Source organism: Tepidicella baoligensis (genome assembly GCF_013432195.1).
Taxonomy (GTDB): domain Bacteria; phylum Pseudomonadota; class Gammaproteobacteria; order Burkholderiales; family Burkholderiaceae_C; genus Tepidicella; species Tepidicella baoligensis.
On the sequence record NZ_JACCDB010000010.1, the window covers coordinates 1 to 57,671 of the forward strand.

49 protein-coding genes (1 of these 49 running past the window's edge) are annotated in these 57,671 nt (G+C 64.7%); 26 read left to right on the forward strand and 23 right to left on the reverse strand.

The annotated features are described in order from the left end of the window. Nucleotides 1-17: 17 nt before the first annotated feature. Nucleotides 18-1,715, reverse strand: coding sequence for an NAD+ synthase (locus tag HZS63_RS10505; RefSeq protein WP_180683988.1), 1,698 nt, complete (start codon nt 1,713-1,715; stop codon nt 18-20). Here HZS63_RS10505 and HZS63_RS10510 point away from each other — a divergent pair. Then, nucleotides 1,714-2,931: a GNAT family N-acetyltransferase gene (locus HZS63_RS10510; protein WP_180683989.1), complete on the forward strand. Its 1,218-nt coding sequence runs from the start codon at nt 1,714-1,716 to the stop codon at nt 2,929-2,931. The genes HZS63_RS10505 and HZS63_RS10510 overlap by 2 nt on opposite strands. 51 nt (nt 2,932-2,982) lie before the next feature. On the opposite strand, the gene ppa is transcribed toward HZS63_RS10510, so the two are convergent. Further along, nucleotides 2,983-3,525: an inorganic diphosphatase gene (ppa, locus tag HZS63_RS10515; protein ID WP_180683990.1), complete on the reverse strand. Its 543-nt coding sequence runs from the start codon at nt 3,523-3,525 to the stop codon at nt 2,983-2,985. A 271-nt stretch (nt 3,526-3,796) separates the two neighbouring features. Between ppa and HZS63_RS10520 the strand changes: the two genes are divergently transcribed. The 5 genes from HZS63_RS10520 to moeA all read left to right on the forward strand — a co-directional run bounded on the left by HZS63_RS10520 (nt 3,797) and on the right by moeA (nt 10,932). Beyond that, a complete protein-coding gene (locus HZS63_RS10520; RefSeq protein ID WP_180683991.1) occupies nt 3,797-5,851 on the forward strand; it encodes a sodium-translocating pyrophosphatase in 2,055 nt (684 codons plus the stop codon). Nucleotides 5,852-5,950: 99 nt separating this feature from the next. Then, on the forward strand, nt 5,951-7,669 hold the full coding sequence (locus tag HZS63_RS10525) for an acyl-CoA dehydrogenase family protein (RefSeq protein ID WP_180683992.1): 1,719 nt from the start codon (nt 5,951-5,953) through the stop codon (nt 7,667-7,669). Between the two features lie 184 nt (nt 7,670-7,853). Then, entirely contained in the window at nt 7,854-8,993 is a 1,140-nt protein-coding gene (moaA, locus tag HZS63_RS10530; RefSeq protein WP_180683993.1) for a GTP 3',8-cyclase MoaA, read from the forward strand. 4 nt (nt 8,994-8,997) lie between these two features. Further along, complete coding sequence (gene mobA, locus HZS63_RS10535; protein WP_180683994.1) at nt 8,998-9,642, forward strand: molybdenum cofactor guanylyltransferase MobA; 645 nt, start codon at nt 8,998-9,000, stop codon at nt 9,640-9,642. Nucleotides 9,643-9,654: 12 nt separating this feature from the next. Beyond that, nucleotides 9,655-10,932 (forward strand): molybdopterin molybdotransferase MoeA, encoded by a 1,278-nt coding sequence (gene moeA, locus HZS63_RS10540; RefSeq protein ID WP_180683995.1) that lies wholly within the window; start codon nt 9,655-9,657, stop codon nt 10,930-10,932. 62 nt (nt 10,933-10,994) lie between these two features. Here the strand turns inward: moeA and HZS63_RS10545 are convergent, their stop codons facing one another. The 5 genes from HZS63_RS10545 to HZS63_RS10565 all read right to left on the reverse strand — a co-directional run bounded on the left by HZS63_RS10545 (nt 10,995) and on the right by HZS63_RS10565 (nt 17,676). Beyond that, nucleotides 10,995-14,087, reverse strand: a complete 3,093-nt coding sequence (locus HZS63_RS10545; RefSeq protein ID WP_180683996.1) for an efflux RND transporter permease subunit — start codon at nt 14,085-14,087, stop codon at nt 10,995-10,997. Between the two features lie 18 nt (nt 14,088-14,105). Beyond that, the gene (locus HZS63_RS10550) at nt 14,106-15,125 is read right to left on the reverse strand and encodes an efflux RND transporter periplasmic adaptor subunit (RefSeq protein WP_343039980.1); all 1,020 of its coding nucleotides are present in this window, start codon (nt 15,123-15,125) and stop codon (nt 14,106-14,108) included. A 301-nt stretch (nt 15,126-15,426) separates the two neighbouring features. Beyond that, the gene (rnhA, locus tag HZS63_RS10555; RefSeq protein ID WP_180683998.1) at nt 15,427-15,873 is read right to left on the reverse strand and encodes a ribonuclease HI; all 447 of its coding nucleotides are present in this window, start codon (nt 15,871-15,873) and stop codon (nt 15,427-15,429) included. Then, a complete protein-coding gene (locus HZS63_RS10560; protein WP_246316305.1) occupies nt 15,870-16,688 on the reverse strand; it encodes a class I SAM-dependent methyltransferase in 819 nt (272 codons plus the stop codon). The genes rnhA and HZS63_RS10560 overlap by 4 nt, the downstream gene beginning before the upstream one ends. Nucleotides 16,689-16,737: 49 nt before the next feature. Next, a complete protein-coding gene (locus tag HZS63_RS10565) occupies nt 16,738-17,676 on the reverse strand; it encodes a hypothetical protein (protein WP_180684000.1) in 939 nt (312 codons plus the stop codon). A 117-nt stretch (nt 17,677-17,793) separates the two neighbouring features. On the opposite strand from HZS63_RS10565, the gene HZS63_RS10570 reads away from it, so the two are divergent. Next, nucleotides 17,794-18,708 carry an AEC family transporter gene (locus tag HZS63_RS10570; RefSeq protein ID WP_180684001.1) on the forward strand — a complete coding sequence of 305 codons (915 nt, stop codon included), beginning with the start codon at nt 17,794-17,796 and terminating at the stop codon, nt 18,706-18,708. Here HZS63_RS10570 and HZS63_RS10575 read toward each other — a convergent pair. The 4 genes from HZS63_RS10575 to queG are packed head-to-tail and all read right to left on the reverse strand — an operon-like array spanning nt 18,665 to nt 22,281. Next, entirely contained in the window at nt 18,665-19,378 is a 714-nt protein-coding gene (locus tag HZS63_RS10575; protein WP_180684002.1) for a hypothetical protein, read from the reverse strand. The genes HZS63_RS10570 and HZS63_RS10575 overlap by 44 nt on opposite strands. Beyond that, complete coding sequence (locus HZS63_RS10580) at nt 19,375-20,367, reverse strand: MlaD family protein (RefSeq protein ID WP_180684003.1); 993 nt, start codon at nt 20,365-20,367, stop codon at nt 19,375-19,377. Before HZS63_RS10580 ends, HZS63_RS10575 begins: the two co-directional genes overlap by 4 nt. A gap of 4 nt (nt 20,368-20,371) precedes the next feature. Continuing rightward, a complete protein-coding gene (locus tag HZS63_RS10585; RefSeq protein ID WP_180684004.1) occupies nt 20,372-21,175 on the reverse strand; it encodes an MlaE family ABC transporter permease in 804 nt (267 codons plus the stop codon). Then, nucleotides 21,172-22,281, reverse strand: coding sequence for a tRNA epoxyqueuosine(34) reductase QueG (gene queG / locus HZS63_RS10590; protein ID WP_180684005.1), 1,110 nt, complete (start codon nt 22,279-22,281; stop codon nt 21,172-21,174). The genes HZS63_RS10585 and queG overlap by 4 nt, the downstream gene beginning before the upstream one ends. Here queG and tsaE point away from each other — a divergent pair. Next, nucleotides 22,264-22,812: a tRNA (adenosine(37)-N6)-threonylcarbamoyltransferase complex ATPase subunit type 1 TsaE gene (gene tsaE / locus HZS63_RS10595; RefSeq protein WP_425505953.1), complete on the forward strand. Its 549-nt coding sequence runs from the start codon at nt 22,264-22,266 to the stop codon at nt 22,810-22,812. The two genes, queG and tsaE, sit on opposite strands and share 18 nt — an antisense overlap. Then, nucleotides 22,809-24,233, forward strand: a complete 1,425-nt coding sequence (locus tag HZS63_RS10600) for an N-acetylmuramoyl-L-alanine amidase (RefSeq protein ID WP_180684007.1) — start codon at nt 22,809-22,811, stop codon at nt 24,231-24,233. The genes tsaE and HZS63_RS10600 overlap by 4 nt, the downstream gene beginning before the upstream one ends. Before the next feature lie 48 nt (nt 24,234-24,281). On the opposite strand, the gene HZS63_RS10605 is transcribed toward HZS63_RS10600, so the two are convergent. Further along, nucleotides 24,282-24,782 carry an aromatic-ring-hydroxylating dioxygenase subunit beta gene (locus HZS63_RS10605; RefSeq protein ID WP_180684008.1) on the reverse strand — a complete coding sequence of 167 codons (501 nt, stop codon included), beginning with the start codon at nt 24,780-24,782 and terminating at the stop codon, nt 24,282-24,284. A gap of 19 nt (nt 24,783-24,801) precedes the next feature. Then, nucleotides 24,802-26,196 carry an aromatic ring-hydroxylating dioxygenase subunit alpha gene (locus HZS63_RS10610; protein WP_180684009.1) on the reverse strand — a complete coding sequence of 465 codons (1,395 nt, stop codon included), beginning with the start codon at nt 26,194-26,196 and terminating at the stop codon, nt 24,802-24,804. Between the two features lie 766 nt (nt 26,197-26,962). Between HZS63_RS10610 and mutL the strand changes: the two genes are divergently transcribed. The 4 genes from mutL (at nt 26,963) to miaA (ending at nt 32,716) form a co-directional block, all read left to right on the forward strand. Beyond that, on the forward strand, nt 26,963-28,894 hold the full coding sequence (gene mutL / locus HZS63_RS10615) for a DNA mismatch repair endonuclease MutL (RefSeq protein ID WP_343039981.1): 1,932 nt from the start codon (nt 26,963-26,965) through the stop codon (nt 28,892-28,894). A gap of 129 nt (nt 28,895-29,023) precedes the next feature. Then, nucleotides 29,024-30,367, forward strand: coding sequence for an NADP-specific glutamate dehydrogenase (gene gdhA, locus HZS63_RS10620; protein ID WP_180684010.1), 1,344 nt, complete (start codon nt 29,024-29,026; stop codon nt 30,365-30,367). A 79-nt stretch (nt 30,368-30,446) separates the two neighbouring features. After that, a complete protein-coding gene (locus tag HZS63_RS10625; RefSeq protein WP_180684011.1) occupies nt 30,447-31,682 on the forward strand; it encodes a multidrug effflux MFS transporter in 1,236 nt (411 codons plus the stop codon). After that, entirely contained in the window at nt 31,679-32,716 is a 1,038-nt protein-coding gene (miaA, locus tag HZS63_RS10630; RefSeq protein WP_180684012.1) for a tRNA (adenosine(37)-N6)-dimethylallyltransferase MiaA, read from the forward strand. The genes HZS63_RS10625 and miaA overlap by 4 nt, the downstream gene beginning before the upstream one ends. A gap of 13 nt (nt 32,717-32,729) precedes the next feature. Here miaA and HZS63_RS10635 read toward each other — a convergent pair whose 3' ends face one another. The 7 genes from HZS63_RS10635 to HZS63_RS10665 all read right to left on the reverse strand — a co-directional run bounded on the left by HZS63_RS10635 (nt 32,730) and on the right by HZS63_RS10665 (nt 40,582). Next, nucleotides 32,730-33,683: an NAD(P)H-dependent flavin oxidoreductase gene (locus tag HZS63_RS10635; protein ID WP_180684013.1), complete on the reverse strand. Its 954-nt coding sequence runs from the start codon at nt 33,681-33,683 to the stop codon at nt 32,730-32,732. 91 nt (nt 33,684-33,774) lie between these two features. After that, nucleotides 33,775-35,565 (reverse strand): acyl-CoA dehydrogenase, encoded by a 1,791-nt coding sequence (locus HZS63_RS10640; RefSeq protein ID WP_180684014.1) that lies wholly within the window; start codon nt 35,563-35,565, stop codon nt 33,775-33,777. Nucleotides 35,566-35,632: 67 nt separating this feature from the next. Continuing rightward, on the reverse strand, nt 35,633-36,562 hold the full coding sequence (locus HZS63_RS10645) for an electron transfer flavoprotein subunit alpha/FixB family protein (RefSeq protein ID WP_180684015.1): 930 nt from the start codon (nt 36,560-36,562) through the stop codon (nt 35,633-35,635). Nucleotides 36,563-36,576: 14 nt separating this feature from the next. Continuing rightward, nucleotides 36,577-37,326 carry an electron transfer flavoprotein subunit beta/FixA family protein gene (locus tag HZS63_RS10650; protein WP_180684016.1) on the reverse strand — a complete coding sequence of 250 codons (750 nt, stop codon included), beginning with the start codon at nt 37,324-37,326 and terminating at the stop codon, nt 36,577-36,579. A 141-nt stretch (nt 37,327-37,467) separates the two neighbouring features. Beyond that, nucleotides 37,468-38,793: a mechanosensitive ion channel family protein gene (locus HZS63_RS10655; protein WP_246316302.1), complete on the reverse strand. Its 1,326-nt coding sequence runs from the start codon at nt 38,791-38,793 to the stop codon at nt 37,468-37,470. A 35-nt stretch (nt 38,794-38,828) separates the two neighbouring features. Next, on the reverse strand, nt 38,829-39,614 hold the full coding sequence (locus tag HZS63_RS10660) for an enoyl-CoA hydratase (RefSeq protein WP_180684017.1): 786 nt from the start codon (nt 39,612-39,614) through the stop codon (nt 38,829-38,831). Between the two features lie 17 nt (nt 39,615-39,631). Further along, entirely contained in the window at nt 39,632-40,582 is a 951-nt protein-coding gene (locus HZS63_RS10665; RefSeq protein WP_180684018.1) for a histone deacetylase family protein, read from the reverse strand. Nucleotides 40,583-40,610: 28 nt separating this feature from the next. Between HZS63_RS10665 and HZS63_RS10670 the strand changes: the two genes are divergently transcribed. From HZS63_RS10670 to HZS63_RS10705, 8 genes are all read left to right on the forward strand, one after another. Then, nucleotides 40,611-41,534: an AAA family ATPase gene (locus HZS63_RS10670; protein WP_180684019.1), complete on the forward strand. Its 924-nt coding sequence runs from the start codon at nt 40,611-40,613 to the stop codon at nt 41,532-41,534. A 43-nt stretch (nt 41,535-41,577) separates the two neighbouring features. Continuing rightward, nucleotides 41,578-42,591, forward strand: a complete 1,014-nt coding sequence (locus tag HZS63_RS10675; protein WP_180684020.1) for a DUF58 domain-containing protein — start codon at nt 41,578-41,580, stop codon at nt 42,589-42,591. Then, the gene (locus tag HZS63_RS10680; protein WP_343039982.1) at nt 42,582-44,630 is read left to right on the forward strand and encodes a transglutaminase TgpA family protein; all 2,049 of its coding nucleotides are present in this window, start codon (nt 42,582-42,584) and stop codon (nt 44,628-44,630) included. Before HZS63_RS10675 ends, HZS63_RS10680 begins: the two co-directional genes overlap by 10 nt. Nucleotides 44,631-44,643: 13 nt before the next feature. Next, the gene (mltB, locus tag HZS63_RS10685) at nt 44,644-45,771 is read left to right on the forward strand and encodes a lytic murein transglycosylase B (RefSeq protein WP_180684021.1); all 1,128 of its coding nucleotides are present in this window, start codon (nt 44,644-44,646) and stop codon (nt 45,769-45,771) included. 51 nt (nt 45,772-45,822) lie between these two features. Then, nucleotides 45,823-46,968, forward strand: a complete 1,146-nt coding sequence (locus HZS63_RS10690) for a hypothetical protein (RefSeq protein ID WP_219339164.1) — start codon at nt 45,823-45,825, stop codon at nt 46,966-46,968. Between the two features lie 74 nt (nt 46,969-47,042). Beyond that, nucleotides 47,043-48,002 carry a TAXI family TRAP transporter solute-binding subunit gene (locus tag HZS63_RS10695; RefSeq protein ID WP_180684022.1) on the forward strand — a complete coding sequence of 320 codons (960 nt, stop codon included), beginning with the start codon at nt 47,043-47,045 and terminating at the stop codon, nt 48,000-48,002. Between the two features lie 83 nt (nt 48,003-48,085). Continuing rightward, on the forward strand, nt 48,086-50,143 hold the full coding sequence (locus tag HZS63_RS10700; RefSeq protein WP_180684023.1) for a TRAP transporter permease: 2,058 nt from the start codon (nt 48,086-48,088) through the stop codon (nt 50,141-50,143). Then, entirely contained in the window at nt 50,140-50,589 is a 450-nt protein-coding gene (locus tag HZS63_RS10705; RefSeq protein ID WP_343039983.1) for a DUF1850 domain-containing protein, read from the forward strand. The genes HZS63_RS10700 and HZS63_RS10705 overlap by 4 nt, the downstream gene beginning before the upstream one ends. Here HZS63_RS10705 and HZS63_RS10710 read toward each other — a convergent pair. Continuing rightward, the gene (locus HZS63_RS10710; RefSeq protein ID WP_180684024.1) at nt 50,555-51,514 is read right to left on the reverse strand and encodes an alpha-E domain-containing protein; all 960 of its coding nucleotides are present in this window, start codon (nt 51,512-51,514) and stop codon (nt 50,555-50,557) included. The genes HZS63_RS10705 and HZS63_RS10710 overlap by 35 nt on opposite strands. Before the next feature lie 13 nt (nt 51,515-51,527). Next, nucleotides 51,528-52,973, reverse strand: coding sequence for a circularly permuted type 2 ATP-grasp protein (locus tag HZS63_RS10715; protein ID WP_180684025.1), 1,446 nt, complete (start codon nt 52,971-52,973; stop codon nt 51,528-51,530). Nucleotides 52,974-53,150: 177 nt separating this feature from the next. Here HZS63_RS10715 and HZS63_RS10720 point away from each other — a divergent pair, with 177 nt between their 5' ends. From HZS63_RS10720 to HZS63_RS10735, 4 genes are all read left to right on the forward strand, one after another. Then, entirely contained in the window at nt 53,151-53,543 is a 393-nt protein-coding gene (locus HZS63_RS10720) for a VOC family protein (protein ID WP_180684026.1), read from the forward strand. A 20-nt stretch (nt 53,544-53,563) separates the two neighbouring features. Beyond that, nucleotides 53,564-53,758 (forward strand): YqaE/Pmp3 family membrane protein, encoded by a 195-nt coding sequence (locus tag HZS63_RS10725; RefSeq protein WP_180684027.1) that lies wholly within the window; start codon nt 53,564-53,566, stop codon nt 53,756-53,758. A gap of 276 nt (nt 53,759-54,034) precedes the next feature. Next, entirely contained in the window at nt 54,035-54,430 is a 396-nt protein-coding gene (locus HZS63_RS10730) for a DUF2784 domain-containing protein (RefSeq protein ID WP_180684028.1), read from the forward strand. A gap of 67 nt (nt 54,431-54,497) precedes the next feature. Continuing rightward, the gene (locus HZS63_RS10735) at nt 54,498-54,965 is read left to right on the forward strand and encodes a phosphate-starvation-inducible PsiE family protein (protein WP_180684029.1); all 468 of its coding nucleotides are present in this window, start codon (nt 54,498-54,500) and stop codon (nt 54,963-54,965) included. Between the two features lie 15 nt (nt 54,966-54,980). Here HZS63_RS10735 and HZS63_RS10740 read toward each other — a convergent pair whose 3' ends face one another. After that, nucleotides 54,981-56,963: a DNA topoisomerase IV subunit B gene (locus tag HZS63_RS10740; protein WP_180684030.1), complete on the reverse strand. Its 1,983-nt coding sequence runs from the start codon at nt 56,961-56,963 to the stop codon at nt 54,981-54,983. 51 nt (nt 56,964-57,014) lie between these two features. Here HZS63_RS10740 and HZS63_RS10745 point away from each other — a divergent pair, with 51 nt between their 5' ends. Next, on the forward strand, nt 57,015-57,671 hold the beginning of the coding sequence (locus HZS63_RS10745; RefSeq protein WP_180684031.1) for an AsmA family protein. It continues 1,167 nt past the right edge of the window; only the first 657 of its 1,824 coding nucleotides appear in the window; the start codon lies at nt 57,015-57,017; the stop codon falls past the right edge of the window.

The following is a 57,671-nucleotide window of genomic DNA, read 5'->3' on the forward strand; positions in this document are numbered from 1 at the left end:
GAAAAATTCTCAGGCTCTCAGCCCCGATAGCGATTGGTGTTTGGGTAGCGCCAGTCCTTGCCAAAGCTGCGGTGGGTGACGCGAATGCCGACCGGCGCCTGCCGACGCTTGTATTCGTTGAGGTGAATCAGCCGCACCACCTGGTTCACCGCGTCCTGCGGGTAGCCAGCGGCCACGATCTCGGCCGGGCTTTCGTCGTTTTCCATGTAACGCTCGACGATCGCGTCGAGCACGTCGTAGGGCGGCAGGCTGTCCTGGTCCTTCTGATTCGGGCGCAGCTCGGCGCTTGGCGGCCGGGTGATGATGCGCTCGGGGATGGGGCTCAGGCCGTTGCCGTACGGGTCGTTCGCGTTGCGCCAGCGCGCGAGTCGGAAGACCAGGGTCTTGGCCACGTCCTTGATGACGGCAAAACCACCGGCCATGTCGCCGTACAGCGTGCAGTAGCCGGTGGCCATTTCGCTCTTGTTGCCGGTGGTCAGCACGATGGCACCGAACTTGTTGGACAAGGCCATCAACAAGGTGCCTCGAATGCGGGCCTGCAGGTTTTCCTCGGTGGTGTCGGCGCCCCGCCTTTGGAACAGCGGTTCCAGAGATTGCAGGAAGGCGTCGAACATGGGGCGGATCGACACCTCGTCGTAGCGCACGCCCAGGCGCGCCGCCATGTCTCGCGCATCGATCCAGGAGATGTCGGCGGTGTAGGGCGAGGGCATCATCACCGCGTGGACGCGATCCTTGCCCAAGGCATCGACGGCGATGGCCAAGACCAGGGCCGAATCGATGCCGCCGGACAACCCGATGACCGCCCCCGGAAAACCGTTCTTGCCCACATAGTCCCGCACCCCCAGCACCAGGGCGTGCCACAGGTCGGCTTCGAGCCCCTGCTCGGGGGCTGTGGGACCGTGCAGGCTCACGAGCTTGGCTGGCTGTGCGGGGGTAGCGATCTCGATCGGGAATAAGGCCTCTTCGAAACTGGGGGCACGCGCGGCGAGGCTTCCATCGGCGTTGAGGGCAAAGCTGCGGCCTTCGAAAACGATTTCATCCTGCCCACCGACGAGATGCGCATACACCAGCGGCAGCCCGGTGGCCTGGGTGCGCAGGCGCATGGCGCATTCGCGTTCGTCGCCCTTGCCCACGTGGAACGGCGACGCGTTGATGACGGCCAGCAACTGGGCGCCGGCCGCTTTGGCCTCTAGCGCGGGGCCATCGTGCCAGGCGTCTTCACAGATGAGCAGGCCCACCCGCAAGGGCTGGCCGGACGCATCGGGCACCTCGAAGACGCAAGCGGCGTCCCCAGGCACAAAATAGCGCCGCTCGTCGAAGACCTGATAGTTGGGCAGTTCCCGCTTGGCGTAGCGGGCCACCACCTGGCCTTCACAGATCACCGTGGCGGCGTTATGGCATGGGGCCCGGCGCACGCTGCGGGAAGATGCCCCCCCCCCTTCCACTGCTGCCGGGTGGCCCACCACGATGCGCAGACCGCTCAACCCTGCCGTCTCGCGGGCTACCGTTTTCACGGCATCATCACAGGCCGCGACGAACGCCGGGCGCAAGAACAGGTCTTCGGCGGCGTAACCACAGATGGCCAGTTCCGGGGTGAGCAACAGGCGAGCGCCCTGGGCATGGGCTTGGCGGGCCGCCTCGATGATGCGACGGGCATTGCCGGCCAGATCGCCCACGACGTAATTGAGCTGCGCGATGCAGAGCTTGAAGGACATGAAAACAACAGACGAAAGTGGTGCCGTCGATTATGTCACCCAGGTGATCACGGAGCCGGAGCAGATCGAAGCCGGGGCGTGGAACACCTTGCTGCAAGCCCAGCCCATGGGCGGTGCTTGCGGCCCGTTCATGCGCCATGAGTACCTCGCCGCGTTGCATGCCAGCGGCAGCGCCATACCATCGACCGGCTGGCACCCCCGCTGGCTCACGCTTTGGCGTGACGAAGCACTGTGCGCTGCCGCGCCGCTGTACGCCAAGGACCATTCCTATGGGGAATACGTGTTCGACTGGGCCTGGGCGCAAGCCCACGAGGCCCATGGGCTCGCCTACTATCCGAAGGGGCTGGTGGCGGTGCCGTTCACACCAGTCCCGGGCCCGCGTCTGCTGGCCCGTGATGCCACGGCCCGCCACGCCCTCCAGGTCGAATTGCTTGCACAGGCCGAACGCGTTGGCTGGTCATCCCTGCATGTGCTGTTCAATGCCGACACCGACCGCGAGGCGCTGATCGGAGCAGCCTGGCTGGAACGCCACACCGTGCAATTCCACTGGCACAACGCCTGCCCCACGCCCCATGGCCCACGTCCGTTTCGGCACTTCGACGACTTTCTTGCCAACCTGACCCAAGACAAACGCAAGAAAATCCGCCAGGAGCGCCGCAAGGTCATGGACGCCGGCATCCGCTTCGACGTGCGGCGTGGCCACGAGATCACCGCCAGCGACTGGGATTTCTTCTACCGCTGTTACGCTCGCACCTATTGGGAGCATGGCAATCCCCCCTACCTGAAGCCGGCGTTCTTTCACGCCATGGCCGACTCACTGGCGGGCTGGTGGCTGATGTTCATCGCCCGTGACCGAGCAGGCCAACCCATCGCCTGCAGCCTGGTGGCGCTCAGCGATACCTCGGCACGCCCGCAGGCAGCCTACGGGCGTTACTGGGGTGCGCTGCAACGGGTGGACTGCCTGCACTTCGAGACCTGCTATTACCAGCCGCTGCAGTGGTGCATCGAGCACGGCGTGACGCGTTTCGAAGGCGGCGCACAGGGCGAACACAAAATGGCCCGCGCCTTGTTGCCCACGGTCACGCACAGCGCCCATTGGCTGGCCCATCCCGTCTTTGCCGATGCGGTGGACCGCTTCCTGCAGCGCGAAGGCGACGGTATGGCGCGTTATTTGGCACACCTGAAAAACCGAAGCCCCTTGCGGGCTCCGGGGTGAAACGGGGCACGTCAGGGGCCAGGATCGAAGGGTTGGCAGCGTCGAGACCGCTCAAGCGGCGGACTGCTCCTTTTGATAGGCGGCGATGCCGGCCTGAATTTCTTGGTGCGCGGCGGCTTTGCCATCCCAGCCCAGCACCTTCACCCACTTGCCGGGGTCCAGATCCTTGTAGTGTTCGAAGAAATGCTCGATGGCCTTCAGGCGCACCGGGTTCAGATCCTCGTAGGATTGCCAACGCGAGTACAGCGGCAACACCTTCTCGGTCGGTACGGCCAGCACCTTGCCATCCACACCGCCCTCGTCCTCCATCTTCAGGATACCCAGGGCACGGCAGGGCACCACCACACCCGGAGGCAGGGGCACGGGAGTGATCACGAGCACATCCACCGGGTCACCATCGCCAGCGATGGTCTGAGGCACGTAGCCGTAGTTGGTCGGGTAATGCATGGCCGTGTTCATGAACCGGTCCACGAAGATGCAGCCCGAAGCCTTGTCCACTTCGTACTTGATCGGGTCGCCGTTCATCGAAATTTCGATGATGACGTTGAACACTTCAGGGGCCTTGCTGCCAGGGGTGACGTTGTCGAGAGACATGTGGGCTCTTTGTCGAGAGTTGATAAAACCGAAGAATTGGGCCCGATTTTACTGATGCGAGCCTGACACCCACTCCAAGCCACCAGCCGGTGCTGCACTGCAACAGTGTCAAAACCAGCTATTTGAGATACATTGCACACGTTGGCCAATCGCCCTGCCTGTATTACACCGTGACATCGTAACCGTGGGCACGTGCGAGGAAGCAACGCAGCGGAAGCCAGTGGCTCGCGCGCGTTGGCTTCCTCCAAGTCGAAACGAGCAGGAGACATCTATGGTTGAACAATCTGCGCTGATCTTTGCGCTGGCGTGCGGACTGGGAGCCGTCGTTTACGGATTCTGGTCACGTAACTGGATTCTTTCCCAGGACACGGGCAATGCCCGCATGCAGGAAATCGCCTCGGCCATCCAGACTGGGGCGGCCGCCTACTTGGCGCGGCAATACCGCACCATCGCCATCGTGGGGGTGGTGCTCACTCTCCTCATCGCCGTGTTTCTGGATGTGCTCACGGCCGTGGGCTTCGTGCTGGGCGCCGTGCTCTCGGGGGCTTGCGGCTTCATCGGCATGAACATCTCGGTGCGGGCCAACGTGCGCACCGCCCAGGCCGCCACACAAGGCATCGGCCCGGCGCTGGACGTGGCATTCCGTGGCGGCGCGATCACCGGCATGCTGGTGGTGGGCCTGGGCCTGCTGGGAGTGGCCGGCTTCTTCTGGTTTCTCGGCCTGGATGGCCAACCCGCCTCCGGCCCGGAACTGGCCCGGATGCTGAATCCGCTCATCGGTCTGGCGTTCGGCTCCTCACTCATCTCGATTTTTGCGCGACTCGGCGGCGGCATCTTCACCAAAGGCGCCGATGTCGGCGCCGACCTGGTGGGCAAGGTCGAGGCCGGCATCCCCGAAGACGACCCGCGCAACCCGGCGGTGATTGCCGACAACGTGGGCGACAACGTGGGCGACTGCGCCGGCATGGCCGCCGACCTGTTCGAGACCTACGCCGTCACGCTGATCGCCACCATGGTGCTGGGAGCACTGCTGGTGGCTGCCGCACCGATGCAGGCGGTGCTGTACCCGCTGGTGCTCGGAGGCGTGTCCATCCTGGCCTCCATCGTGGGTTGCTTCTTCGTGAAGGCCACGCCCGGCATGAAGAACGTCATGCCCGCGCTGTACAAAGGCTTGATCGTGGCGGCCGTGCTCTCAGGCATCGCCTTCTATTTCGCCACGGTGTGGATCATGCCGGACGATGCGATCGCCGCCAGCGGCAGCCAGTGGCGGCTGTGGGCCGCAGGTCTTGTGGGCCTGGCGCTGACGGCGGCCATGGTGTGGATCACCGAATACTACACCGGCACCGAATACCGTCCCGTCAGGCACGTGGCGCAGGCGTCCACCACCGGGCACGCCACCAACATCATTGCCGGTATCGGCGTGAGCATGAAATCCACCGCCTGGCCGGTACTGATGGTGTGTGCCGCCATTCTGGCCTCCTACGCCATGGCCGGCTTGTACGGCGTGGCCGTGGCCGCCACCTCCATGCTGAGCATGGCCGGGATCGTGGTGGCGCTCGACGCCTACGGCCCCATCACCGACAACGCAGGCGGCATCGCCGAAATGGCCGAACTGCCCTCCAGCGTGCGCGACGTAACCGACCCGCTGGACGCGGTGGGCAACACCACCAAGGCCGTGACCAAGGGCTACGCCATCGGCTCGGCGGGCCTGGCCGCACTGGTGCTGTTTGCCGACTACACCCACAAGCTCGAAACCTATGGGCAGCAGATCAGCTTCGATCTGTCGGATCCGATGGTCATTGTCGGCCTGTTCATCGGCGGGCTGATCCCCTACCTGTTCGGCGCCATGGCCATGGAGGCCGTGGGCCGATCGGCCAGCGCGGTGGTGGAGGAAGTGCGCCGCCAGTTCCGGGAGATCAAGGGCATCATGGACGGCAGCGGCAAGCCCGAATACGGCAAGGCGGTGGACATGCTGACCACGGCGGCCATCCGCGAAATGATGATACCGGGCCTGCTGCCGGTGGTCGTCCCGATCCTGGTGGGGGTGATCCTCGGGCCCAAGGCGCTGGGCGGTCTGCTCATGGGCACCATCGTCACCGGCCTGTTCGTGGCGATTTCCATGTGCACCGGTGGTGGTGCCTGGGACAACGCCAAAAAATACATCGAGGACGGCCACCACGGCGGCAAGGGCTCTGAAGCCCACAAGGCGGCCGTGACCGGCGACACCGTGGGCGACCCCTACAAGGACACCGCGGGCCCGGCCGTCAATCCGCTGATCAAGATCATCAACATCGTCGCATTGCTGATCGTGCCACTGATCGTTTGAACTCCGTCGAGACCACAGAAGCCCGCCAGGGGATGGGCTTTGACCTTGCCCTGAAAAACGAATCCCTTGCCGCCTCAACGCGACATTTAGGAGAAAATCATGAACGCACCCATCTCCACGCAGACGCTGGCCACACCCGCTAAGGCTGACCGCTTTGCCACCCACGTTGTCAAAAACCAAGCCGACTTCCCCTTCGGCTTCAATGCCTTTGAGGACGACGTGGTGTTGAAAGCCGTCATTGAACGTGATGCACCCTGGGCCGCTGCCAAATGTTCGGCCATTGGGCAGCTGGCAGGAGATGAAGGCATTCAGGAATTGGCACGTCAAGCCAACCGTAACATCCCCGAACTCAAGACCCATGACCGTTACGGCAATCGCATCGATTGGGTGGACTTTCATCCGTCCTGGCATCAACTTATGGGCTTGGCTTGGCAACATGAAGTGCCAACGCTCTCCTGGACTGCCAAAGAGGCACACCCGCATTTGGCACGCGCTGTTTTGTCTTACCTTTGGAACCAAGTCGAACAGGGCACCGGTTGCCCGACTGGCATGGCCTACGCCTCCTATGCGGGCTTCAGTCATGAGCCTGCCCTGAAAATCTGGGCCGAAAAATCCCTCGGTACCGTGTACGAGAACAGCCGTCGTGAAGTGGCGGACAAGCCCTCGGTCGTCGTTGGTTACGCCATGACCGAAAAACAAGGTGGCTCTGACCTGCGCGAGACCCAGACCACAGCGGTGTATTCCCACACCGCCGACTATCACGGAGCGACAGCCCATTGGTACGAGTTGACCGGCCACAAATGGTTTTGCTCAGTGCCGCAATCCGATGGATTCTTCACCTTAGCCAAGGTCAATGGTGGAGTAACCTGTTTTTTCCTCCCGCGTACCTTGCCGGACGGCAGCTTCAACCGCTTCTTTATCCAGCGCTTGAAGGACAAGGCCGGCAACCGCTCTAACGCCAGCAGTGAGGTGGAATTCAGCGGCACCCTTGCCATCCGAGTGGGTGAGGAGGGTAAAGGTCTGCGTGAAATCCTGTCCCACTCCCACCTGACACGTCTGGACTTTGCTGTGGGTTCCGCTGGCCTGATGCGTCAGGTGCTGACCCTAACCCTGAATCACACCACCACACGGGGCGGCTTCGGCTCTAGCTTAGCCAAGCGGCCCATGATGGTTAACGTGCTGGCTGACATGGCAGTGGAAGTGGAGGCATCGACCCTGATGGCGTTGCGCGTGGCCCGAGCCACTGACTACCTCGATACCGACGCCAAGGAAAAGGCGTTTGCCCGAATCACCACGCCAATGGCGAAATACTTCAATTGCTCGCGCGTGGTGGCCGTGGCAAATGAAGCGCTCCAATGCCATGGTGGCAATGGCTTTGTGGAAGATGGCCCGATGGCTCGCCTGTACCGTGAGGCGCCGCTCAACAGCGTATGGGAAGGTTCTGCCAACATGATGTGCATGGACGTGCGCCGCGCCATGCAGAAAGACCCGAGCTGCCGCGATGCCCTCATGGCCGAACTCAAGGGCGTGCAGGGTATGGACAGCCGTTTCGATGCTTACGTGACCACCACATCACGTTTACTCAAGGAAATGGTGGACGACGAATTCCTGGCCCGTCCCGCCACGGAAGCCGTTGCGCGTTCTGTGCAAGGGATGGAACTGCTGCGTCACTCTACTCCAGAGGTGATCGACATCTTCATGAAAACCCGCATCGGTGGCATTAACAACAACTGGGGCGTGATGTTTGGCACCTTGGGACCTGGCGTAAGTCAGGCACAGGCTGACATTGTCGTTGAACGCGCACGTGTCAAGCGCTAAACCAAAAACGCCAACCTCCTACCCACCATCGACACGGTTTCAGGCTACAAAACGTAATTGATTGCCCGCGTGATCGAAATGGACCCTGGTCACACCGGACAACGTTCGCCTCACCCCTACCCGCCGCATGCCTTCGAATGGGTGCTCGCCCCTGGCACCCGGCGCGTGGTGTAATCTTTTGACTATGTCCGAACGAGTCATCCCTCTGGTCGATCAGCGCTTGCAGACCTTGTCGGCGCGCTTGCCGGCACAGCCCATCCCCACCACCGGCCTGCTGAACGACGCGCTCGGCCGCCCGCTGCGCGATTTGCGCATCAGCGTCACCGACCGTTGCAACTTCCGTTGCAATTACTGCATGCCCAAAGAGGTGTTCGACAAGAACTACACCTACCTTCCGCACAGCGCCTTGCTCACTTTCGAGGAAATCACCCGCCTCACCCAGGTCTTCATTGCGCATGGCGTGCGCAAGGTTCGCCTGACCGGCGGCGAGCCGCTGTTGCGCAAAAATCTCGAAACACTGGTTGAGCAATTGGCGGCGCTGCGCACGCTCAACGGCCAGCCCCTGGACCTGACCCTGACCACCAACGGCAGTCTGCTGAAGCGCAAGGCCGCGACCCTGAAGGCTGCGGGCCTGCAGCGTGTGACCGTCAGTCTGGACGGGCTGGACGATGCCGTGTTCCGGCGCATGAACGATGTGGATTTCCCCGTGGCCGACGTACTCGAAGGCATCGCGGCGGCGCAGTCGGCCGGTCTGGGGCCGATCAAGGTGAACATGGTCGTCAAGCGCGGCACCAACGACGACCAGATCCTGCCCATGGCGCGGCACTTCCGGGGCAGCGGCATCGTGCTGCGCTTCATCGAATACATGGACGTGGGTGCAACCAACGGCTGGCGCATGGACGAGGTGTTGCCCAGTGCGGAGGTGATCCAACGCCTCCAGCAGGAATGGCCCCTGGTTCCCTTGGAGCCGGCCGCCCCGGGTGAGACCGCCGAGCGTTGGGGTTACGCGGGGCCTGACGGCCGGCACGATCCTTCACTGGGTGAGGTCGGCGTGATCAGCAGCGTGACCCAAGCCTTTTGCCGCGACTGCAACCGCGCGCGCCTGTCCACCGAAGGTCGGCTCTATCTCTGCCTGTTCGCCCACCAGGGGCATGACCTTCGCTCACTGCTGCGCGGCGGTGCCAGCGACGCCGAGTTGGCCTCGGCCATCGGGGCGATCTGGCAAGGCCGACGGGATCGTTATTCCGAATTGCGGGCGTTTCTGCCCCCCGAAAACTCGGGCCAGGGTAGGCGCCGCATCGAAATGAGTTACATCGGAGGCTGAGCCGATGCGTGTGGAACCCCAAAGCGTGACCGGCCTGGTGCTCGCCGGTGGCCGCGGCAGCCGCATGGGTGGCATCGACAAAGGCTTGCAAACCCTCCACGGCACACCGCTGGCACTCCACGCCCTGCTGCGCCTGCAAATGCAGCAAGGACACCGCTTGGCCGGCTGTATGATCAATGCCAATCGGCACCTGGGGGCCTACGAGGCTTTCGGTGTGCCGGTCTGGCCCGACACGCTCGAAGGCTACGCCGGCCCACTGGCCGGCTTCCTGACCGGCCTCGAACGCTGTGAAACCCCCTACCTGCTCACGGTGCCCTGCGATGCGCCCCGTTTCCCGCTGGACTTGCTGGAGCGCCTTGCCCATGCCCTGGAACGTGAGCACGCCGAGATCGCCATGGCGGCCGGCCCAGAAGGGGATCCCGGTCCGACCAACCCCTCACGGCCACAACCGGTGTTCTGCCTCCTGCACGTGGACCTCCTGGAAAGCCTGACGCGCTTCACCCAGGCCGGGGGGCGCAAGATCGACGCCTGGACGGCACAGCACCGCACCGTGATCGTGCCTTTCGACCAACCCGGCGACGACCCGCTGGCGTTTTGCAACACCAACACCCTGGACGAACTGCGCGCCATCGAATCCCGCGCCCTGTGACCCCGAGACCCCATGAAAACCCTGGACCAGATCGCCGCAGCCCTGCAAGGCTACGACCCCCAAGCCTTGAGGGTATCCGCCGTCAACGACTTCCTCGACCGCCTGGTGGAACCTGTGAGCGACACCGAAACCGTGGGGGTGTTGGGCGCGCTGGGGCGTGTGCTGGCCGAAGACGTCATTTCGCCCATCAGCGTGCCTCCGCACGACAATTCCGCCATGGACGGCTACGCCTTGGCGGGGGCGGACCTGTCGCATGACAAACCCACCACACTGACGGTGGTGGGCACGGCCTATGCGGGAACGGCCTGGAGCGGACAGGTCGGCCCCGGCGGGTGCGTAAAGATCATGACCGGCGCCATCATGCCGGCCGGCCTGGACACCGTGGTGCCCGTGGAATTCGTTCAGGCAGAGGGTGACGCGATACGGGTACCCCCTGGCGTGGTGAACCCTGGCGACAACCGCCGCCTGAAGGGCGAAGACCTGATGCAAGGCCAGCCCGCGTTGCGCCGGGGCGACCGTCTCGGCCCGGCGGCTTTGGGCTTGATTGCCAGTCTGGGGTTGCCCTTGGTGCCGGTGTTTCGCCGCCTGAAGGTGGCCTACTTCTCCACCGGCGACGAAATCCTCAGCCTGGGCGAGCCGCTGCGCGAAGGCGCGGTGTACGACAGCAACCGCTACACCGTGTTGGGTATGCTCACGCGACTGGGCGTCGAGGTGCTGGACATGGGCGTCATCAAGGATGACCCGGCCAGCCTGGAATCTGCTTTTCGCCAAGCCGCCGCGCAGGCCGATGCCATCATCACCAGTGGCGGTGTGAGCATGGGTGAAGCCGACCACACCAAGGCCATGATGAAGCAACTGGGCGACGTGGCCTTTTGGCGTATCGCCATGCGGCCGGGCCGCCCCATGGCCGTGGGCCATATCACCGAGGGCGGGCACGACGCGGTGCTGTTTGGTCTGCCCGGCAACCCGGTGGCGGTGATGGTGACCTTCCTGGCCTTTGTGCGCCCTGCCCTGCTGAAGATGATGGGCGCGAGCCCAAGCCACACCCCGCTGCTGCGTGCCCACAGCCTGGAGCCGATGCGCAAGAAACCCGGGCGCACCGAGTACCAGCGCGGCATCGTCTCCACCAGACCGGATGGTCGCTTACAGGTGCGCACCACCGGCAACCAGGGTTCGGGCGTGCTGCGATCCATGGTCGAAGCCAACGGCCTCATCGTGCTGCACCACGACCAAGGCAACGTGGCCGTGGGGGACGAGGTGGACGTGATGATGTTCGATGGGGTGATCTAGCAACGCTCAGACGCCCCAGAAGGCCAAGGCTTCTACGGCCACGGCCCCTGCGCTTGCAGACCTCACTTCGCCGGCACCATTCCATGCGCTGGCGCCACCGCCTCATCGACGACCGTCCGGTTCGCACCCGGTACTCGCTGGCGAGCCAACAAGGTGTATATGGTTGGCACCACGAAAATGGTCAGGAACGTGCCCACCGTCATGCCGCCCACGATCACCCAGCCAATCTGCTGGCGGCTCTCGGCCCCAGCACCGGAAGCCAGGGCCAGCGGCACCGCGCCCAGCACCATCGCACCGGTCGTCATCAGGATCGGGCGCAGACGCAGCTCCGCTGCCTGTTTCACCGCGTCGAGCATGTCCAGCCCTTGCTGGCGCAGCTGGTTGGCAAACTCGACGATCAGGATGCCGTGCTTGGTGATCAGACCGACCAGCGTGATCAGACCGATCTGACTGAACACGTTGAGCGTGCCCCCGGTGTAGCGCAAGGCCAGCAGAGCCCCCAGCATCGACAGCGGCACGCTGAGCATGATGATGAAGGGATCGATGAAACTCTCGAACTGCGCGGCCAACACCAAGTAGATGAACGCCAGCGCGAGCACGAACACCAGCGCCAATGAGCCCGAGGCATTGCGGAACTCGCGGCTCTGGCCGTTGAGGTCGGTCGTGTAGCCGGGGGGCAGGATCTCGCGGGCGATCTCGTCCATCATTTCCAGGGCCTGTCCCAGTGCGAGGTCAGGCGCGAGGTTGGCAGTGATGGAGGCACTGCGACGCTGGGCGAAGTGGTTGAGTTCGCGCGGGACTACCACCTCCCGGGTGGTCACCAGCGAAGCCAGCGGGACCATCTGGTCGTTGCGGCCACGCACGAACATCCTTTCGATGTCGTCCGGGGTGTTGCGCTGGCTGGATTCGGTCTGCACGATCACATCGTACTGTTCCCCACCCAGCTTGTAGCGGGTGACGTCACGTCCGCCCAGCATGGTTTCCACTGTGCGCGCGATCGCATCGATGCTCACCCCCATGTCGGCGGCGCGCTCGCGGTCCACCTCCATGCGGATCTCGGGCTTGTTGAGACGAAGGTCCGTATCCACCTGCAAAAAGCCTGGGATCTGGGCCAGCCGGTCCTGGAACTGGCGCACCACCTGGGCCAGGTTTTCATAGCTGTCGTTGGTGACGATCACGTAGTTGATCGGGCGTTCGCGAGATCCCTGCCCGAGCGAGGGGGGCGTGATCGGGAAAGCGCTGACGCCCGGCAAACTGGCAATGCGCGGTGCCATTTCACGGGCCATCTGCTGGGTGGTACGCTCGCGCTCTTCCCACGGTTTGGCACGGAAGAAGACGGTGCCCTGTGCCACCGATGGGTTGCCCACAATGGCAAAGATGCGGTCGAACTCCTCGTAGTCCTGACCAATGCGCTCGATCGCCTGTGCATAGCGCCGGGTGTAGTCCAACGTCGCCCCATCAGGGCCGTTGATGATGGTGAAAATCACCCCCCGATCTTCGATGGGGGCGAGTTCCTGTTTGGTGTTCTGCAGCAACCACCAGCTGCCAGCCGCACTGCCCAGCATGACGAGCAGCACCAGCCAGCGCGCCTTCAAGGCCAACGTGAGCACCCGGCTGTAGCCCCGTGTGAGCGCCTGCAGCCCCGCTTCCATGCTGCGGTCAAAGCGGTTGGGTTTGGGATTGTGCTTGAGCAGCTTGGAGCACATCATGGGCGACAAGGTCAGCGCCACAAACCCGGAAACGAGCACGGCCCCAGCCAACGCCAGCGCAAACTCGGCAAACAGCCGCCCGGTTCGGCCAGGCGTGAAGGCCAGCGGCGCGTACACAGCGGCCAGCGTCAGCGTCATGGCCACCACCGCGAAGGCGATTTCCTTCGATCCCTTGATGGCCGCCGCAAAAGGCTCCATGCCCTCTTCAATGTGGCGGTAGATGTTCTCCAGCACCACGATCGCATCGTCCACCACCAGGCCGATGGCCAGCACCAGGGCCAGCAGCGTCAGCGTGTTGATGGAAAAGCCAAACAGCTTCATCAGAGCAAAGGCACCGATGAGGCTGACCGGAATCGTGACCAACGGGATGATGGAAGCTCGAACCGTGCGCAAGAACACGAAAATCACCAGCGTCACCAGCACCACCGCTTCGGCAATGGTTGCGTACACCGCCTTGATCGAACGGTCGATGAACACCGAGTTGTCGTTGGCGATGTCAACGTTGATTCCGGGGGGCAGTTCTTCGCGCACCTTGTCGAGCAGTCCACGCACCGAAATCGACAAGTCCAGTGGATTCGCCGTGGCCTGGCGGATCACACCGAGGGACACTGTCTCCCGGCCATTGAGCCGCACCGACGTGCGCTCGTCCTGCGGCCCTTGCACGACGCGGGCCACGTCACCGATGCGCACAGGCAAGCCGTTGACGTTGCGGATGGTGATGGCGCGGAATTCCTCGACCGTTTGCAGATCGGTAGCAGCGGTCACGTTGAATTCACGCTGCTGGCTCTCGATACGGCCGGCAGGCACCTCGAGGTTGGAGCGGCGCAGCGCATCCTCCACATCCTGCACGGTGAGGCGGTAGGCAGCCAGCCGGTCCGGGTCCAGCCACAGACGCATGGAATAGCGGCGTTCCCCGAACACCCGCACATCGGCGGCCCCGGTGGCCGTCTGCAGCACGGGCTTGACGATGCGGTTGGCCAGGTCGGAAAGTTGCAGGGCGTTGAGGGTGTCGGAACTGAGTGCGATCCAGATCACGGGAAAGGCATCGGCTTCCACCTTGGCCACGATGGGTTCGTCGATCGACTGGGGAAGCCGCCCACGCACGCGGGCCACCTTGTCGCGCACCTCGGCGGCTGCGGCATCGGGATCGCGCTCCAGGCGAAAACGCACGGTGATCTGACTCTCCTCCTGCCGGCTGATCGAGGTGATGACGTCCACACCCTCGATGCCCGCGAGCGAGTCCTCCAGCGGCTTGGTCACCTGGGTTTCGACCACCTCGCTGGAAGCCCCGGCAAAGCGGGTGGTGACCGTGACGTTGGGCTCGTCGATCTTGGGATACTCGCGCACCGTCAAACTGTTGAATGACACCCAGCCCACCAGCAAGACCAACAGCGACAACACGGTGGCGAACACCGGACGACGAACCGAGATTTCAGGCAGTTGCATGTTGCGACTCCGCGGCCATCAACCCAGAGAATGCGGTGCCGACTGCGCCGCGGCACCAGCAGGCGGGCCGGAAGGCCGACTCATGTCGATCACCCGCACCGGCATGCCGTCGCGCTGCAGACGCTGCTGCCCAGCCACAACGACCGAATCGCCCGCCTGGACACCGCTGAGCACTTCAACCATGCCGCTTCGTCTCAGCCCCAACGTGACTTCGGCGCGTCGCGCAACGGGACGTGCGCCATCCCCCTCGCCCTCTTGGCCCAGCACATACACCACCTGGCGCCCACCCTGGGGCACGATGGCCTCTTCCGGAACCATCAGGGCAGCTTCCTGGACCGACAACACCACGGTCACGCGCGCAAACAGCCCTGGACGCAAGGAGTGATGGTCTGCCGAAGACATCACGGCCCGCACCTGCAAGGCACGACCATTGGCATCCACCAGAGGATCCACGGCCTGCACCCGCGCCGTGAAATTCTGGCCCGGCAAGGCGTCGATCTGGACTTGTACCGTTTGGCCGGGACCCACGCGTGCCTGATAACGCTCGGGCAGGCGGAAATCCACATACAACTGCGACAAGTCTTCCAGGTTCACCAGTTCGGCCCCTTCGCGCACGAAATCTCCCAGGCTGACGCTGCATATGCCCACCACGCCATCGAAGGGGGCCACAATGCGCATGCGTGCCACCCGGGCCTCAGCCAGTTGCACCTGGGCTTCGGCCACCTGCAGGCTGGCCCGGCTTTCGTCGAGCACCCGCCGGGCCACGAAATTCTGGGCGACCAGCTCTTCATTGCGCTTGAGGTTGACCTGCGCGATCGAAAGCTGCGCCTGGGCCTGGCTGAGCTCAGCGCGTTGCAAGGTATCGTCGAGCTGAAACAGCAGTTGGCCTTTGCGCACGCGGGCACCGTCCTCGAAGCCGATGTGTACGATGCGACCGCTGACTTCTGGGCGCAACAACACGCTTTGGCGCGAACGCAAAGAACCGACCGATTGCGCATCCTCCACCAACCGGGTGACGGTGACGGGCGCTACTTCCACGCTCGGCAAGGCACCCGGCCCACCCGGCCCCCGGGCTGACGCACCCGGGCCGCCAGCGCCAGACACAGCCGCCGGGGTTTCTGTGCCGGGTGACTTCGGTTGCTGCAACCACCACGCGGCAGCGAAAGCGAGCGCAAATCCGGCCCCGACAACGACCCCATAAATGGCTTTTCTGGACATGTGGTTCAAGTGGAAAACCTAATCATTTCACTTTATCATTATTTCGATGCTTGCGTGTGGCAGCTGGCCATCGGTGTGTGGCTTTTGCCTGGTGGTTTACCTCGCGTTTACATGCCTTTGGCTATGACACAGCAGCGCGAGCAGCCCCACGGTTGGCCAAGGCATCGGCCCGCTCGTTGCCCGGATCCCCGGCGTGCCCCTTGACCCAGTGCCACTCGATCTGGTGCCCGCCGCCTTGCACCAGGTCGTCGAGTCGTTGCCACAGATCGACATTTTTCACCGGCTGGCGGCTGGCCGTGCGCCAGCCCCTCGCTTTCCAGCCTGGCAACCACTCGGTGATCCCCTTGCGAACGTATTCGCTGTCGAGGTAGAGCGAAACACGACAGGGACGCTTGAGCGCCTGCAGGGCTTCGATCACCGCGGTGAGCTCCATGCGGTTGTTGGTGGTTTCGGCTTCGCCGCCCCACAGCTCCTTTTCTGCCGTGCCAGAACGCAGCAGCGCACCCCATCCGCCTGGGCCAGGGTTGCCCTTGCAGGCGCCGTCGGTGTAGATGATGACGTGGTTCATGGATCTTGGCGCTGGTTCATGCGGTGCGAAGGTCGCTGCAAGGAGGGCCGCTGGGCCACGCCCACGGGCGCGGCCATCGAGCGCCTGGGCTTCCAGGCTGGCCCGAGCAGATGCATGCCGCGCACCCGCTTGACGGCGACCATGAAATACACCGCCCCCAAGAAAGGCCAGGAACGGGCGCCAACCGCATCCATCCAGCGGTAGCGGTTCAGCCATTGGTCGGTCTGTACCGCCGGCCGGTAGCAACCCAGCCGACAAGACTCGACATCAAAGCTCAACAAGCGCAGCCAGTCCTTCAGCCGCCAGTGCCCGATGAAATCCCCGGCTTCGGGCAAAAAACGGCGCCCCAGCCAGTTGTTACCCAGGCCGAGCCGCGCAAAGACATGGGCACGGTACTGGCGCATCCCCCACAGGCTCGCAGGATTGAGACCACAGATCACCACCCGCCCTTCGGGAACCAGCACGCGCTCGACTTCACGCAGCACGGCGTGGGGGTCGGCGCTGAGCTCCAGCGTGTGCGGCAACACCACCAGATCCAGGCTTTTTTCGGGAAACGGCAGGGCCGCTGCGTGCGTCACCAGCGATACCGGACGGGGGAAGGCGTGACCATCCATGCGCACGTCCCAGGGCAGGCCGGCGACCTCGGGCACGGCCAGCCAGCGGTGCGGCATTCGGTTCGCGCGCAGGGCATCGATTTCGGGCAGACCGAGTTGCAGTGCATTGAAGCCAAAACGGTCCACCACGGCGGCATCGAATTGCGCCTGCTCCCAAGCCAGCATGTAACGGCCGGGTGGCGTGGACAGCCATGCCGTCAGCTCTTGCCCGAGCTCCAAGGCGTCTTCGGATTCGCTGCCGTGCCCAGGCTCATGAATCGACGGTTTCATCCACCACCGGGGGCTGGGCCAGCACCGTTTCACGAATCATCTCGCGCATGGCCTTCTTTTCAGGAAAGCTGAGCGCGCGCGCCAATTCCCGTCGCACGCGCAGCAGCAGATGCCGGTCGGTCTCGGGCGGCACGCCTTGGCTGTTCTGCATCTCCTCGTACAAGTCGAGTCGGGCATGGGGGGTTTCGTCGCGCCACCATTCCTGGATCACACGCTCCACCTGAGCCCGCCATTCATCGCTTGGCGGCCCGTCCGGGGGCGGCATGTCGAACCCGCTGTCGGCCTCGCGGTCCCCTTCATGGACACGCCCCATGTGGCTGTTCGCCCCGGGAGTCGTCAGCGCTGCCCAAGCCGCCTCATGCAGCGCGACACGGCGATCGGCCTGCATCAGCAGCCGGGCCCAGCTCGGGTCTTCGCCCGTCAGGCGGCCATAGTCTTGGGAGGCCTCGTCTGTGACGAGCACCACCTTGAGTCCGCGCCATTGGGCTTCGTCGATATAGGGAATGAGGCGCTCGTCGTCACTGGCAATCAACACCATGCTGCAGGCACCGCGGCTCGCCAGTTGCGTGAGCTCGAGACCGAGGGAGCGCACCAGGCCCAACCCTCCGTCCAGGGCATGGGGGGGCACCATGCGCAGCAGCACACCGTCCACCAATTCGGTAGGCGGCTGGTCGGTGAACAGGCAGGCGCGAGTGAGCGAACCTTCGGCTCCACACAACCGAGCCAAACCGGAAAACACCACAGTCAGGGCGCTGCGCTGCAAGGGATGGGCCGGCTTGGAAGGCTGCTGCTGAGCCAACCAGCCGAGATAACGCTCATCGATGAGGGCCACGGCCTGGCCCCCACCCTGAGGCAGGGCGGAAGAACCAGAGGCATAACGGGACGACGCTCTTTTGGCAAGATGAAATTTGGTTTTCATATATGTGATATTGAAATCGATAAGAAGGTCAAATAAATCGATTTGCGTTGCAGCTGGTGGTTGATTTTGTCACGGAATCCATCGAATGGTTCCAGCGACTTTGCTAAGCTGGCGGGCGTGAATTTTGCTCAACTCCTGTTTCCCGACTTTTCCCTGATCCTGTGTGGCTACCTGTTGTGCCGCTACACCCCGCTGAACCGCAAGGTGTGGGAGCCGATCGAGAGTCTGGTGTACTTTTTCATGTTCCCGGTGTTGCTGTTCCACTCCATCGTGCGCACGCCGCTGGAGTGGCAGTCGGCCACACACATGATGGGCGCCGGGCTCACGCTGGGCCTGGCCGGCATCCTGCTGGCCTATTCACTGCCCCGCTGGCCGTGGGTGGGCCGGGGACTGGACACCCGGCTCCATGCAGCCAGCGCGCAGGTGGCATTCCGCTTCAACTCTTTCATCGTGCTGGCGCTGGTGGACCGGGTGGCCGGACCACAGGGGATGCCGCTGGTGGCGGTGCTGATCGGGGTCTGTGTTCCGCTGTTCAACGTGGGGGCCGTGTTTCCCATGGCCCGCCACGGCCAGCACGGCCTGCTGCGTGAATTGGTGCGCAATCCGCTCATCATCGCCACGGTGAGTGGGCTGGCCGCGAACATCGCCGGTTTGGGCATCCCGGACTGGTTGGCACCGACCACGAACCGGATCGGCCAGGCTGCGCTGGCACTGGGCCTGATGGCGGCCGGCGCCGGCATGCAACTCGGGCGCATGACGCAAGCCAAGACGCTGGCGACGCTGGTGCTGGGCATCAAGCATGTGCTGCTGCCGGTCGCCGCCCTGCTGGTGGCCATCGCCTGGCAGCTGGACCCCACGCAGACCGTGGTGTTGCTGATGTTTTCTGCCGTGCCCACGGCATCGAGTTGCTATGTGCTGGCCGCACGCATGGGGTATGACGGTCCCTATGTCGCGGGGCTGGTCACCTTGTCCACACTGTTGGGGGTGCTCAGTCTGACGTTCGCGCTGGGCGTGCTGCTGCCCCTGCGGTGAGGGCATCCAGCCGACGGCGCGCCAGTGCCTCCAAGGCGGCGTCTGCGGACTGCTGGGCCACATCGGCCTGCACCTGCAGCCAGGCCAACAAGGGCCTACGCCAACCCTGCTGCGAAGCCGTATCCACCGCTACCGCGATGCCTGGCGGGTCCAGCCGCCCGGCCCGCAACAACGCGCCAGCGGCCACCAGGCGCGACACCGGGTCGGCCAGGGCCATGAGCACAGTAGCGGATGATCTTTCGGTGGGCGGCACCAACAGCCATTGAGCCACCGCACGGTGGGCGGGTGGCAGCAGGGGTATGTCCGCTGCCTCGGGTACGCCTGCCAAGTAGCGGGCATAGGCCTGGGTTTCGGGTGTGGCATCCGCCTGCAAGCGCTCATAACCCTCACAGGGAGCGATATCCAGGCTGGCTTGACGCACGGCACAGCGGCTCAACTCCACGAGCGCCAGGAGATCCAGCCGGGCGGTGCGCCGCGTTTCTTCCAGAGCTCGGCGCCACTCGACACCCGCCACACGGTCGTTGCCTTCCCATTCGGCCATCGTGGCGCGCTGCATCGCCCCATGCGCGTTGACCTGCCAGTCGGGTGCCGGTGGCCCACTGGCACAGCCCAGCAGCCAGCTCACCACCACACAAACGCTGCCCAGACGCGCAATGGAATTTCGGGTCATGGCAGCTTGAGCTCCGTGTCGCGTGCAAAAGGCCAGCGGCGGTTGATGTCGTTGACCAGGCTTTCGACCTTGCGCAGACTGGCCTCGACCTCGGCGCGCAGCACGTCCAGATCCACCGTGGCGGTGCGGGTGTTGACCGCGATGCCCTGCACTTCCACCAGCACCGCATCGACCTTCTGCAGACTTTGACGGGCGTCCGACAGCAGGCTTTCGACGGTCTGAACGGCGGTCTGCATGTCGGTCATGAGGCCGGCATCGCCGAACACGCGCTGGTCGGCGTTGCCGATCAGGGTTTCCGTGCGGCCCGCCACGGCTTCGAGTCGCGCCAGCAAGGCGTTTGTCTCGTCCAAGACCTGCAGCAGGCGGGCCCGGTCGGCGTCATTGCCCATGAGCAGACCCAGAGCACCGCGTGGACTGTTCAGGGTTTCGGTGGCCGTCTGCACATGGCGCAGACTCACACTGAGCGGTGATTGCTCGGCCGTGATCCGGTTGAGATTGTCCAGCAGATCGCGCACCGAGCTGACCAAGCGGGGAATCTCGGCCATCGCATCGCCCTTGAGCACCTGACGTTCGGCACCGTCAGCCAAGGGCGGCGCTTCGAACACGCCGGTAAAGGCGCGAATGCGGGTTGCCCCCACCAGGCTGCGTTCCATGGTGAACACACTGGTTTCGCGCAGCCAGTGGGCATCCTTGCGGGAGACATCCACGATGATGCGGGCGTTGCCGTCCTCACCCAGTTCGATGCGCCGGACCCGTCCGATCGGGAAGCCGGAAAACGTCATGTCCATGCCCACGACCACACCCTCGGAATCATCGGCAATGAGCACCAGTTCCTGAGTCGGCTCGAACACACCCCGTGCGTAGAGCAGGTAGGCAGCCGAACCGACGATCAGCACGATCATCAGTATCAGCAGCAGCGCGGCCTTGAACTCGACGTTGGACACGCGAGCCTGGCGTATGGTCTGGTCAACGACGTCGTCGGGGTTCATGGCGTCAATAATAGTTGCCCATCAGGGAGATCAGCTCGATCACGAGCAGGGCCAGAAACATGCGGACCAAAGACCGAAGCTCGCTGCTGGCGCGCCGTTCGGGGTCGGGTGGGTCGTACAGGCTGGAGGCCAGCGGAATCAGGGCCACGGTGAGCGCGAAGAACAGCGTCTTGAAGGTGAAGATGAGCGTCACGACCGGGTTGAAGACATGGCCCACCATGCGGGTGTAGCTCCCGATCGCCCAGGGGTTGAAGCCGTAGATGTTCAGGTAGGCCAGCACCAGCGCCACCACGCAACTGAGGGCCGCCAGCATGAACACCGAAAACATGCCCGCCAGGGCCCGGGGCAACACCAGCCAGTGCAGCACGTCGCGCCCCTGCGCCTTGCAGGCGTCGAATGCCCCCTGCTGCCGCAGCGCTATGAGTTCCGCCCCCTGCGGAATGGTGATGCGCAACGCCACGAACAGGGCGGCAGCCAGCGGGATCAATTCCAGCACCAGCACCCGCACGACCATGTCCACGGCATACTGGGACAGCCCGTAGCTCAGCGCCGTGACCACCACGATGCGGATCAGCACCAACCCGAGCAGGGCCGAGAGCACGGTGAACCAGAGCAGGACCGGTGCCGTGGCCAGGTACAGGTGACGGGCCAGCACCGGCCAGCGCTCACGCCGGTAGCTCGATGGCGAGACCGCCAGCACCAGGATCACCGCCCCCAAGTGCACGATGCGCCACCAGTTGGTCAGCCAGCGCAGCCCTCCCCGGCCGAGGTCGAGCAGGGCAGCGTGGAGACTGGACAACGGCTTCATGTGCTCGATCTTAGCGCTTGCTGCAGCGCCCAGGACACATGTTCTCGCACCAGTGGACTGGGATGTTCGGCACGGGACTGCAGGGCCTGCGTGACCTGTACGGCATCGGCAGGAGCCAACCCGGTGGCCAGGGCATTGCCCAGCGCCACCGCCACATTGCGCAGCCAGCGTTCATGGCCGATGCGGCGGATAGGTGTGCCTTCGGTGCGTTGCAGGAACTCGGTTTCAGACCACAGAAAGCACTCCACCAAACGGCTGCCGGACAGGCCCGAGCGCTCGTCGAAATCCGGCAACGGCGTGCGACGGGCGAATTTGTTCCACGGGCAGACCAACTGACAGTCGTCGCAACCGTAGATCCGGTTGCCCATCAGGGGGCGCAAAGGCACGGGAATCGGACCGGCGTGCTCGATGGTGAGGTAGGAGATGCAGCGTCGCGCATCCAGCCGGTACGGCCCCACCAGCGCCCCGGTGGGGCAGGCCATGAGGCACGCCGTGCATGCACCGCAATGGCTACTCACCGCCACCGTGGTCGGCAAGGCGACATTGACGAAGATTTCCCCCAGAAAGAACATGGAGCCGCCATCGCGGTCCAGCGCCAGTGTGTGCTTGCCACGCCAGCCGATGCCGCTGCGCTGCGCGAGCTCCACCTCCAGCACGGGAGCGGAGTCGGTGAACACCCGGTATGCGAACCCATCTGCATCTTGTGCCGGCAAGGCCTGCTGCATGCGCTCGGCCAGCTTTTGCAAGCGCTGGCGCAGCACCTTGTGGTAGTCTCGCCCACGGGCATAGAGGGACACCACGGCTTCGAGCGGCCGCTCGAGCCGGGCCCATTCCTCGGCCCGCCAGTCGTCGGTCCGCCGGGCTGGCAGATAATCCATACGGGCGGTCACCACGCTTATGGTGCCGGGCACGAGTTCGGCGGGGCGCGCGCGCTTGAGGCCATGGCGGGCCATGTAGTCCATCTCGCCATGGAAGCCGGCCTCCAGCCAAGCCAGCAAGCCCGGCTCGGCATCGCGCAGGTCCACCCCGGCCACGCCGATTTGGGACAATCCCAGATCGCGCGCCCACTGGCGGACATGCGTGACGAATTGAGCAGCATCGAACATCAACCGCAGATTGTAGAAACAGGGATGAGCAACCATGCCGCGCCCGCGGAACACACGATCGCCTGCGGCTCGGAGCAGGCCACCGAGACGCTCGCCCAGCGGCTGGCCGGCAGCGACGCCCTGGCCCACGCCGCCATCCACCTGCACGGCGATCTGGGCGCAGGCAAAACCACCTTCGTTCGCCTGCTGCTCCGCGCCTTGGGGGTGACGGGTCGCATCAAAAGCCCCTCTTACGCCATCGTCGAACCGCACACCACCCCCGCCCGACCAGCCTGGCCGCAGGGCCTGACGGTATCGCACTTCGACTTCTACCGCTTCAGCAATCCCCGGGAATGGGAAGATGCGGGCTTGCGCGAACTTTTCGCAGCCCCCGGGCTCAAGCTGGTCGAGTGGCCGGAGAAAGCCGCCGGATATCTGCCCTTGCCCGACCTCGACATCACCATCGACACCCTGGATGACGACACCCGCATGTTCCGCATTCGCGCCCTGACCCCCACCGGCAAGCACTTGCTGGAGACCCTGGACGCATGAAACGCCGAACCGCTTTCCAATGGTTGGGCGCGGCCAGCACGCTTTTGCTTACGTTGGGCCCTCATGAACTGGCCCGTGGTGCAACCATCGTCGCGGTGCGCATGTGGCCGGCCAAGGACTACACCCGCATCACCATCGAATCGGATGCGGAACTCAACGCCACCCCTTTCTTCGTGGCCGATCCGCCGCGCCTGGCCGTGGACATCGAGGGCATCGAAATCGTGCCGGCCCTGCGCGACCTCATCGGTCATGTGCGGGCCGACGATCCCAATGTGGCCGGGGTGCGAGTGGGGCAGAACGCGCCCAACGTGGTGCGTATCGTGATCGACCTCAAGCGCCCCATCACCCCGCAGGTGTTCCAGCTCGCCCCGGTGGCGGCCTACCAGCACCGGCTGGTGATGGACCTCTACCCGACCGAGGCCCGCGATCCGCTGGAAGAGCTCATTGCCCAGCGACTGCGTGAGCTCGACCAGGCCCAACCAGCTCCCCAGACCGATGACCCGCTCGGAGACCTGATCGCACAGCTGCCCGGCGAGCCCACCACTCAGACGCCGCGGCCGGCGGCCACTGCACCCCCCCCGCCCCAACGGCCCGAGACCTACGCCACCGATCCATCCGCTCCTGCGTCGCGGGACCCCGCGCGCCCGGCCTTCAGCGCCAAGCAGCGCCCTGGGGCACCTACCACGGGTGGGCGGGTGGATCGCCTGATCGTGGTCGCGCTGGACCCCGGCCACGGCGGCGAGGACCCCGGCGCCATCGGCCCTGGCGGCACGCGCGAAAAAGACGTGGTGCTGGCCATTGCCCGCCTGTTGCGCGATCGCATCAACCGGACCCAGGTCAATGGCCACACGATGCGGGCCTTCCTCACCCGCGATGGCGACTATTTCGTTCCGCTGCATGTGCGAGTGGACAAGGCACGACGAGTGGAGGCCGACCTCTTCGTGAGCATCCATGCCGATGCCTTCTACACCCCGCGGCCCCGGGGCGCCAGCGTCTATGCCCTCAGCCAACGGGGTGCCACCAGCGCGGCGGCCCGCTGGATCGCCGACAAGGAAAACGCCGCCGACCTGGTGGGGGGCGTGAACATGCGCGCCCGTGATGCAGAGCTTCAACGCACGCTGCTGGACATGAGCACCACGGCACAGATCAACGACAGCTTGAAACTCGGGCGAGCGATGCTTGCCGAGATCGGGCGCGTCGGACGCCTGCACAAACCCCAGGTCGAGCAGGCTGGCTTCGCCGTGTTGCGTGCCCCCGACATCCCCAGCATCCTGGTCGAGACGGCTTTCATCAGCAATCCCGACGAGGAACGTCGGCTGCGCGACCCGCGGTTTCAGGCCGACATGGCCGACGCGCTGCTGCGGGGCATCGTTGCCTACTTTTCGCAGAATCCGCCACTGGCACGCAGCCGCGCGCTCTGAGCATGGGTTGTTCTCTGCGCCGCGCCGATCGAGAGCGTGTCGGCTTGCTCACACCGGGTAAATGAGCGAGTTCAGGATGAGTTCACTGTCATACACGCAATGGCGGCTGCGCAGCTTGAGCACGCCACCTTCACGTATCCATTCGTCGATGTAGCGGCCCACGTTGAACACCTCGCTCACGCTGCCCGGCTTGGTGCGGAACACCGCGTAGTGGGCCTGGGCGCGCACCACCTCCACACCCTCCTCCTGCGCCACCTCCAGCACCCGGGCGGGGCTGATGACATGGCGCATGTGGTAAGGCCCGTGGTAAATGGTCTGCGTGATGCAGTAGACGCGGTCCTTCATCATGCCCTGACTCTCGAAATACATGAGTGACAGCGGCAGACCACGGTCGTAGTTCTCGCGCGCCTGTACCCGGTAGTGGCCATCGGCGACAAAGAAGCCGGGCCAGTCGGCATAGCGCTTTTCGTCCAGGGCGGCGGCGTAGGCGGCGTTGAGCTGGTCGATCTCGTGGTGCAGCCAGAGCGTTTGCAATTGTTCGGGTGTCATGGCGTGGTTCTTTCGCGGCTCACAGGGACATCGCCTTTTTCCAGTAGTCATACATAGCGCGGATGAGTGTTTCGGTCACCATGTGCTCGGTGGGTGGCTGGCCCACGCCGGAATCCTTGCCGCCCAGCTCACATAGGGTATGCCCCTGGCCCAGGCCGTCGCTGTTTCGTTGTTCAAAGCCGTCCTGGCTGAACTCGATCACCTCGCCATCATCGGCGCTCACGAAACCGGCCGGGCCGAACAGGTTGGCCTGGCGCAGGCGTCGTTCGGTCATCTCGGGGGTGTCATCGGCAAAGCCGAAATGCGTCCACACGAAATCAAAGCTGCCATGGCCGCGCGGCTGGATGTGCCGGGTGGACAGCGAGTTGACCTGCTGTTGCACAATGAGGCTGGGGAACAGCGTGATCATGGTCACCGTGGGTGTGATGGTTTGGCCTGGCTGCGTGGGGTCGGGCACCGTCCACCAGGGCTCGGGCACGACGTCCAGCAGGCGCATGTCGTGGAGCGTCATGTTGGCCTTGAAACTGGTCACACCCTGGGTGACGTCGGTCTGCACGCCGGAGTCTTTGGCCGGCCCCTGACCGCCGTCGTTGCGGCGCGAGATCATCACCGCGTGGCGACCGTGTTCGTCCATCACCATGCGGCTTTTCTGGTCGGCACGCCACAGGCCGAAGGTGACGAACCAGGTGTGCAGCAGCCCCGGGTGGTAAGGATCCTTGATGTTTTCCATCATCAGCTTCCAGTTGCCCGGAATGCGCTGGCGGTTGTAGCCCAAAAGGGTGAGCTGGCGCGAGCCGTTGGGACCCTGGAAGATGCGGTCCAGCCAGGGCAGGATGTGGGGGCCCAGGTAGTCGCGCAGCGGTTCTGCCTGATCGCTGAAAGTGGCAAACACCAAGCCGTGCAGCACCTCCACGCGCAGCTTGGTCAGGCCGTTGTGCTGCAGGCTGAAGTCCGGTGGCATGCCTCCGTTGATGCACTCTCCCTGTTCAGTGACCACCTTGACGCCGTCCTTGAACGGCAGGCCGGCGAGGTCACCGTTGAGCTTGTAGGTCCACTGGTGGTAGGGGCAGACGAAGCTGCGCGCGTTGCCGTGAGGCTCCTGGCAGAAGCGCACGCCCCGGTGGGCGCAGCGGTTTTCCACCACACGGATGCCGTGGTCCGTGGCCCGGTCCTTCGGCATCACGCGGTCTCGCACCATGATGACCTGGCGCTCGCCCACCCAACTCAGCTTGTAGTCTCCGGGTTTGGGGATCTCGGCCTCCAGGCCGACATAACACCAGTGCGGCCCGTAGAACAGGCGGTCGAGTTCGCGCTGGTAGACGGCCGGGTCGGTGTAGGCCCAGAAAGGCACGCGGCTGGAGCCTTCCTGCACGGGCCAGCGGGCGTTGGTTTGCGGTTCGATGAAGGCGTTCATGGGAGAGCTCCAAGCGGTGATCGATACATATAGTATGTTTACTTATTAATTCATTCCACTAGGGTTTACGCGCATCTGCACTGGGGGTCTGGTGGGGGATGTTTGTTGGAGACGGGTGAGTTGCGACTGCGGGGGACGTCGCTTGCTGCGGCAGACCTGGCCCTGTGGGGGCTCATACTGTGACGGTCGGCGCCAGGGCGCCGACTCCGCTGCGTCCTCCTGTCTGGGGCCAGTGCGACGGAACTCGCTTCGTTCGCTTTGCGCTCACTGCGCTCAGACAGCCGCCGCAAGTCAGTTCATGAAGCGCGCTCACGCGCGCCCGGCCCCAGGCAGGCGGCCACAGCCGCCACAGAAATCGCCCCCACAGGGCCAGGCCTCCCGCAGCCACCAAGTACGTTGGAGCGCAACTGGTGGTGTGCCAACATCGTCTCAGCCAAGGCGGGTGCGCCCAGGGGCTGGCGCGCCTTGCGGGGTGCCGAGAAGCGCAGAGGCCGTGGCCGCACGCACAGCGTGCATCCACCTCTGACTCGCGGCGGCTGTTTGAGCGCAGTGAGCGCCAAGCGAACGAAGCGAGTTCCGCCGCGTGGCCACGGCATCGAGCATCGAAGGGGAGCCGGTGCGCAGCACCGGCCACCTCGCTGAAGCGCCAGCCCCTGGGCGCACACATCTTGGCCACCAAATACCTGGGCGCGAGACAGGCATTGGCGCGAAAGCATTCACACCAAAGAGCTCCCACACCCACCATCTCGCCTCCTACAATCGCCCGGTGAACCACGCCACCCCGATCCGCCCCCACCTGCAGCCCCGCCGCCCCATACAGGAACTGCCCGATGAACTGATCAGCCAGATCGCTGCCGGCGAAGTGGTCGAACGTCCGGCGTCGGTGGTGCGGGAACTGGTGGACAACGCGCTAGACGCCGGTGCCACCCAGATCACCGTGCGGCTGCAAGCCGGCGGCGTCCGCCTGATTGCCGTCGAGGACGATGGCTGCGGCATTCCTCGAGAGGAACTGTCCACCGCCTTGAAGCGACACGCCACCAGCAAGATACGTAACCTGGCCGAACTCGAAGCCGTGGACACCATGGGGTTTCGCGGAGAAGCTTTGGCTGCCATTCACTCGATTGCCGAAGTCAGCCTGCTCTCGCGCAGCGTGGATGCACCCGACCCCCACGCCTGGATGCTGCACGGCCGCACGGGTGAAATCACCCCTGCTGCGCGCACACCCGGCACCACCGTGGAAGTCCGCGAGCTGTTCTACGCCACGCCGGCCCGCCGCAAGTTCCTCAAAACCGACGCAACCGAACTGGCCCACTGCCTCGAAGCCGTGCGCCGCCATGCCCTGGCGCGCCCGGAAGTGGGTTTTGCCGTGTGGCACGAAGGCAAGCTGATCGAGCAATGGCGCGCTGTGCTCGACGAGGAACCCCATCGAGCACTGGATCGGCGGCTGGCCGACGTGCTCGGCGACGATTTTCTGGCCGCCAGCGTGCCCATCCAAGGCCAGGCGATGGGAATCCAAGTCTGGGGCCGCGCGGGCTTGCCTGACGCCGCGCGTGCCCGTGCCGACCGGCAGTTTGCCTACGTCAACGGCCGCTTCGTGCGCGACAAGGTGGTGGCTCATGCCGTCCGCAGCGCCTATGAGGATGTGCTCCACGGCCAACGCCAGCCGGTGTACGCCCTGTTCATCACCCTGGACCCGAGCCGGGTCGATGTCAACGTGCATCCCACCAAGATCGAGGTGCGCTTCCGCGACAGTCGCGAGGTGCATCAAGCGGTGCGCAACGCCGTGGAGCATGCCCTCGCGGCCCCGCGCATGGCCGGCTCCCAGACGACCCCGTCCACAGACCCCCTGCTCAGCCCGGTGCCCACCCCGCCACTGCAGCGCCCGCACACGCAAATGGGTCTGGATGTGAGCTCCCCGCATCCCGCGCCTGCCTGGACCAGCCTCTCCCAAGTACGTAATACCTCTGTCTCAGGGCATGCGGTCAACGACCTCGCTGCCTTGTGGAACCCGGCATCCAGCCACCCCCCCGCTCCAACCGGCAGCCCGCCCTCCGACACACCCTCACCGGCTGGCAACGCTGAATCCACACCAGACACCGCCCCCACCTGGCCCCTGGGCCGAGCCATTGCCCAATTGCACGGCGTGTACCTGCTGGCCGAAAACGCCCAAGGGCTGGTGCTGGTGGACATGCACGCCGCCCACGAGCGCATCGTCTATGAACGCCTGAAAACCCAGCTGGATACGGCAGGCGATCGACCCTTGCCCAGCCAGCCGCTGCTCATACCCGCCACCTTCGCAGCCACCCCCACCGAAGTGGCCACCACCGAGGCCCATCAAACCACGCTGCAGCGCCTGGGGTTGGACATCACCCCTTTCTCCTTGCGAACCCTCGCCGTCCGGGCGGTACCGGCCGCGCTGGCTCAGGGCGATGTGGTCGAACTCGCGCGCAGTGTGCTCGCCGAACTGTCGCAACACGATGCCGCCACCGTGGTGCAACGGGCGCATCACGAACTGCTGGCCACCATGGCCTGCCATGGCGCGGTGCGCGCCAACCGCCGTCTGACGCTGGAAGAGATGAATGCGCTGCTGCGCCAAATGGAAGCGACCGAAAGAAGCGACCAGTGCAACCATGGACGCCCCACATGGCGTCAGCTCAGCCTGCGCGAATTGGACGCCCTGTTCCTGCGTGGGCGCTGATTTCGGGCGCCCCACAGGGGTGCAAATGGCACCCAGCATGCCCATCCATGCCCCAACTTCGGGAAAAGCCGCCTTCAAATCGTGCAAAATGCGTATCCCTCATAACCCACATGACCCTAGGCTGTCCCGATGAAATACGCCTCTCTGCATGATTTCCTGGCACACGTTTCCCTCCGCAACCCCGGTCAACCCGAGTTTCTACAAGCCGTCACCGAGGTCATGGAAAGCCTCTGGCCCTTCATCGAACAGCATCCCCGCTACGCCGAGCAGGGCTTGCTCGACCGCCTCGTGGAGCCTGAGCGCGTGGTCATGTTCCGGGTATCGTGGGTGAACGACCAAGGCGACGTACAGGTCAACCGCGCCTACCGCATCCAGCACAGCTCGGCCATCGGCCCATACAAGGGTGGCATGCGCTTTCACCCTTCGGTGAACCTGTCCATCCTCAAGTTCTTGGCCTTCGAGCAGACCTTCAAGAACGCGCTCACCACCCTGCCCATGGGCGGCGGCAAAGGCGGCTCCGACTTCGACCCCAAGGGCAAGAGCCCGGGCGAAGTGATGCGTTTCTGCCAGGCGCTCGTCACCGAGTTGTTCCGGCACCTGGGTTCCGACACCGACGTTCCGGCGGGCGACATCGGGGTCGGTGGGCGTGAGGTAGGCTATATGGCCGGCATGATGAAGAAGCTCAGCAACCGGGCCGACTGCGTTTTCACGGGCAAGGGCCTGAGTTTCGGGGGCTCCCTGATCCGCCCCGAGGCCACAGGCTATGGCACCGTGTACTTCGCCCAAGAAATGCTCAAGCGCCAAGGCATGGGCTTCGACGGTCTGCGCGTGAGCGTGTCGGGTTCGGGCAATGTGGCCCAGTACGCCGTGGAAAAGGCCATGGCCCTGGGGGCCAAGGTGGTTACCGTGTCCGACTCCAGCGGCACCGTGATCGACGAGGACGGCTTCACCCCGGAAAAGCTGGCCGAGCTGATGGAGGTGAAGAACCATTTGTATGGCCGCGTCAGCGACTACGCTGCCCGCACCCGGACCCGTTTCGAGCCGGGCATCAAGCCTTGGGCCGTTCCGGTCGATGTGGCCCTGCCCTGCGCCACCCAGAACGAACTCGACGCTTCCGACGCCCACACGCTGCTGAAGAACGGCGTGAAATGCGTGGCCGAGGGCGCCAACATGCCCACCACCATGGAAGCCGTGAAACTGTTTGAAGACCACGGTGTGCTTTACGCCCCGGGCAAGGCCAGCAACGCCGGCGGCGTGGCCACCTCCGGGCTGGAAATGAGCCAAAACGCCATGCGCATGAACTGGCCCCGTGAGGAAGTGGATGCGCGCCTGCACGGCATCATGGTCGGCATCCACGAAGCCTGCGTGCACCACGGCCAGCGCCCCGACGGCACTTTGAGCTACGTGGATGGCGCCAACATCGCCGGCTTCGTGAAAGTGGCCGACGCCATGCTGGCCCAGGGTGTGATCTGAACGCCGGGAGCTTACTGATGGATGCGGCCGTGTCCGTTCTGTTACGCTCGCGGCAATGACTTCTGCCATTCGCCCATCCATGTCCTCCGGCTTGGTGGTGCTGGTGCTGTCGCTGCTGCTTGGCGTCCAGCCCATCGCCACCGATTTATACCTCCCGGCATTGCCCGCCATGACCCAAGGCTTCGGTGCCTCCATGCACCAAGCCCAGTTGACCCTCACGGCACTGTTGCTCGCGTTCGGGCTGTCTCAGCTCGTCTGGGGCCCCTTGTCAGACCGTCTGGGCCGCCGGCCGATCTTGCTGTGGGGCATGGGCGCATTCGCGCTGGCCTCTGCCGGAAGTGTCTTTGCTTCCAGTATGGAGCAATTGGTGCTGTGGCGCACCGTGCAAGGTGCGGCGATGGGGGCTGCAGTGATGTGCGCGCGAGCCATCGTACGGGACTTGTACGGCCCTGCCGAAGGCGCCCGCATGATGTCCAAAGGGTTGAGCGGGCTGGGGGTATTCGCCTGTATCAGCGCACCGCTGGGTGGATTCCTGTCGGACTGGTTCGGCTGGCGGGCCGCCTTGGGCGCCCTCGCGGTTTTTGGTGCTGGCACCCTGGCACTGCTGGTCTGGCGCTTCGAGGAAACACTGCCTCCCGAGCGGCGACAGGTCTTGAGCTGGTCGGAAAAGATGCGCGTCTGGTCAAACATCCTGCGCCACCCCACGTTCTGGACCTACGCTTTGCTGGCCACGGCCTCGTATGGCGGCCTGTTCACGTTCCTGGCCACCTCTTCTTTCGTGTTCATCAACGCCCTGGGCCTAAGCAAGACCCACTACGGCCTGCTCATGTTCTCGATGTCCTTCGTGTATATCGTGGGCACGGTCGTTTGCCGCCGGCTCATCCCCCGCCTCGGTGTGCGCCGCACGGTGGCCCTGGCCGCCGCCTTCACCCTGTCGGGCGGCACATTGATGGGGCTGTTCGGCTGGCTGGGCTGGCACAACACCTGGGCCATCATGTTGCCCTACTACCTGTTCATCCTGGCGCACGGGGTGCACCAGCCCTGCGGCCAGAGCGGGGCCGTGTCGCCCTTCCCGCAAGCGGCTGGTACCGCATCGGCACTCAGCGGTTTTCTGATGATGGTGGCGGCCTTTGCCATGGGGCAATGGCTGGGCGGTCGCATGCCGGTGGGCACCGACAACGCCACCGTGCTGCCGCTCACCAACGGCCTGTGGTTTTGGAGCCTGGTCATCGCCACCATCGCCTGGACGCTCGTCCAACGCTACGGTGAAACCCGGCAACCGCCCCAGCGCACCCACACCCCCGCCACCTCATGACCGCGCCATGCTGGCTGGCCATCGCCGGGCCAACCGCCTCCGGCAAGACGGCACTGGCACTGGAGATCGCCCAACGCTGGCCGGTGGAGATCATCAGCGTCGATTCGGCCCTGGTGTATCGGGGCATGGACATTGGCACCGCCAAGCCATCGGCGGCAGAGCTGGCCCGGGTTCCGCATCACCTGATCGACATCCGGGATCCGGCCGAACCCTACAGCGCCGCCGAGTTCGTGCGCGATGCGACGCGCCTGGTCCACGCCATCCGTGCCCGGCAAAGGCTACCCCTGCTGGTGGGGGGCACCATGCTGTACTTCAAGGCCCTGTTCGAAGGGCTGGACGACATGCCCCCAGCCCAGCCAGCCCTGAGGCTCGCCATCGCGCAACGAGCCCTCGCCAGGGGGTGGCCCGCGCTGCATGCCGAACTCGCGCACGTGGACCCGCAGACTGCCGCGCGGCTCGCCCCCAACGATGCCCAACGCATTGCTCGCGCCCTGGAGGTGTATGAAGCAACCGGACGGCCGATTTCAGCCTTTCAGCGGCGGGCGGCCAGAAGCGACATGGCCGGAGCACCGCTCATTGACGGTCTCGCCGGGGCCTTCTGGACCCTCGAGCCGACGCAGCGCCTTTGGCTGCACCAGCGCATCGAGCAACGCTTCGACGCCATGCTGGCCGCCGGATTTCTGGATGAGGTCAAGCGTCTGCGCCAGCGCGGGGATCTGACACCCGACCTGCCCTCCATCCGCTGTGTGGGTTATCGGCAGGCCTGGGAAGCGCTGGACGGCGTGCCCTCGGGCGATCCATCCGATCTCACGGTGGACCGTCGAGCCACTTTGCGCCAGCGCGGCATCTTCGCCACCCGGCAGCTCGCCAAACGCCAACTCACCTGGCTGCGCGGCATGGCTGGGCGCCGTGTCTGGGCCTGCGACGATCCGTCTGTCTCGCTCCACCTGATCCAAGGGGTGCATGACACATTCGGGGCCTGCTTCACGCAAAATCCGTCACCACCGTCAGAGGTGAAAACGACCAACGCTTGAACCCCTGCGGCGCTCAGAGTCCGAGCCGGGCCCGGGCCTGCGCATACTCACGCTTGAGCCGTTCGATGCGCTGGGCTGCCGGCACCACCGCATCGACCACGCCAATCCCCTGACCACTGCCCCAGATGTCCTTCCAGGCCTTGGTGCTGCCACTGCCGAAACTCATCTTGCTCGGATCGCTCTCGGGGAGGTTGTCAGGATCGAGGCCGGCCGCGCGGATGGACGCCTTGAGATAATTGCCATGCACACCCGTGAACAGGTTGCTGTAGACGATGTCGTCCGAGGTGCCTTCGACGATCGCCTGCTTGTAGGCATCGGCGGCGCGCGCCTCTTCGGTGGCAATGAAAGCCGAGCCGATGTAGGCGAAATCTGCCCCCATGGCCTGGGCCGCCAGCACCGCCCCCCCCGTGGCGATCGCCCCCGCCAGGGCCAACGGGCCGTCGAACCACTGGCGGATCTCCTGCACCAACGCAAACGGGCTCTTGGTGCCGGCATGGCCACCGGCTCCGGCCGCCACGGCGATCAGGCCATCGGCGCCCTTGTCGATCGCCTTGTGCGCAAAGGTGTTGTTGATGATGTCGTGCAGCACCACCCCACCCCAGCCATGCACGGCCTGGTTGACGTCCTCGCGCGCCCCCAGGCTGGTGATGACGATGGGCACCTTGTACTTGGCGCACAGCGCCATGTCATGCTCCAGCCGGTCGTTGCTCTTGTGCACGATCTGGTTGATGGCAAACGGTGCGGCCGGCTGCTCGGGATGATCGCGGTCGTGCGCGGCCAGCGCCTCGGTGATCTCGGCCAACCACTCATCGAGCTGGCTGGCCGGGCGGGCGTTGAGCGCCGGCATGGAACCCACGATACCGGCTTTGCACTGAGCAATGACGAGCTTGGGGTTGCTGATGATGAAGAGCGGCGATCCGATGACCGGAAAAGCCACGCGCTTCAGGACGGGGGGCAGTGTGGACATGAAGTCTCCTGACGAATGCACAACGATGCCGAACAGGCAAAACAGCACCCTCTCGATGACATGACAGGGTGCTCAGGGGGGTGAAACCGCGTCAGAAAGCTTCCAGGGCCATCTCGGTCACACCCGGCGCGCCTTCAACCACAGCGTCACGCAGACCGGGAACGCGGGTGAGGATGTGGTCGGCATAGAAACGCGCCGTCGTGATCTTGGCTTGCATGAAGGCCGTGTCGTTGCCCGCCGCCAGTTCGCGCTCGGCCACCAGCAGCGCACGGGCCATCTGCCAGCCCGCCATCAGGTTGCCGGCCAGCATCAGGTAATTCACGCTGCCGGCATAAATGGCGTTGGGGTCGGCCTTGGCCTGCCCGGCGATGAACTCGACCACATCCAGGAACGCTTCGCGGGCTGCCTGGAGGCGCTTGAACATGGCCCGGGCGTGGACGTTGCCGCTGGCCTGCAATTCGGCCTCGGTGGCCTCGATCTGCTTGGCCAGCGCCTTGGCCCCCTGACCACCGTCACGGGCCGTTTTCCGGCCCACCAGATCATTGGCCTGGATGGCGGTGGTGCCCTCGTAGATGGTGAGGATCTTCGCGTCGCGGTAGTACTGTGCCGCCCCGGTTTCTTCGATGAAGCCCATGCCCCCATGCACCTGCACACCCAGGCTGGTGACTTCCAGACTCATTTCGGTGCTGTAGCCCTTGACCAACGGCACCATGAACTCGTAGAAAGCCTGGTTTTGCTTGCGGGTATCGGCATCCGGGTGGTGGTGCGCGGCATCATAGGCGGCCGCGGCCACGCTGGCCATGGCACGGCAGCCCTCGGTCAACGCCCGCATGGTCATGAGCATACGCTTGACGTCCGGGTGATGGATGATGGGTACGGCGGTATTGCGCGAGCCGTCCACAGGGCGGCTTTGCACGCGGTCACGCGCGTATTGCACGGCTTTCTGGTAAGCACGCTCGGCCACCGAAATGCCCTGCACGCCCACGGCGTAGCGAGCGGCGTTCATCATGATGAACATGTATTCCAGGCCCCGGTTTTCTTCGCCCACCAGGTAGCCGATGGCACCCCCATGGTCGCCGTATTGCAGCACCGCCGTGGGACTGGCCTTGATGCCCATCTTGTGCTCGATGCTCACGCAATGCACATCGTTGCGGGCACCCAGTGAGCCGTCGGGATTCACCAGGAATTTCGGCACAATGAAAAGACTGATGCCCTTGACCCCTTCCGGCGCCCCGGTGACCCGTGCCAGCACCAGATGCACGATGTTGTCGGCCATGTCGTGCTCGCCGTAGGTGATGAAAATCTTGGTGCCAAAGATCTTGTATGTACCGTCGGGCTGGGGCTCGGCGCGCGAGCGCACCAACGACAAGTCGGAACCGGCCTGCGGCTCGGTCAGGTTCATGGTGCCGGTCCACTCGCCTGAAATCATCTTGGGCAGATAGATGGCCTTCTGCTCATCGGACCCAGCCGTCAGCAATGCCTCGATGGCTCCATCGGTGAGCAGCGGGCACAGGGCAAAGCTCAGGTTGGCGCTGTTGAGGATTTCGCCACAGGCAGCGCCGATCGTCTTGGGCAGGCCCTGTCCGCCAAATTCAACGGGATGCTGCAAACCCTGCCAGCCACCTTCGGCGTATTGCTTGAATGCCTGTTTGAAACCCGGGGTGGTGGTGACTTTCCCGTCGTGGAAGGACGACGGGTACTTGTCTCCTTCCCAATTCAGGGGTGCGATCACGTCCTCGTTCAGTTTGGCACACTCTTCGAGCACCGCCTGCGCGGTTTCCAGGCCGGCATCCTCGAAGCCGGGCATTTGCGCCACCTGTTCCAGATCGGCGAGGTGCCGCATGTTGAACAGCATGTCCTTGACGGGGGCTTTGTACGTCATGTGTCTTGTCTCCGGGTAGGCATACGCAAAGGGCATCGCGAACGATGCCCTTGCTGGGGGTTGAGGATCAGAGGGCCTTGACCAATTCGGGCACGGCCTGGAACAGGTCGGCCTCCAGGCCATAGTCGGCCACGCTGAAGATCGGGGCTTCAGGGTCTTTGTTGATCGCCACGATCACCTTCGAATCCTTCATGCCCGCCAGGTGCTGGATCGCCCCGCTGATGCCGCAAGCGATGTAGAGCTGCGGCGCCACGATTTTCCCCGTCTGGCCCACCTGCAGGTCGTTCGGGGCGTAGCCCGCGTCCACGGCCGCACGGCTGGCACCGATGGCCGCGCCCAGCTTGTCGGCGAGCGGGGTGATGACTTCGTCGAACTTCTCGGCGCTGCCCAGCGCGCGGCCACCGGAGACGATGATCTTGGCCGCCGTCAGCTCAGGGCGGTCGCTCTTGGCCAATTCACTGCCCACATAGGCGCTCTTGCCGCTGTCGGCCACGGCTGCCACGGTTTCCACGGTCGCGTTGCCGCCCAAGGCGGCGGCCTCGAACGCGGTGGTGCGTACGGTGATGACCTTCACCGGATCGGCGCTTTGCACAGTGGCCATGGCGTTGCCGGCGTAGATGGGACGCTCGAAGGTGTCGGCGCTGATGACCTGGGTGATGTCGCTGATCTGAGCCACGTCCAGCTTGGCAGCGACGCGGGGAGCCACGTTCTTGCCGCTGGCGGTGGCGGGAAACAGGATGTGGGTGTAGTGGGCAGCGATGGCCAGGACCTGAGCAGCCACGTTCTCGGCGAGGCCGTGGGCGAGCGACTCGCCATCGGCATGGATCACCTTGGTCACACCGGCGATTTGGGCGGCGGCTTGCGCGGCCCCAGCGGCGTTATGACCGGCCACCAGAATGTGGACTTCGCCCCCGCAGGCTGCAGCGGCGGTGACGGTATTGAGCGTGGCGCCTTTGATCGAGGCGTTGTCGTGTTCGGCAATGACGAGTGCAGTCATGATTCGTGTTCTCCTCAGATCACCTTGGCTTCGTTTTTCAGTTTGTCCACGAGCGTGGCCACGTCAGGCACCTTGATGCCGGCCTTGCGTCCGGGAGGCTCTGCCACCTTGAGGGTCTTCAGGCGCGGGGTCACGTCCACACCCAGGTCTTCGGGCTTGACGGTCTCCAGCGGCTTCTTCTTGGCCTTCATGATGTTGGGCAGCGTCACGTAGCGCGGCTCGTTGAGGCGCAGGTCGGTGGTGACGACGGCGGGCAGACTCACGGAGAGGGTTTCCAGGCCGCCGTCGATCTCGCGGGTGACCAAGGCCTTGCCATCGGCCACTTCTATCTTCGAGGCGAAGGTGGCTTGCGGCAGGTCGGTGAGCGCGGCGAGCATCTGGCCGGTCTGGTTGGCGTCATCGTCGATGGCCTGCTTGCCCAGAATCACGAGGCCGGGCTGCTCCTTGGCCACGAGCGCGGCCAGCAGCTTGGCCACGGCCAGGGGCTGCAGCTCCACATCGGTTTGCACCAGAATGGCGCGGTCGGCACCGATGGCCATGGCGGTGCGCAGGGTTTCCTGGCACTGTGCCACCCCGCAGGAGACGGCGACGACCTCGGTGGCCACGCCCTTTTCCTTCAGGCGCACGGCTTCTTCCACCGCAATCTCGTCAAACGGGTTCATGCTCATCTTGACGTTGGCGATGTCCACGCCGGACCCATCGGCCTTGACGCGAACCTTCACGTTGTAGTCCACCACGCGTTTGACGGGGACCAGAATCTTCATGCCTTGCTCCTGTTGAGGTGGTTATCGAATGCGTCTTTGATTGACGTTTACGTAAACGTCAAGATTGTAAGCATCAAAAAAACGAACGACCGTTCTTTTTTTTGCATTATAGAGGGCCTCGAAAGCCCATGCAAGAACGGTTTAGTTATTTTTAATAACTTTGTGAATGACATCGGTGGCCGACGGCTCCGTATCGGGCGGGCGCGGGCTGCCGGCTGGCCAATGCAGCACGCGTTGCGGGAACGGGATTTCGACACCATGCTCGCGAAACAGTGCCAGGATGGATTTATTGATGTCAGAGCGCAAACCCAACTGACCATTTTCCGGGTCGGCAATCCAGTAGCCGAGTGTAAATTCGAGCCCATCGGCTCCGAAAGCGGACAATGAGGCAGATGGCGCGGGATCGCGCAACACACGGGGGTGACTCAGGGCGGCTTCCATCAGCAGCCGGCTGACCAATTCGACATCGCTGCCATACGATACGCTCACCACGCTCGACTGCCACACCTTCGGATCGGCCAACGAGAGGTTTTCCACCCGATTGGTGATCAGCACCTCGTTCGGCACGATGGACTCTCGGCCAGTGAGGTTGCGGATGACGGTGAAGCGGGCTTTGATGTCGGTCACCCGGCCTTCGAAGTTGTCGACGCGGATCATGTCGCCGATGCGCATGCTGCGCTCGGTGAGGATGACGAAGCCGCTGACGTAGTTGGCGGCCAGTTTTTGCAAACCGAAACCTATGCCCACGCCGATGGCCCCGCCCAGGACGGACAGTGCCGTGAGGTCGATGCCCACCGATGACAGTGCGACCATCAGCCCCACGAACATGAGCAGGGCACGGGTGGCGTTGCTGGCCGCTTTGCGCAACGACAATGCCTCCGGTCCGGTGGCCGCTTTCAGCAAGCGAGCCTCGATGGCAGAAGAAATCCACAAGGTGATCACCAGCACAATGGCGGCCGTCAACGCCCCTTCGATCAGCGTTCGGAGCGACAGGCTGCTGCCACCCAGTTTCCAGGTGATTTTGTCCAGTTCACTCAGGAGTACCGGCAGCAAGCCGCTGACCCAAAGCACCATGCCCAGCCAAGCGACCCAGGAAATGGTGCGCTCGATGGGCCGCAGCCAGGCCGCATCGCGGAAAGCCACCTGCAACACCTTGACACCCACCCGGATCACCACCAGAGCCACCAGCACCGGAATCACCAAACGGAACACGGCGAGCGGCTGGAACAGCTGCAGGGTGGAGCGTGTGCCGTAAGCCAGTATCAGCAGCAGGGCCGGGAACAGCACACCGTCCACCAGGCGGCGGCCGAACCAGATGGAGGACGACTCATCGGGCCGGAAAGTCCGGCGGGCCAGCGCCACGATGCTCCATGCCAAGACCACACACCCCACCAAGGCACCCAGCTCCACCAGTGCCCCGGGCTGGAGGAAGGCCTGCAACCACAGGGTGAAATCGTTGATCGGCATGGGGGCGGCGGCCCCGGATCTCGTCGCCACCTCACTCATACGCGCCACGCGGGAGGACGCTTGTCGATGAAGGCCTGCACGCCTTCTTGCGCGACCTCATGCGCCATGTTGCACGCCATGGTCTGCCCAGCGAGCTGGTAGGCCGCCTCGATGCCCGTTTCGCGGTGCTGATAGAAGACGGCTTTGCCCATCGCAATGGCTTCGCGGGGCTTGGTGAGGATGGAAGCGACCAGCCGCTGCACTTCCGCATCCAACGCCTCGGCCGGCACCACGCGGTTCACCAGCCCGCGCAGCCGGGCCTCCTCGGCCGAGATGAATGCCCCTGTGAGCAGCATCTCCATGGCCACTTTGGCGGGCACGTTGCGCACCAGCGGCACGCTGGGGGTGGCGCAGAACAGCCCGACGTCGATGCCGTTGACCCCGAAGGTGGCCTCCTGCGCCGCGACGGCCAGATCGCACTGCGCCACCAGCTGACAACCCGCCGCCGTGGCCAGGCCCTGGACTTGGGCGATCACCGGCACAGGCAGACGCTGGATCTGCAGCATCATGCGGGAACACTGGGCAAACAACTGCTGGTAATAGGCCAGGGACGGGTTGGCCTTCATTTCCTTGAGGTTGTGCCCGGCGCAAAAAGCCTTGCCAGCAGCCGCGATCACGAGCACGCGGGCCTGCTCGTCGCAGGCAATCTCGTCGAGCCGGCTGGACAGAGCGGCCAGCATCGCTTCGCTCAAGGCATTGAAGGCCTTGGGCGTATTCAGGGTGAGGGTGTGCACGCCGCGGTCGTCGCGGCTGTGCAGCAGGATGGGGGCTTCTGCAGTCATGGTGTCATGGTGAAAAATCAGACCCCGGCCAGCACGCGCAGATGCGCCTCCACGCTGCGCGCCAGGGCGCTGAGGTTGTAGCCGCCTTCGAGCACGCTGACGATGCGCCCCTGGGCGTGGCGCCGGGCCACGGCCTTGAGCTGCTCGGTGATCCAGGCGTAATCCTGCTCCACCAAGCCAAGCTGGCCCAGGTCGTCCTCGCGGTGGGCATCGAAGCCGGCGCTGATGAAGATCATTTCCGGGCGGTGGGCCTCCAGGCGGGGCAGCCACGTGGCGTCGATGAGTTCGCGCACGTCCATACCCTTGGTGTAGGCCGGCACCGGCAGGTTGACGAGGTTCGGGGCGCTGGCATGCGGCCACTCGGGATAGAACGGGTGCTGGTAGAAACTGCACATGAGGATGCGCTCGTCACCCGCGACGATGTCTTCCGTGCCGTTGCCGTGGTGAACGTCGAAATCGATGATCGCCACCCGTTTCAGGCCATGCCGATCCAGGGCGTACTTGGCGGCCAGGGCCACGTTGTTGAACAGGCAGAAGCCCATGGCTTTGCCACGGCAGGCGTGGTGACCGGGAGGGCGCACGGCGCAGAAAGCGTTTTCGAGTTCGCCGGCAATGACCGCGTCGGTGGCGTTGAGGGCGGCCCCCGCCGCGAGCAGGGCCGCTTCCCAGGAGTGGACATTGATGGATGTGTCGGGGTCCAGCGCCAGGTGCGTCGGCCCGCCGGCGACGACTTCTTCACGCAGCTCGTCGGTGAGGCCACGCAAAGAGGCGATGTAGAGCCGGTCATGGGCCAGCTCCAGTTCGGACATCGAAGCAGGCGTAGGTTCACGGCGCTCCAGGGCATCGCCCAGGCCCGTGATCAGCAGGCGGTCCTCGATGGCTCCCAAGCGCTGCGGGCATTCGGGGTGGCCCGCGCCCATCTCGTGCCGGGTGAAAGCCCGGTGTGTGAAATAACCCGTCGGTTTCATCGCTGACGTTTTCCGGTATCGTGGCGGCATGGATGCCCCGCCTCACATTATTGCCTCGTTATTGCGCCAGCTTACCACGGTCATCGTCGGAAAAGATGCGCAGATCTGTGATGCCGTCACCTGTCTGCTGGCCGGCGGGCACCTGCTGATCGAGGACGTTCCAGGCGTAGGCAAGACGACGCTGGCGCATGCACTCGCCCGCACCTTCGGGTTGGCGTTCTCTCGGGTACAGTTCACCTCGGACCTCATGCCCAGCGATCTCATGGGCGTCTCGGTGTATGAGCGGCAACGGCAGGCTTTCGTGTTCCATCCGGGGCCGCTGTTCGCCCAGGTCCTGCTCGCCGACGAGATCAACCGCGCCAGCCCCAAAACCCAGAGCGCCTTGCTGGAAGCCATGGAGGAAAAACAGGTATCGGTGGAAGGCGAGACGCGCCGCCTGCCGCAACCGTTCTTCGTCATTGCGACCCAGAACCCGCACGACCAGCTCGGCACGCACGCCCTGCCCGAGTCACAACTGGACCGCTTCCTCATGCGCCTGAGCCTCGGCTACCCGAGCCGGGACGCGGAGCGCACGCTGCTGCGCGGACAGGACCGACGCGAACTGCTGGAACATCTGCCCGCCCTGCTCGACGCCCGCCAGCTGGCCGAACTACAGGCCATGGTCGATCAGGTCAGTGCCTCCGATGCGGTATTGGACTACCTGCAGGACCTCCTTGAGGCCACCCGCAACGGCCAGTGGTTCGTGCAAGGGCTGAGCCCGCGGGCCGGGCTGGCGGTGTTGCGTGCAGCCAAGGCTCGGGCGCTGATCGAAGGCCGGCGCTACGTAGCCCCGGACGACGTGGCAGCCATCCTGCCGCAGACGACAGCCCACCGCCTGGTGGCGACCGGGATTTCCGGGCGCGGCGCCTGGGAGCAGGTACAAGCCATGGTGGCGGCTACGCCACTGCCTTGAAGGCAAACACTGAACTCCGCGCCGCCCCCAGCCTCCAAAACCCATGCCCACTGCCCACGCCCTGACCCGCGGCACGCCTTCGCGCGCGTGGCGAACGCGCTGGCACGACTGGTGGTTGAGCCGCCTCCCTCAGGCTGACCAGACCACCCTCACCCACCGCAACCTTTACATCCTGCCCACCCGGGCGGGTTGGATGTTCGCCCTCACGCTGGTGCTGCTGCTGTTGGCGAGCATCAACTACCAGCTCAACCTGGGCCACCTGCTGACCTTTCTGATCGCGGGCAGTGCGGTGATCGGCATGCACGTGGCGCACCACAACCTGCGCGGTCTACAGCTCAGCCTGCACCCGGCCGACCCGGTGTTTGCCGGCCAGGCCGCCCCGGTGGACGTGACCGTGCACAACCCCACGCGGCGGCCGCGTTATGGCTTGGGCCTGCGCTGGCAGGATGGCGCATCCGACCCGCACGCGCTGATCTGGACCGACGTGCCCGCTCAAGGCAGCGTCACCGTGCGCCTGACGCGGCCAACCCGGCACCGCGGTCGCATGCCTCTGCCCCCGCTGCGGGTGGAAACCCTCTTTCCCCTGGGCACCTTTCGGGTTTGGCACTGGTGGCGGCCGGCATCGCAGTTGTGGGTCTATCCCGCACCCGAGACCCCGGCCGCGCCGCTGCCCCTGGGCAGCCATGCCGAAGACGGCCCCGCCTGCCTGACCCCAACGGGACGTGGCAGCGACGAAGTGGATGGCGTGCGCCCCTACCGACGCGGTGACCCGCTCAAGTGGGTGGTCTGGAAAAAGGTGGCACGTCTGGCCGAAAGCGGCGCGGGCCACTGGGTGAGCCGGGATTTCAACCACCCCCCCATGGCTGAGCTCTGGCTCGACGAACGAACCTGCGGCCTGCACGATGGGGAGGGTCGCCGCTCCCGCCTGTGCGCCTGGGTGCTGCAAGCCGATGCCCTGGCCATCGACTACGGGTTGCGACTGAACGGCACGGACATTCCACCTGGACAGGGCCCGGCCCATCGTCGGCGCTGCCTGGAGACTTTGGCGTGCGCATAGCCAACAGCAGGCTCTGGCAGCCGGGAACGCTGCCCCGCGAAACCCGCGACACCCTGTTCCTGCTGGGGGTCATCGGCTGGATCGTCGCCCTGCAGTCGCCTCACATCCCTCTGTGGTGCACCGTCATGACGTCCATGGTGCTGCTCTGGCGCGGTTGGCTGGCCGTCGGCGCCCGCTCCTTGCCCGGCTGGCCCTGGCGGCTGGCTTTGCTGGTGGGCGCCACAGCAGGCACCTTCAGCAGCCATCAGACCATACTGGGGCACGAGGCCGGCGTCACCCTGATCGTGGTGCTGCTGGCGCTCAAGACGCTGGAGCTGCGCGCCCGGCGTGACGCTTTCGTGATCTTTTTCCTGGGTTTCTTCACGCTGCTGACCCATTTTTTCTATTCGCAGACACTGCTCACCGCCCTGGGGATCCTGCTGGCCTTTCTGGGGCTGCTGACCGGCCTGGTGCTGGCACACATGCCCGTTGGCCATCCCCCCCTGTGGCGCGCGGCACGGCTGGCCGGCGGCATGGCCTTGCTGGGCGCGCCCATCATGCTGGTGCTGTTCATGCTGTTCCCCCGCTTCGCACCGCTGTGGGGCATTCCCACCGACAGCGGATTCGGGCGCAGCGGTCTGTCGGGCGAGATGCAGGTCGGCCAAATCGCACGCCTCGCCCTGGACGACAGCATTGCATTCCGGGTCGAGTTCGAGGACGGCCGCCGACCAGCGCAGGACCAACTGTATTTTCGTGGCCCCGTCATGAGCGTGTTCGACGGCCTGCAATGGCGCCCCAGACCCCGCACACCCCTGGCGACGCCAATGCCGCCGCTCGACATCCTGGACACCGCTGAGGCCATCCGTTACCGGCTGACGCAGGAACCCAGCAACCGCCCCTGGGTGATGACCCTGGAGGCCACCCCCAGCCTACCGCCCATCGCCGGACAGCAGGCCCGGCTTTCCCCCGAACTGGAATGGACCGTGGACCGGCCACTGACCGACGTCACCCGCTTCGACGCCGTGGCCCATCCCCACTTCCGGCACGGCCCGGCGCAGCGCGATGCCACGCTGCTGCCCGATCTCGAGCTGCCCGGGGGCTTCAACCCGCGCACGCTCCAGCTCGCACAGGACCTGCGGCGCGAACTCGACCACACGCCAGAACCAGAGCCCTACATCGACGCCGTGCTGCAACGCCTGCGCACCGGCGGCTACGCCTACACCCTGGAGCCCGGCCTGTACGGCCGCCACACCGCCGACGAATTCTGGTTCGACCGCCGAGCGGGCTTTTGCGAACACATCGCGTCCAGCTTCGTCATCCTGATGCGGGCACTCGACATCCCGGCCCGGGTGGTCACGGGCTACCACGGCGGCGAGATCAACCCCGTCGATGGCGTGTGGACCGTGCGCCAGAGCGATGCACATGCCTGGGCCGAGGTGTGGCTACCCTCCCGGGGCTGGACCCGGATCGACCCCACCGCCTACGTGGCGCCGGCACGTACCACGGAACTGTCGCGCTTGCGCCCACCACCCGGTCTGGTGGCCAACGCCATGCTGCGCATTCACCCCGACTTGCTGTGGCAGGTACGGGCATTCTGGGAGGCCACCAACAACCGCTGGAACCAGTGGGTATTGAACTACACCTCCAGCCGGCAGATGGATCTGCTGCGTCAGTTGGGCTTCAGTTCACCCAGCTGGACCGACCTTTTCCATCTCATGATCGGCGCCCTGGTGTTCGCCAGTCTGCTGGGGGCCGCCTGGACGGCCTGGAGCCACGCCCGCCACGACCCCTGGCTGCGACTGCTGCACCGGGCGCGCGCCCGGCTGCAACAGGCGGGACTCGAACTGCCACCCCAAGCCACCCCGCGGCAGATGGCGACGCAACTCACCGGCCCGCAGGCCCATGCCGAGGCGCTACAGCGTTGGCGCGACTGGCTTCTGGCCCTAGAGGTTCAGCGTTACGATCCGTCCAGCACCATCCGGCTCGCGGCCTTGCGCCGCGACTTCCGCCGTTTGCCTGCCCTACCTGCCCTACCCCCTCTTGCCAACCCAACCCCCTGAAACCGCCGTGTCGATGGTTCCCTCACGTTTCACCGCCGCTCACCCGCCCCGCCATCGCTGCACAGCCCTGCTGGCCTCTCTGCTCGCGGCCGTCGCGTTGTGCGCGCACGCCCCGACCTCCGCTGCGCAGTCGGCAGCCACCAAGGTACGCCCCCAAGCCGCGCTGGGCCACTACGCCCAGCACGAAGCGGCCCTGACCTTCGCGCGCGAGATCGACACCCAAGAGCTGTGGGAAGACGCCTGGGCTGAACGGTGGATTCTTCAGGCCCAACGCAACCCCCAGGTGATACGGCTGATGACGCCCGCCCCCGCCGGCACGCCGCGCAACTGGAACGTGTACCGGGACCGCTTCGTGGAGCCACGACGGCTGCAGGCCGGCCTGCGCTTTTGGCGCGAACACGAGCCTACCCTGCGCCGGGCCGAGGCCGAGTTCGGCGTACCGGCGTGGCTGATCGTTGGGATCATCGGCGTCGAGACGCTGTACGGCCAGCACACCGGTACTTTCCGCACACTGGATGCCCTGGCCACACTGGCTTTCGACTTTCCCGCCGAGCATCCGCGGGCCGAGCAACGCAGTGCTTTCTTTCGCAGTGAACTGCATGCCTTGCTGCGCCTGAGCCGAGACCTGGGCATGCCTCCCACCCAGTGGCTCGGCAGCTATGCCGGTGCCATGGGCTTGCCCCAGTTCATGCCCAGCAACTGGACGCGCTACGGCGTGGACTACGACGGCGACGGTCGCATCGACCTGCTCAACAGTCCGGCGGATGCCATCGGCTCCGTGGCACACTATCTCCAGGCCTTCGGCTGGAAGCCCGGCACGCCCACCCACTACCCGGTCACGCTCGACACCAGCCGCCTGGCCCTGGACACGCTGCTGGCACCCAGCATCCTGCCCACCTTCGACGCCCGCGCCCTGGCCGACAAAGGTGTGCTGCTCGACGCCGCCGGGCAAGCCCACCCGGGCCCGCTCGCGCTGGTGGAATTGGAAAACGGCGATCCTGAGCGTGGTGGCGCCCCCCGAACTTACCTGGCTGGCACGGAAAACTTCTATGTGATCACCCGTTACAACCAGAGCAGCTACTACGCCATGGCGGTCATCGAACTCGGGCAGGCAGTGGAAGCCCTATGGCGCGCCCGCTGACCGCGCCCTAGACTGCAAGGGTATCCGCTGACTGCCCATCTCCACTGCCCCATGCCCCCCATCGGACCAACACCCTCAGAGCAGCTCCCCACGGCTCCCCCGTTCGGCCACGAAGCCCCAATCGCCGAACGCATCGACTGGCTCTACCGGCTCGCGGACCGCCACGGACAAGCCTTTCGCGGCCCGGAAGCCTGGCTGGCCCGTCAGCGCTACCTGGCCGAACACCCGACCGCGATTGCGGCCCTCAAATGCATGGACGGACGCATCAACCTCTCGGTGGCCACGCAGACGCCGGCTGGCATCCTGATGCCCTTTCGCAACCTGGGTGGCATGTTCAATCTCGGCTGGCCACACCTCGGCGAAATCCTGACCCACCATGTATTGAGCATGATCAATGCGGGCCGCCGCGTGCTGCTGCTCATCACTTACCACTGGTCGCGAGGCGACGTCAAGCGTGGCTGCGCGGGCTTCCATTACAACCGGCAGGCCAGCATGGAGCACGCGTGGGCGATACGGCAACAGGTGTCGCATTTGTTCGGCGGCGCCCATCAGACGGTGTATCCCCTGGTGTGCGGCTTCGAAACCGATCAGGAAGCGCTGCTGCTGCACAGCCCGGAGGGGGGCTCACTCGACATGGCTGAGCTGGCCAACCATCCGCAGACCCCGCTCGAACCCCGTCTGGCGGCTTTGCTGCCCGACCTGCCAGCCCCGATGCGCGCCGACCTGCTGCCGCTGTTGCAAGGCAATATCGCCCACGTCATCGAAACCCGAGCACAAACCGCGCGCCGGCAACGCGAGCTCGCCATCGAACACCGTGAATGGGTCATCTGCCTGGGCCGAGGCTTCGATTTCCTGCACACCCCCAACCTGGCGCTCATCGTCGGCCCCTACAGCCCGGACTTGGCCCACCCCATACGCACCGCCGCGCAGATCATTCAAAGCAACATGGACGAAGGCCGCATCCCCGATGACGGCTTCCTGCTGCTCGCCTCGGTCCCCTATGAAACCATGGGAGTGGAACGCGCACGGGCGGAACTCAAATCCCGATTCCTGGAACAGTTCGCTGCCGATGTGATTCGGCAGGCGTTTCCCCGATTGGCCGAACGCATGCACCGGCAAGCGGCCGTGCTGGACTGGCACGCACGGCGCCTGGAGCGGCTCGGCTCCATACACGACGGCGCGGCAGGCACACAGTAAGTAGAACTCCGGGCATGGCAGCTTGTCATCCTGCAGTAAGATCATCAGGTCCAAACATTTCCACAGGAGACCGTATGCGACTGCTACAAAAGCTCGGACTGATCGTCGGCCTCGGTGCCGCCCTCGTGGCCGGCACCGTATCGGCCCAACAGCAACAGTTCATCAACGTGCTCACCGGCGGTCAAAGCGGGGTGTACTACCCGATCGGTGTCTCGCTTTCGCAAATCTTCGCCAAAGACATCCCGAACACCCGCTCCACCGCTCAGGTGACCCGCGCTTCCGCTGAAAACCTGAACCTCTTGCAGGCCGGCCGCGGTGAGTTGGCCTTTACGCTGGCCGATGCCCTGTCCGACGCCTGGAACGGCAATGAAGAAGCTGGCTTCCGCACCAAACTCGATCGGCTGCGTGGCTTCTCCGCCACCTACAACAACTACATCCAGATCGTGGCCAGCGCCGACGCCGGCATCCGCACGCTGGCCGACCTCAAAGGCAAGCGCGTGTCTGTGGGGGCCGCACGCTCCGGCACCGAACTCAACGCCCGCGCCATCCTCAAAGCTGCCGGCATGAGCTACAGCGATCTGGCCAAGGTCGAGTACCTGCCTTTCGGCGAATCGGTCGAACTGATCAAGAACCGCCAGCTCGACGCCACACTGCAATCGGCCGGCCTGGGTGTGGCCTCGATTCGCGACTTGGCCACCGCCGTGCGCATCGTGGTCGTGCCCATTCCGCACGACGTGATCGCCAAGGTCGGAGACCCTGCCTATCAGCCCTCGGTCATCCCGGCCAACACCTACAACGGCCAGACCGAAGACGTGCCGACCGCCGCCATCCCCAACTTCCTGGTGACGCACGCTGGCGTGCCTGAGGAGACGGTCTATCGCATGGTCAAGGCGATGTACGACAACCTCGACACCCTGCACGCCGCACACAGCGCCGCCCGTGCCATCAACCGCGAAAATGCCATCAAGGGCATGCCTGTGCCGCTACACCCGGGCGCAGAACGCTACTACCGCGAGGTCGGTGTCCTCAAGTGAGCCCTTTGGCTCCACATTGATGCCATGACGCATCCAACGGCCCCCCACGGGGCCGTTTCGGTTTCAACGCCCTCGAGGTTCACATGACACCCTCACACGCCAACGACAGCCAGGAAAACCGAGCCAGCCTGGCCGGCGCGATCTTCTGGATCGCCATTGCCTTTTCGGCCTACCAGTTGTGGATGGCCGCGTTCCATCCCTTGTCGAGTCAGGTCATCCGGGCCATCCACGTCGGCTTCGTGCTGCTGATGATCTTCGTGCTGTATCCGCCCTTCCATGGCCAGCGCGGCGGGCTCGGTACCAGTGGGCGCGTGCTCGGCTGGGCACTGGGGCTGGCCGGCTTTGCCACCGGCTTGTACCAGTGGTACTTCGAGGTCGAGCTCACGGTGCGCGCGGGTGAAATGGAGGGTTGGGACTGGGTGGTGGGCATCGTGCTCATTGCGCTGGTGTTCGACGCCGCGCGTCGCGTCATGGGCTGGGGCTTGCCCATCATCTGCGGCATCTTCCTGCTGTACGCCCTGTTCGGCCAGCACCTGCCGGGCAACCTGGCGCATCGAGGGTATGGGCTGGACCAGATCGTGGGCCAACTGGGTTTTGGCACCGAAGGTATCTATGGCACGCCGACCTACGTGTCATCCACCTACATCTTCCTGTTCATCCTGTTCGGGGCATTCCTGGAGCAGGCCGGCATGATCAAGCTGTTCAACGACTTCGCTATGGGCACCGTCGGGCATTCCCGTGGCGGGCCAGCCAAGGTGTCGGTCATCTCCTCCGGCCTGATGGGCACGATCAACGGTTCGGGCGTGGCCAACGTGGTCACCACCGGCCAGTTCACCATTCCGCTCATGAAGCGCTTCGGCTACAGCCCGGCGTTTGCCGGGGGCGTCGAGGCCACGTCCAGCATGGGCGGCCAGATCATGCCGCCCGTCATGGGGGCCGTGGCCTTCATCATGGCCGAAACGATCAACGTGCCCTACCTGTCCATCGTCAAGGCAGCCATCATCCCCGCCATCCTCTACTTCGTGACCGTGTTCTGGATGGTGCATCTGGAAGCAGGCCGCAAGGGCCTGTTGGGCCTGCCCAAAGAAGAATGCCCCAATCCCTGGACGGCGGTGAAGGCGCGCTGGTACCTGCTGCTGCCGCTGGCTGGGCTGGTGGGGCTGCTGTTCTCGGGCTACACACCGCTGTTCTCGGGCTCGGTGGGCCTGGCGCTGACTGTGGTGCTGATCTTCGGGGCAGCGGCCATCAGCGGCATCAAGGGGTTTGCGCTGCGTGCGCTGTTCTGGGTGCTGCTGGGCTTTGCCTGCGCTGGTTTCTTCCAGTTCGGGGTGGGCACCTTCTTCGTGGTCACGGCCGTGCTCATCGCCATCACCTACCTGCGCCGCGTCGGGGGTGACACGCGGCAACTGGCGGTGCGTGCGTTGGTCGAAGGGGCCAGGCATGCCCTGCCGGTGGCCATCGCCTGTGCGCTGGTGGGCGTGATCATCGGCGTGATCAACCTCACCGGCGTGGCCGCCGAAATGGGCGGCTACGTGATCGCGATCGGTCGTGAAAGCCTGTTCCTGGCGCTGTTCCTGACCATGCTGACCTGCCTGATCCTGGGCATGGGCATTCCCACGATCCCCAACTACATCATCACCAGTTCGCTGGCCGCGCCGGTGTTGCTGGAACTCGGGGTGCCGCTGATTGTGTCGCACATGTTCGTGTTCTATTTCGGCATCATGGCCGACCTGACGCCACCGGTGGCACTGGCCGCCTTTGCCGCCGCCCCCATCGCCCGGGAGAAGGGGCTGAAGATCAGCCTCAATGCGGTGCGGGTGGCAATCGCCGGGTTCATTGTGCCGTACATGGCGGTCTACAGCCCGGCGCTGATGCTCCAGGGCGACAGTTGGACGGCCACGCTGTGGATCGTCTTCAAGGCGCTGGTGGCCATCGGCATGTGGGGGGCGGGCGCCATCGGCTACCTGTTCAGCCCGTTGCAGTGGTGGGAGCGGATCGTGGCCGTCGTGGCGGCGAGCTTCCTGGTGGTGGCCCTGCCCATCACCGACGAAATCGGCCTAGGATCGGTGGCCCTGTTCCTGGCGTGGCACGTCTGGCGCACGCGGCGTCAGCGTGGTCACAGACATTACACCCAGTCGTGAACCTGTTCGCTGGCGGAATCTGTCTGAGCCTCGCGCTGGCCGGCGGGCCGCCAGCGGTCTTTCTGCCATGGGAACACTTCACCCTGGCCTGGATGCACTCGATCGAGAAGGTGCGCTGGGAGGAAGATTACGCCGTTGTGCGGGACGCTGGCGGCGTCTGGTCGCTGCAGGCGGTGGAAAGCCGCGTCAAAGGATCGGGGGCCGGCATGGATCCCCCACCTGGTGCGGTCTGGCGCGACGGTTGGTTCGTGCATCGACCAGCGGCCATTCGGGTCGATGTCTTGCGCCTGAGCCGTTCAGACTTCGTACCCGATTACGAACTATGCACTGCCACGGGCTGTCATCCGCTGTCCCACCATCTGCCGAGCGATGGCGGCACCACTTTGGTACAGGCCTGCGGCGCTGGCCAGCTCAGGACGCAACCGGGATCAGGAAATTCTGGCTGATGCGGGTGCCCAGCATGTTCACCCGGTCCAGAAACTGGGTGAGGAAGGCATGCAGGCCGTTGGCCAGGATCTCGTCGATCCTGGAAAACTGCAGTTCAGCCCGCAGCTTGCCTGCGTGGCGTTCCGTCTCGGCCGACGTTTCGTTGCTGACCGCGCGCAGGTTGTTCACCACCTCGTTCATGCAGGCCAACAGGCTGCGCGGCATGTCGGGCCGCAGGATCATGAGTTCGGCCACGCGCTCGGGGGTGATCACGGCGCGGTAGACCTTGCGATAGACCTCGAAGGCGCTCACGCTGCGCAGAATGGCGCTCCAGTGGTAGAAGTCCAACTCCTGGTCTTCCTCATTGGCGGCGCCGTAAAAATCACTCTCCACGGCGTGGAATTTCACGTCGATCAGGCGGGCCGTGTTGTCGGCGCGCTCCAAAAAGGTGCCCATGCGGTAGAAATGGAAGGCCTCGTCCTGCAACATGGTGCCGATGGCCACGCCACGGGAGAGGTGCGAGCGGAACTTGACCCACTCGAAGAATTCGGTGGGGTCCTTCTCGAAGATCCGGCTCTGGAGCAGGCGTTGCAGTTCGAGCCAGGTCTGGTTCTGCGTCTCCCACAACTCGGTGGTGAGGACACCGCGCACGGCCCGGGCGTTCTCGCGCGCTGCCCGCAGGCAGCTCACGATGCTGGAGGGGTTGCTCTCGTCCCGCACCATGAAGTGCAGCACGTCTCGGGGCGTGACCTCGCCGTACTGGTACTGGTAGGCAGGCATCAGTTCACTGATGCGCAGCAACCCCTCCCAGCCGACCTGCGCCACCCCGGCCGACTGCGGCAGCAGCGAGGTCTGGTAGTTCACATCCAGAATGCGGGCGGTGTTTTCCGCACGCTCGGTGTAGCGCGACATCCAGAACAGATGGTCAGCGGTTCTCGACAGCATGGCTATGTCTCCCTCAGGCTTCCAGAATCCAGGTGTCCTTGGTACCACCGCCTTGTGACGAGTTCACGACGAGCGATCCGGCCTTCAGCGCCACGCGCGTCAGGCCGCCGGGCACCATCTGCACCTTCTGGCCGCTGAGCACGAAAGGTCTCAGGTCGATATGGCGTGGCGCGATACCCTCCTCCACATACGTGGGACAGGTGGACAGGCTGAGCGTGGGCTGCGCAATATAGCCCTCGGGCTTGGCTTCGATCGCCTTGCGAAAGGCTTCGATCTCGGCCTGAGTGGCCGCCGGGCCCACCAGCATCCCGTAACCACCGGCGCCATGCACTTCCTTGACCACCAGGTCTTTCAGGTTGGCGAGGATGTATTTCAGATCATCGGGCTTGCGGCCCATGAAAGTGGGCACGTTCTTGAGGATGGGTTGTTCGCCCAGGTAGAACTCGATCATCTGCGGCACGTAGGGGTAGATGGACTTGTCGTCGGCCACCCCGGTGCCGATGGCGTTGCACAGCGTGACGTTGCCTTTGCGGTAGGCGTCGAGCAGGCCGGCACAGCCCAGCGTGGAGTCGGGCCTGAAGGCCAGCGGGTCCAGAAAGTCGTCGTCCACCCGGCGGTAGATCACGTCGATGCGCCTGGGGCCGCGCGTCGTGCGCATATAAACGAAACCGTCCTTGACGAACAGGTCCTGCCCCTCCACCAGCTCCACCCCCATCTGCTGGGCCAGGAAGGCGTGTTCGAAATAGGCGCTGTTGTACATGCCGGGGGTGAGCACCACCACCGTGGGCTCGGCCGCGTGCGCCGGGCTGACGGCGCGCAGCGTGTCCAGCAGCAGGTCAGGGTAATGCGCCACGGGGGCGACGCGGTGGCGGCTGAACAGTTCGGGAAAGAGCCGCATCATCATCTTGCGGTTTTCCAGCATGTAACTCACGCCGCTGGGCACGCGCAGGTTGTCTTCCAGCACGTAGTATTCGGCCTCGCCCTGCCCGCCCGGCACGGGAGCCCGCACGATGTCGATGCCTGCGATGTGCGAATACACCCCCCTCGGTATATCCACGCCCATCATCTCACGGCGAAACTGGGCATTGCCCTCGATCTGCTCGCGCGGCACGATACCGGCCTCGAGAATGTCCTGGTCGTGGTAGATGTCGTGCACAAATCGGTTCAGCGCGTTGACCCGCTGGATCAGACCCTTTTCCAGATAGCGCCATTCGTGCGCCGGAATGATGCGCGGGATCAGGTCGAACGGAATCAGCCGCTCGGTGCCGGAGCCATCCTCGTCCTTGTCACCATAGACGGCAAAGGTGATGCCCACGCGGCGGAAGATCATCTCGGCTTCCTCCCGCATGTCGGCCATCACCTCGGGCGCTTGCTCGGCCAGCCACCGGGCGTAAGTCTGGTAGTGGGCCCGAACCTGATCGGGGGCGGCGTGCATTTCGTCGAAGATCGGTCGGCTCATGGTGGCGTGCGGGAAATGGGATGGTCCCGATGCGGAACCCGGACACTTGCATCTTAGCAAGTAGCAGGCCAACCATCACCGATCCGAACCTGGCCTCCGAAGTGTGGATATCATGTCATTCCCGATCGGGGTGGGCCCATTGTCGGCGCCCGCGACTTTTTTACCAGGAGACAACGCATGTTCAGTCACGTGATGGTGGGAAGCAACAACATCGAAGCATCGAAACGCTTCTACGACGCCGTACTCGGCGTGCTGGGAGTGGGCGAGGCCATACGCAACACGGCCGCCAGCGGGCATCAGCGCCTGTTCTACCGGCATGAGGGGGTGTCGTTTGCGGTGACGCAACCCATCAACAACGAACCGGCCACCTGTGCCAACGGCAGCACCATCGGTTTCAAATGCAGTTCCCCGGAACAGGTGCAGCAGTTCCACGATGTGGCCGTGGCCAACGGTGGCACATCGATCGAATCCCCGCCTGGCCCCCGGCAAGGCCCTGCGGGCACGCTGTACCTCGCCTACGTGCGCGACCCCGACGGCAACAAGCTCTGCGCGCTGCACCGCCCCAAGTAGTCAACGACGGCTGACAGACCATGCGCCTGCTCCTGGCCATCTTTCTGCCCTGGCTGCAGTTCTTCACGATCGGCCGCCCGTTCGCGGGCATCATCTGCCTGATCCTGCAACTCACCCTCATTGGATGGATTCCGGCTGCGCTGTGGTCGGTCTACGCCCTCAGCCAGTACAAGACCGACAGGAAAATTGAGCTGGCGCTGGGCAGAAAGCCCTGACCTCGACAGGCGGGTAGGGGCTACACGGTCACCGTTTTCCAGTGTCCGCGCCTAGGCCAACGGGATCTGAATCAGCCGACGGAGGACGAGGTTGAACCCAGGTGGCGCCTTCGGTCAAGAAACCGAACCAGGATCGGGTGTCATCGTGCTGGATACCGCGAAGGAAGGCGCGCAGGTCAACTCAGAACAACGGGCCTGCGCGGCGGTGGGGTCGAGGGTGCTCATAGGGGCTTTGGGGCTCCATCATAGGTGCAATGAACTGGTGCGGCGCCCACCATGAACCTGCCTTACCAGACCCTTGCCGACGCGGTGCTGTTGCTGCACCTGGGCGTGGTGCTGTTTGTGGTGCTGGGCCTGCCGACCATCGTGATCGGCAACCGGCTGCGCTGGCCCTGGGTCAACGGGCTGGGCTGGCGCATGGCGCACCTCGTCACCATTGCGGTGGTGGCGCTGCAGGCTTGGCTCGACCGCTACTGCCCGCTCACCGTGATCGAGTCGGCGCTCAGGCAACGGGCGGGGCAAGCCGGTTACGAGGCCAGCTTCGTGCAGCACTGGGTGGAACGCCTGATCTACCACCACGCGCCGCTGTGGGTGTTTGCGCTGCTCTACACCGCCTTCGGTCTGCTGGTGGTGTGGGCCTGGTGGCGCTACCCGCCCAGGCGACAAAGCTGATCCATGTCAAGTGTTGCTTTGCCGGACTGCCGTACAGTGAAAACCGGAACAGACACCAGAGCGTGGCATGAGCGAACAGCAACACCCTGACGCCTGCGAAAGACATTTGGGTCCGCCCAATGGCGACAAACTGATCACCCACCTGAACCTGCTCATCCGGCAGGCCATACGGTTGCTGGCGGTGCTGATGGTGATCGTGATCTTCCTGTGCGTGGCCGACGTGGCTTTCGTTCTCTACGAAAGATTGATCCAACCACCCTATCTGTTCCTGAGCCTGAACGACATCTTCGTGGTTTTTGCGTCGTTCCTGGCAGTGCTGATCGCCATCGAGATCTTCGCCAACATCACGCTCTACCTACGGGACGATGTGATCCACGTGCGGCTCGTGATCGCGACGGCGCTCATGGCGATTGCCCGCAAGGTCATCGTGCTGGACTTCAACACGGTGTCGCACCAGTACCTGTACGGCGTGGGCCTGATCGTGCTGGCCCTGGGCGTCACCTACTGGCTGGTGGCATCCAAGGCCCGGACCTGACACCGGGCCCGCTGCTCACACGTCGATGTCCACCGCGTCGCCATAAATTTCCATGAGTTCGCGGCGGGCAGCGGCCTCGCCCTTGCCCATGAGTTGGGTGATGCGGGCTTCAGTGGCCGCAAAGTCCAGGTCGCCCAGTTGGACCGGCAGCAGACGCCGGGTGTCGGGGTTGAGGGTGGTGTCCCACAACTGCTCGGCGCTCATTTCACCCAGCCCCTTGAAACGGCTGATGCTCCAGGCGCCCTCCCTGACGCCGTCCTTGCGTAGCTTGTCCAGGATGGCGGTCAGCTCGCCCTCGTCCAGCGCATAGACCTTGCCGGCGGGCTTCTTGCCACGCGCCGGAAAGTCCACACGGAACAGCGGCGGCCGGGCCACATACACATGGCCGGCTTCGATCAGCTTGGGAAAGTGGCGGAAGAACAAGGTAAGCAGCAGCACCTGGATGTGCGAGCCGTCCACATCGGCGTCGCTGAGTATGCATATCTTCCCGTAGCGCAGACCACTGAGGTCTGGCGTGTCGTGCGGCCCGTGCGGGTCGACGCCAATCGCTACGGCGATGTCGTGGATTTCGGTGTTGGCGAACAGCCGGTCACGCTCCACCTCCCAGGTGTTGAGCACCTTACCGCGCAAGGGCAGGATGGCCTGGCACTCCTTGTCGCGCCCCATCTTGGCGCTGCCGCCGGCGGAGTCACCTTCCACCAAAAACAACTCGTTATGCGCGATGTCGCGGCTTTCGCAGTCGGTGAGCTTGCCGGGCAGCACAGCCACACCCGAGCCCTTGCGCTTTTCTACCTTCTGGCCGGCCTTCTGGCGGCTCTGCGCGGCTTTGATGGCCAATTCCGCCAGCTTTTTGCCGTAATCCACGTGCTGGTTCAGCCACAGCTCCAGCGCCGGGCGCACAAAGTGACTCACCAACCGCACGGCGTCACGCGAATTCAGCCGCTCCTTGACCTGGCCCTGGAACTGCGGGTCCAGCACCTTGGCCGAGAGCACGTAGCTGGCCCGGGCGAACACGTCTTCGGGCAGCAATTTCACCCCTTTGGGCAGCAGGGCATGCAGTTCGATGAAGCTTTTCACCGCCTGAAACAGGCCATCGCGCAGACCACTGTCGTGCGTGCCGCCGGCGCTGGTGGGGATGAGGTTCACGTAACTCTCGCGTACTGGGGTGCCTTCGTCGGTGAAAGCCACCGCCCAGGCCGCGCCCTCCCCTTCGGCAAAGGCTTCATGGCCTGAGTCGGCATAGCCCTCGCCTTCGAAGAGCGGAATCACCGGCTCGGCACTCAGGGTCTGCTGCAAATAGTCGCGCAGGCCGCCCTTGTACTGCCAGGTCTGGGTGTCGCGGGTTTTTTCGTTCACGAGCGACACGCTGACACCCGGCATCAGCACGGCCTTGCTGCGCAGCAGGTGCACCAGTTCGGCCTGTGGCAAGGTGGCGGACTCGAAGTACTTGGCATCGGGCCACACCCGTACCGTGGTGCCCTGCTTGCGGTCGCCTTCGGCGCTGGGGCGACGGGTCAGGGGCTCGGCCACGTCGCCCCCGGCAAAGGCCATGCGGGCCACATGACCCTCGCGGTAGCTGGTCACTTCCAGGCGGGCAGAGAGCGCATTGGTCACGCTGACGCCCACGCCGTGCAGCCCGCCGGAGAAACTGTAGGCCCCGCCCTTGCCCTTGTCGAACTTACCGCCCGCGTGCAGGCGGGTGAACACCAGCTCCAGCACCGGGGCGTTTTCTTCGGGGTGGATGCCATGGGGAATGCCGCGACCGTCGTCTTCCACGCTCACCGAGCCGTCGGCATGCAGCACCACTTTGATCTTGCGGCCAAAACCAGCCAGCGCTTCATCGGCGGCGTTGTCCAGCACCTCCTGAATGATGTGCAGCGGGTTGTCGGTGCGGGTGTACATCCCCGGGCGCTGCTTCACGGGCTCCAGGCCCTTGAGAACACGAATGGAGCCCTCGGCGTAACCTTGGGCGTTCACAGGTGCGGATCGGTCGGTCATGGCCACGGATTGTAGAGACGGGTAACATCCCCCTACCAATCCGAGCCTCCCATGAAAGCCCTGAAGATCTCCCTGGCGGTGGTGGCCGCCCTCATCCTGGTGCTGATGCTCATCGCCGTGGCGCTGCTCCTCATGTTCGATGGAGAACGGCTGCGGCAACAGCTCAGCCAGACGGTGGAGCAGCGAACCGGGCGGACCCTGGCTTTGTCGGAAGACATTTCGCTGAGCTTCTGGCCCCAGGTGGCGGTGCGTATCGGCCCCTCGAGCCTGTCGGAACCGCGCAGTGAACAGCCATTCGCCCGCTGGGAAGGCGTGAGCGCTGCCGTGGAGGTACGCCCGCTGCTGGCTGGCGAGGTGGTGGTGCGTGAATTGCAGGTGCGCGGCCTGGAAGCCACGCTCGTCCAGCAGCGCAACGGCCAGCTCAACATCGATGACCTGCTGGCCCTGGCCGCTTCCGAGCCCACCGCCTCGCCCCAAAGCGGCCCCACGAGCCTGCCCCGCATCCGCATGGATGCGATCGGGCTGGAGAACGCCCGCCTCACCTTCCGCAATGCGCAAGGCGCCAGCACACGTGCGGACATCTCCCTGAAGGCCACGGACGTGACGGGTGAAAGCGAGGCCCTGAGTGTGGGACAGCTGGTCCTCGACGCGCAGGTGGCATCGGCAGACGCCCAGGTGGCCTTGCGCCTGAACACACCGCTGGAGGTG

Bases quoted from the DNA above. Each gene is read 5' to 3' on its own strand.
- HZS63_RS10510 (WP_180683989.1), top strand. From the start codon at position 1,714: ATGAAAACAACAGACGAAAGTGGTGCCGTCGATTATGTCACCCAGGTG.
- HZS63_RS10505 (WP_180683988.1), bottom strand. From the start codon at position 1,715: ATGTCCTTCAAGCTCTGCATCGCGCAGCTCAATTACGTCGTGGGCGAT.
- ppa (WP_180683990.1), bottom strand. From the start codon at position 3,525: ATGTCTCTCGACAACGTCACCCCTGGCAGCAAGGCCCCTGAAGTGTTC.
- HZS63_RS10520 (WP_180683991.1), top strand. From the start codon at position 3,797: ATGGTTGAACAATCTGCGCTGATCTTTGCGCTGGCGTGCGGACTGGGA.
- HZS63_RS10525 (WP_180683992.1), top strand. From the start codon at position 5,951: ATGAACGCACCCATCTCCACGCAGACGCTGGCCACACCCGCTAAGGCT.
- moaA (WP_180683993.1), top strand. From the start codon at position 7,854: ATGTCCGAACGAGTCATCCCTCTGGTCGATCAGCGCTTGCAGACCTTG.
- mobA (WP_180683994.1), top strand. From the start codon at position 8,998: ATGCGTGTGGAACCCCAAAGCGTGACCGGCCTGGTGCTCGCCGGTGGC.
- moeA (WP_180683995.1), top strand. From the start codon at position 9,655: ATGAAAACCCTGGACCAGATCGCCGCAGCCCTGCAAGGCTACGACCCC.
- HZS63_RS10545 (WP_180683996.1), bottom strand. From the start codon at position 14,087: ATGCAACTGCCTGAAATCTCGGTTCGTCGTCCGGTGTTCGCCACCGTG.
- rnhA (WP_180683998.1), bottom strand. From the start codon at position 15,873: ATGAACCACGTCATCATCTACACCGACGGCGCCTGCAAGGGCAACCCT.
- HZS63_RS10565 (WP_180684000.1), bottom strand. From the start codon at position 17,676: ATGAAAACCAAATTTCATCTTGCCAAAAGAGCGTCGTCCCGTTATGCC.
- HZS63_RS10575 (WP_180684002.1), bottom strand. From the start codon at position 19,378: ATGACCCGAAATTCCATTGCGCGTCTGGGCAGCGTTTGTGTGGTGGTG.
- HZS63_RS10580 (WP_180684003.1), bottom strand. From the start codon at position 20,367: ATGAACCCCGACGACGTCGTTGACCAGACCATACGCCAGGCTCGCGTG.
- HZS63_RS10585 (WP_180684004.1), bottom strand. From the start codon at position 21,175: ATGAAGCCGTTGTCCAGTCTCCACGCTGCCCTGCTCGACCTCGGCCGG.
- queG (WP_180684005.1), bottom strand. From the start codon at position 22,281: ATGTTCGATGCTGCTCAATTCGTCACGCATGTCCGCCAGTGGGCGCGC.
- HZS63_RS10600 (WP_180684007.1), top strand. From the start codon at position 22,809: ATGAAACGCCGAACCGCTTTCCAATGGTTGGGCGCGGCCAGCACGCTT.
- HZS63_RS10605 (WP_180684008.1), bottom strand. From the start codon at position 24,782: ATGACACCCGAACAATTGCAAACGCTCTGGCTGCACCACGAGATCGAC.
- HZS63_RS10610 (WP_180684009.1), bottom strand. From the start codon at position 26,196: ATGAACGCCTTCATCGAACCGCAAACCAACGCCCGCTGGCCCGTGCAG.
- gdhA (WP_180684010.1), top strand. From the start codon at position 29,024: ATGAAATACGCCTCTCTGCATGATTTCCTGGCACACGTTTCCCTCCGC.
- HZS63_RS10625 (WP_180684011.1), top strand. From the start codon at position 30,447: ATGTCCTCCGGCTTGGTGGTGCTGGTGCTGTCGCTGCTGCTTGGCGTC.
- miaA (WP_180684012.1), top strand. From the start codon at position 31,679: ATGACCGCGCCATGCTGGCTGGCCATCGCCGGGCCAACCGCCTCCGGC.
- HZS63_RS10635 (WP_180684013.1), bottom strand. From the start codon at position 33,683: ATGTCCACACTGCCCCCCGTCCTGAAGCGCGTGGCTTTTCCGGTCATC.
- HZS63_RS10640 (WP_180684014.1), bottom strand. From the start codon at position 35,565: ATGACGTACAAAGCCCCCGTCAAGGACATGCTGTTCAACATGCGGCAC.
- HZS63_RS10645 (WP_180684015.1), bottom strand. From the start codon at position 36,562: ATGACTGCACTCGTCATTGCCGAACACGACAACGCCTCGATCAAAGGC.
- HZS63_RS10650 (WP_180684016.1), bottom strand. From the start codon at position 37,326: ATGAAGATTCTGGTCCCCGTCAAACGCGTGGTGGACTACAACGTGAAG.
- HZS63_RS10655 (WP_246316302.1), bottom strand. From the start codon at position 38,793: ATGCCGATCAACGATTTCACCCTGTGGTTGCAGGCCTTCCTCCAGCCC.
- HZS63_RS10660 (WP_180684017.1), bottom strand. From the start codon at position 39,614: ATGACTGCAGAAGCCCCCATCCTGCTGCACAGCCGCGACGACCGCGGC.
- HZS63_RS10665 (WP_180684018.1), bottom strand. From the start codon at position 40,582: ATGAAACCGACGGGTTATTTCACACACCGGGCTTTCACCCGGCACGAG.
- HZS63_RS10670 (WP_180684019.1), top strand. From the start codon at position 40,611: ATGGATGCCCCGCCTCACATTATTGCCTCGTTATTGCGCCAGCTTACC.
- HZS63_RS10675 (WP_180684020.1), top strand. From the start codon at position 41,578: ATGCCCACTGCCCACGCCCTGACCCGCGGCACGCCTTCGCGCGCGTGG.
- mltB (WP_180684021.1), top strand. From the start codon at position 44,644: ATGGTTCCCTCACGTTTCACCGCCGCTCACCCGCCCCGCCATCGCTGC.
- HZS63_RS10690 (WP_219339164.1), top strand. From the start codon at position 45,823: ATGCCCCCCATCGGACCAACACCCTCAGAGCAGCTCCCCACGGCTCCC.
- HZS63_RS10695 (WP_180684022.1), top strand. From the start codon at position 47,043: ATGCGACTGCTACAAAAGCTCGGACTGATCGTCGGCCTCGGTGCCGCC.
- HZS63_RS10700 (WP_180684023.1), top strand. From the start codon at position 48,086: ATGACACCCTCACACGCCAACGACAGCCAGGAAAACCGAGCCAGCCTG.
- HZS63_RS10710 (WP_180684024.1), bottom strand. From the start codon at position 51,514: ATGCTGTCGAGAACCGCTGACCATCTGTTCTGGATGTCGCGCTACACC.
- HZS63_RS10715 (WP_180684025.1), bottom strand. From the start codon at position 52,973: ATGAGCCGACCGATCTTCGACGAAATGCACGCCGCCCCCGATCAGGTT.
- HZS63_RS10720 (WP_180684026.1), top strand. From the start codon at position 53,151: ATGTTCAGTCACGTGATGGTGGGAAGCAACAACATCGAAGCATCGAAA.
- HZS63_RS10725 (WP_180684027.1), top strand. From the start codon at position 53,564: ATGCGCCTGCTCCTGGCCATCTTTCTGCCCTGGCTGCAGTTCTTCACG.
- HZS63_RS10730 (WP_180684028.1), top strand. From the start codon at position 54,035: ATGAACCTGCCTTACCAGACCCTTGCCGACGCGGTGCTGTTGCTGCAC.
- HZS63_RS10735 (WP_180684029.1), top strand. From the start codon at position 54,498: ATGAGCGAACAGCAACACCCTGACGCCTGCGAAAGACATTTGGGTCCG.
- HZS63_RS10740 (WP_180684030.1), bottom strand. From the start codon at position 56,963: ATGACCGACCGATCCGCACCTGTGAACGCCCAAGGTTACGCCGAGGGC.